Annotated in this window: 43 protein-coding genes (2 of these 43 cut by a window edge); 28 read left to right on the top strand and 15 right to left on the bottom strand. The window is 43.9% G+C overall.

All coding sequences use genetic code 11. The features are described 5' to 3' along the window. Window positions 1-819, top strand: partial view of a beta-galactosidase family protein gene (locus SNE26_RS15375; protein WP_321554821.1) — the final stretch only. 1,020 nt of this gene lie to the left of the window's left edge; the window shows 819 of its 1,839 coding nt (coding positions 1,021-1,839); its start codon lies off the left edge, out of view; its stop codon occupies window positions 817-819. 283 nt (window positions 820-1,102) lie between these two features. On the opposite strand, the gene SNE26_RS15370 is transcribed toward SNE26_RS15375, so the two are convergent. The 3 genes from SNE26_RS15370 to SNE26_RS15360 form a co-directional block, all read right to left on the bottom strand. Next, window positions 1,103-1,282, bottom strand: coding sequence for a histone H1 (locus tag SNE26_RS15370; protein WP_090532015.1), 180 nt, complete (start codon window positions 1,280-1,282; stop codon window positions 1,103-1,105). Between the two features lie 151 nt (window positions 1,283-1,433). Then, a complete protein-coding gene (locus SNE26_RS15365; RefSeq protein WP_321554820.1) occupies window positions 1,434-3,836 on the bottom strand; it encodes a beta-L-arabinofuranosidase domain-containing protein in 2,403 nt (800 codons plus the stop codon). A gap of 27 nt (window positions 3,837-3,863) precedes the next feature. Next, window positions 3,864-6,233, bottom strand: coding sequence for a beta-L-arabinofuranosidase domain-containing protein (locus SNE26_RS15360; RefSeq protein WP_321554819.1), 2,370 nt, complete (start codon window positions 6,231-6,233; stop codon window positions 3,864-3,866). A gap of 346 nt (window positions 6,234-6,579) precedes the next feature. Between SNE26_RS15360 and SNE26_RS15355 the strand changes: the two genes are divergently transcribed. The 18 genes from SNE26_RS15355 (at window position 6,580) to gldM (ending at window position 36,465) form a co-directional block, all read left to right on the top strand. Further along, complete coding sequence (locus SNE26_RS15355) at window positions 6,580-9,606, top strand: SusC/RagA family TonB-linked outer membrane protein (RefSeq protein ID WP_321554818.1); 3,027 nt, start codon at window positions 6,580-6,582, stop codon at window positions 9,604-9,606. Window positions 9,607-9,631: 25 nt separating this feature from the next. Next, on the top strand, window positions 9,632-11,029 hold the full coding sequence (locus SNE26_RS15350) for a SusD/RagB family nutrient-binding outer membrane lipoprotein (RefSeq protein ID WP_321554817.1): 1,398 nt from the start codon (window positions 9,632-9,634) through the stop codon (window positions 11,027-11,029). A gap of 121 nt (window positions 11,030-11,150) precedes the next feature. Continuing rightward, entirely contained in the window at window positions 11,151-12,089 is a 939-nt protein-coding gene (locus tag SNE26_RS15345; protein ID WP_321554816.1) for a dihydrodipicolinate synthase family protein, read from the top strand. Between the two features lie 6 nt (window positions 12,090-12,095). Further along, a complete protein-coding gene (locus SNE26_RS15340) occupies window positions 12,096-13,097 on the top strand; it encodes a 4-hydroxyproline epimerase (RefSeq protein ID WP_321554815.1) in 1,002 nt (333 codons plus the stop codon). A gap of 320 nt (window positions 13,098-13,417) precedes the next feature. After that, a complete protein-coding gene (locus SNE26_RS15335) occupies window positions 13,418-14,662 on the top strand; it encodes an FAD-dependent oxidoreductase (RefSeq protein ID WP_321554814.1) in 1,245 nt (414 codons plus the stop codon). Between the two features lie 426 nt (window positions 14,663-15,088). Then, window positions 15,089-15,991 carry an AraC family transcriptional regulator gene (locus SNE26_RS15330; protein WP_321554813.1) on the top strand — a complete coding sequence of 301 codons (903 nt, stop codon included), beginning with the start codon at window positions 15,089-15,091 and terminating at the stop codon, window positions 15,989-15,991. 42 nt (window positions 15,992-16,033) lie between these two features. Next, complete coding sequence (locus tag SNE26_RS15325; protein ID WP_321554812.1) at window positions 16,034-17,833, top strand: DUF885 family protein; 1,800 nt, start codon at window positions 16,034-16,036, stop codon at window positions 17,831-17,833. Window positions 17,834-17,923: 90 nt separating this feature from the next. Next, window positions 17,924-19,357, top strand: coding sequence for an amino acid permease (locus SNE26_RS15320; protein ID WP_321554811.1), 1,434 nt, complete (start codon window positions 17,924-17,926; stop codon window positions 19,355-19,357). Between the two features lie 14 nt (window positions 19,358-19,371). Further along, window positions 19,372-21,594 (top strand): putative Ig domain-containing protein, encoded by a 2,223-nt coding sequence (locus SNE26_RS15315; RefSeq protein ID WP_321554810.1) that lies wholly within the window; start codon window positions 19,372-19,374, stop codon window positions 21,592-21,594. A gap of 195 nt (window positions 21,595-21,789) precedes the next feature. After that, the gene (locus SNE26_RS15310; RefSeq protein ID WP_321554809.1) at window positions 21,790-23,274 is read left to right on the top strand and encodes an aldehyde dehydrogenase (NADP(+)); all 1,485 of its coding nucleotides are present in this window, start codon (window positions 21,790-21,792) and stop codon (window positions 23,272-23,274) included. Between the two features lie 77 nt (window positions 23,275-23,351). Beyond that, a complete protein-coding gene (locus SNE26_RS15305; protein WP_321554808.1) occupies window positions 23,352-24,752 on the top strand; it encodes a Xaa-Pro aminopeptidase in 1,401 nt (466 codons plus the stop codon). A 408-nt stretch (window positions 24,753-25,160) separates the two neighbouring features. Next, window positions 25,161-27,461, top strand: coding sequence for a prolyl oligopeptidase family serine peptidase (locus SNE26_RS15300; RefSeq protein WP_321554807.1), 2,301 nt, complete (start codon window positions 25,161-25,163; stop codon window positions 27,459-27,461). Window positions 27,462-27,484: 23 nt separating this feature from the next. Continuing rightward, window positions 27,485-31,066: a family 43 glycosylhydrolase gene (locus SNE26_RS15295; RefSeq protein WP_321554806.1), complete on the top strand. Its 3,582-nt coding sequence runs from the start codon at window positions 27,485-27,487 to the stop codon at window positions 31,064-31,066. 161 nt (window positions 31,067-31,227) lie between these two features. Further along, window positions 31,228-32,517 carry an SUMF1/EgtB/PvdO family nonheme iron enzyme gene (locus tag SNE26_RS15290; RefSeq protein WP_321554805.1) on the top strand — a complete coding sequence of 430 codons (1,290 nt, stop codon included), beginning with the start codon at window positions 31,228-31,230 and terminating at the stop codon, window positions 32,515-32,517. Between the two features lie 5 nt (window positions 32,518-32,522). Further along, on the top strand, window positions 32,523-33,431 hold the full coding sequence (locus SNE26_RS15285) for a hypothetical protein (protein ID WP_321554804.1): 909 nt from the start codon (window positions 32,523-32,525) through the stop codon (window positions 33,429-33,431). Continuing rightward, window positions 33,428-34,054, top strand: coding sequence for a hypothetical protein (locus SNE26_RS15280; protein WP_321554803.1), 627 nt, complete (start codon window positions 33,428-33,430; stop codon window positions 34,052-34,054). The genes SNE26_RS15285 and SNE26_RS15280 overlap by 4 nt, the downstream gene beginning before the upstream one ends. A gap of 26 nt (window positions 34,055-34,080) precedes the next feature. Beyond that, complete coding sequence (gene gldL, locus SNE26_RS15275) at window positions 34,081-34,878, top strand: gliding motility protein GldL (RefSeq protein WP_321554802.1); 798 nt, start codon at window positions 34,081-34,083, stop codon at window positions 34,876-34,878. Between the two features lie 51 nt (window positions 34,879-34,929). Continuing rightward, window positions 34,930-36,465 carry a gliding motility protein GldM gene (gene gldM, locus SNE26_RS15270; RefSeq protein WP_321554801.1) on the top strand — a complete coding sequence of 512 codons (1,536 nt, stop codon included), beginning with the start codon at window positions 34,930-34,932 and terminating at the stop codon, window positions 36,463-36,465. A 180-nt stretch (window positions 36,466-36,645) separates the two neighbouring features. Here gldM and SNE26_RS15265 read toward each other — a convergent pair whose 3' ends face one another. The 10 genes from SNE26_RS15265 to SNE26_RS15220 all read right to left on the bottom strand — a co-directional run bounded on the left by SNE26_RS15265 (window position 36,646) and on the right by SNE26_RS15220 (window position 46,854). After that, window positions 36,646-37,542 (bottom strand): PepSY-like domain-containing protein, encoded by an 897-nt coding sequence (locus tag SNE26_RS15265; RefSeq protein ID WP_321554800.1) that lies wholly within the window; start codon window positions 37,540-37,542, stop codon window positions 36,646-36,648. A 269-nt stretch (window positions 37,543-37,811) separates the two neighbouring features. Then, on the bottom strand, window positions 37,812-38,432 hold the full coding sequence (locus SNE26_RS15260) for a tetratricopeptide repeat protein (RefSeq protein ID WP_321554799.1): 621 nt from the start codon (window positions 38,430-38,432) through the stop codon (window positions 37,812-37,814). Further along, window positions 38,420-39,598, bottom strand: a complete 1,179-nt coding sequence (locus SNE26_RS15255; protein WP_321554798.1) for a hypothetical protein — start codon at window positions 39,596-39,598, stop codon at window positions 38,420-38,422. Before SNE26_RS15255 ends, SNE26_RS15260 begins: the two co-directional genes overlap by 13 nt. Then, window positions 39,580-41,736, bottom strand: coding sequence for an urea transporter (locus SNE26_RS15250; RefSeq protein ID WP_321554797.1), 2,157 nt, complete (start codon window positions 41,734-41,736; stop codon window positions 39,580-39,582). Before SNE26_RS15250 ends, SNE26_RS15255 begins: the two co-directional genes overlap by 19 nt. After that, window positions 41,733-43,088 carry a hypothetical protein gene (locus tag SNE26_RS15245; RefSeq protein WP_321554796.1) on the bottom strand — a complete coding sequence of 452 codons (1,356 nt, stop codon included), beginning with the start codon at window positions 43,086-43,088 and terminating at the stop codon, window positions 41,733-41,735. Before SNE26_RS15245 ends, SNE26_RS15250 begins: the two co-directional genes overlap by 4 nt. Window positions 43,089-43,097: 9 nt before the next feature. Continuing rightward, window positions 43,098-44,150, bottom strand: a complete 1,053-nt coding sequence (locus tag SNE26_RS15240) for an ATP-grasp domain-containing protein (protein ID WP_321554795.1) — start codon at window positions 44,148-44,150, stop codon at window positions 43,098-43,100. Between the two features lie 5 nt (window positions 44,151-44,155). Next, complete coding sequence (locus SNE26_RS15235) at window positions 44,156-44,398, bottom strand: PqqD family protein (protein ID WP_321554794.1); 243 nt, start codon at window positions 44,396-44,398, stop codon at window positions 44,156-44,158. A 70-nt stretch (window positions 44,399-44,468) separates the two neighbouring features. Then, the gene (locus SNE26_RS15230; RefSeq protein ID WP_321554793.1) at window positions 44,469-44,846 is read right to left on the bottom strand and encodes a response regulator; all 378 of its coding nucleotides are present in this window, start codon (window positions 44,844-44,846) and stop codon (window positions 44,469-44,471) included. Window positions 44,847-44,952: 106 nt separating this feature from the next. Next, on the bottom strand, window positions 44,953-45,648 hold the full coding sequence (locus tag SNE26_RS15225) for a LytTR family DNA-binding domain-containing protein (RefSeq protein WP_321554792.1): 696 nt from the start codon (window positions 45,646-45,648) through the stop codon (window positions 44,953-44,955). 12 nt (window positions 45,649-45,660) lie between these two features. Continuing rightward, window positions 45,661-46,854: a sensor histidine kinase gene (locus SNE26_RS15220; protein ID WP_321554791.1), complete on the bottom strand. Its 1,194-nt coding sequence runs from the start codon at window positions 46,852-46,854 to the stop codon at window positions 45,661-45,663. A gap of 589 nt (window positions 46,855-47,443) precedes the next feature. Between SNE26_RS15220 and SNE26_RS15215 the strand changes: the two genes are divergently transcribed. After that, a complete protein-coding gene (locus SNE26_RS15215; RefSeq protein WP_321554790.1) occupies window positions 47,444-48,109 on the top strand; it encodes a Type 1 glutamine amidotransferase-like domain-containing protein in 666 nt (221 codons plus the stop codon). A 39-nt stretch (window positions 48,110-48,148) separates the two neighbouring features. Here the strand turns inward: SNE26_RS15215 and SNE26_RS15210 are convergent, their stop codons facing one another. Together SNE26_RS15210 and SNE26_RS15205 are read right to left on the bottom strand one after the other, a co-directional pair. Beyond that, window positions 48,149-48,760, bottom strand: coding sequence for a hypothetical protein (locus SNE26_RS15210; RefSeq protein ID WP_321554789.1), 612 nt, complete (start codon window positions 48,758-48,760; stop codon window positions 48,149-48,151). 47 nt (window positions 48,761-48,807) lie between these two features. Further along, the gene (locus SNE26_RS15205; RefSeq protein WP_321554788.1) at window positions 48,808-49,527 is read right to left on the bottom strand and encodes a 2OG-Fe(II) oxygenase; all 720 of its coding nucleotides are present in this window, start codon (window positions 49,525-49,527) and stop codon (window positions 48,808-48,810) included. Between the two features lie 92 nt (window positions 49,528-49,619). Between SNE26_RS15205 and SNE26_RS15200 the strand changes: the two genes are divergently transcribed. The 8 genes from SNE26_RS15200 to smc form a co-directional block, all read left to right on the top strand. After that, window positions 49,620-49,973: a DUF488 family protein gene (locus tag SNE26_RS15200; protein ID WP_321554787.1), complete on the top strand. Its 354-nt coding sequence runs from the start codon at window positions 49,620-49,622 to the stop codon at window positions 49,971-49,973. Between the two features lie 98 nt (window positions 49,974-50,071). Next, entirely contained in the window at window positions 50,072-50,923 is an 852-nt protein-coding gene (locus SNE26_RS15195) for a methylated-DNA--[protein]-cysteine S-methyltransferase (RefSeq protein WP_321554786.1), read from the top strand. Between the two features lie 294 nt (window positions 50,924-51,217). Next, a complete protein-coding gene (locus tag SNE26_RS15190; RefSeq protein WP_321554785.1) occupies window positions 51,218-51,541 on the top strand; it encodes a hypothetical protein in 324 nt (107 codons plus the stop codon). Next, window positions 51,523-52,188 (top strand): ATP-binding cassette domain-containing protein, encoded by a 666-nt coding sequence (locus SNE26_RS15185; RefSeq protein WP_321554784.1) that lies wholly within the window; start codon window positions 51,523-51,525, stop codon window positions 52,186-52,188. Before SNE26_RS15190 ends, SNE26_RS15185 begins: the two co-directional genes overlap by 19 nt. A gap of 105 nt (window positions 52,189-52,293) precedes the next feature. Continuing rightward, entirely contained in the window at window positions 52,294-53,271 is a 978-nt protein-coding gene (locus tag SNE26_RS15180; protein WP_321554783.1) for a pepsin/retropepsin-like aspartic protease family protein, read from the top strand. A 1-nt stretch (window position 53,272) separates the two neighbouring features. After that, window positions 53,273-54,697: a hypothetical protein gene (locus SNE26_RS15175; protein ID WP_321554782.1), complete on the top strand. Its 1,425-nt coding sequence runs from the start codon at window positions 53,273-53,275 to the stop codon at window positions 54,695-54,697. 144 nt (window positions 54,698-54,841) lie between these two features. Continuing rightward, window positions 54,842-55,627 (top strand): PhzF family phenazine biosynthesis protein, encoded by a 786-nt coding sequence (locus SNE26_RS15170; protein ID WP_321554781.1) that lies wholly within the window; start codon window positions 54,842-54,844, stop codon window positions 55,625-55,627. Between the two features lie 448 nt (window positions 55,628-56,075). Further along, window positions 56,076-57,671, top strand: the 5' end (the start) of a protein-coding gene (gene smc, locus SNE26_RS15165) for a chromosome segregation protein SMC (protein ID WP_321554780.1). It continues 1,947 nt past the right edge of the window; only the first 1,596 of its 3,543 coding nucleotides appear in the window; its start codon is at window positions 56,076-56,078; the stop codon falls past the right edge of the window.

Genomic DNA, 57,671 nt, shown 5'->3' with positions numbered 1-57,671 from the left:
ATGAAGTTTCGCACTGTGATCAGTAAGCACCTTCCTACAGGCGTATCTCTGCCCGAAGTTCCCGCAGCTAAACATGCCATAAGCCTACCTGCAATTAAGTTTACACAATCAAGAAGCCTGTTTAATGTACTGCCGGCGGCAAAGATCAATAGCACTCCCCTTGCTTTTGAAGATCTTAATCAGGCTTATGGTTTTGTACTTTACCGCACAACCATTAACGGAGGCAAATCTGGTTTGCTTAAAATCAAAGACCTGCGCGATTACGGCCTGATCTACATAAACGGCAAACGTGCAGGGATCCTCGACAGGCGTAAATACCAGGACAGCCTCATGATCAATTTGCCCAAAGGAAAGGTAACACTGGATATTTTAGTTGAAAACCTTGGCCGTATCAATTTTGGTCCTTACCTGCTTAAAAACAAAAAGGGTATTACAGAAAAAGTACTTTTTGCCGGTACTGAGTTGAAAAGCTGGAAAATGTATTCACTGCCTTTTGATGATATCAACAAAGTGAAAGCAAATCCGGCAATTAAAAAGATTGTAGCTAACAATACACCGCAATTGAAAAAAGCAGTTTTCAAGGTTGATAAATTGGCCGATACTTATCTCGACATGAGTAAATGGGGTAAAGGCATTGTTTGGATCAACGGGCACAATTTAGGCCGTTATTGGAATTGCGGTCCGCAGCAAACCATTTATGTACCGGTTGAATGGCTGAAAAAAGGCGATAATGAAATTACCGTACTTGAACTGATAAAATCATCAGAAAATATATTGAACGCGATTGATCACCCTATTTTGGATGTTTTAGGGAAATAAGTTCAGGCAGCTCTGTCTGTTTTTAGAAATGACAATGAAAAAGACTGTAATCTCGTGTATATGGGGTTACAGTCTTTTTGTTTGTTATTGCCAGTTTGTAACTGTTGTTTTTTTAGTTAAAGGCTGAAAAACAGAAGCTTAAACTATGATTGGTCAAAGGTTACGCTGTCGCTAAACCTGCGACAGTATTTTGCTCACCTTGTGGCTCGCAGCCTTCAGTTAAGCAATAAAGCGGGTACATGGAAAACCAGCCCGCTTTATCTAAAAACATTTTTGACAGTGATTAAGCTGCTGCGTTTTTCTTTTCAGTAACTTCTTTACGGATATCCGTAGCTAATACTTTTAATTGTTGCATAGCATTGCGCAGTCTTGTACCGGCAGCCTTGTTACCTTTTTCATAAAAGCTTGCCGCGTCAGCTTCTGCTGCTGCGATAACTTCTTTCACTTTTTCGAAATTTATCATTTTTTTATTTTTTAAGGCCGCAAATGTAGGGAATATAAGTTTATAGGTAAAATGGGCTTTTTATACTTAAAGTATTCCGTTTGCGGTGTAATTAAAACAGTAAAGCCTTTCGCATAAACGGAAAGGCTTTACTGTTATTATGGATAACAGGTTATTTAACCGCCCATTCATGGATCCCGGTAGAGTTATCAGCCGGTAACTGAATTTCCATTCGTAGGGCTGTAGTAGCAACCGGATCAAAAGTAACCACATTAAAACTATCCTTGCTTATGGTGTAAGGTGTGGTATTTTTTACCGGAACCCATTGGCCATCTTTTTTATACAGGATCTTGTACGATACCGGGATACGGCAGCCACCCCATGGGCCGTCATCATACCAGTAAACTTTTGATTCGCTAACGGTGTGTTCAGTATCAAAATCATACTGTACAAACTCATTGGTGTTTTTAGCGGGCCACCAGTGCAGGTAAGGGTAGTTGGTATCTTTGGAATCGGCGGGTTCATACTGATCTTTTATGGCAGCAAACATTCGCACGTTTTTTAACGAGGCGCTCACTTTACTGGTACTGGCAATGGTAGGTGCCGGTTTAGGGCGCACAGCCGAAGTTTCATAAGGGATCCAAACCGTCATTTCACTCGGCCCCCGATTTGCCCAGGCATAGTAAGGAATAGCTTTCACCATTTGATCGGTTTGTAAAATGCTGTCGGTTTTTAGCTGGCGTTTGGCGCTTTTTCCTTCAGTACTGATCACATCAACGCCATTAAGTAGATCGGCATGATAGTTGGCATCGGCAATGGCATTTTTATCAATCAATATGTTTTGTACCAGGCTGTCCTTGTTATCCGGGCCTTCAAGGCAATAAACAATAGGGCCGCGCTCAAATGCAAACCTGCCCCTGTCGTCCTTAACCTGTTGATTAGCTAATACTTTTTCGGTTTCCATAGGTAATAAAAGCGAAACTTTATCGCCTTTTTTCCAGGTGCGTTTTAGCACGGCATAGCCCTTTTCGGTTTCAAATGATTTTGCCTGCCCGTTGATCATCAGCGTAAGCGGGAAGGATTTTTTATCCATAAAGGTATACAGGTCGCCCGGTACCGGCTGCTGTTTGGCCCAGCCGGGAATGCGTACCCTTAAAGTAAATTCACCTGCTTTATCGGGGTTAACGGTAATGTCAACCCTGCCTTTCCATGGATAATCTGTTTGCTGTACAATGTTTACGTTACCCGAAGTAAGTTTGATATTACTTGAGTTGCTCATAAACAGGTTAATGTACAGGTCGTTTTTGTTTTTAGCATAAACGTAACCCGGCAGCGAAGGTAAAAAGCGGGTCATGTTGCTGATACAGCAGGCACAACTGATCCATGCGCTGCGCTGATGCTGAAACATGGAAGCCAGCGGGTTTGGGTAAAAGAACCTGTTACCGCTCAATGATACGCCCGATAACAGGCCGTTGTAAAGCGTTCTTTCCAACACGTCAATGTATTTCGAATCGCCGTGCAGGAGGAACATCCTGTTGTTCCAGTAAACGTTGCCAATAGCCGCACAGGTTTCGGCATAGGCCGACATATTCGGCAACTGGTATGCTTCGCCAAAAGCCTCACCTGCCCCGGTTGCGCCAATGCCGCCGGTGATGTACAGTTTCTTGGTTACCACATCACTCCATATATCATCAATGGCTGCCAAATATTTGGTATTACCTGTTAAGGCAGCGATATCGGCCATGCCGGTGTACATGTAGGCAGCCCGTACCGCGTGGCCCTCGGCTTCATGCTGGTCAACCACTTTTTTATCGGCCTGGTTGTAAGCATCGCCTTTTGGTCCGCGCACATCTAAAAAGAATTTGGCCAGGTCGAGGTATTGTTTGTTGCCGGTAACCCGGTACATTTTTGAAAGGCCGATCTCCACGATCTGGTGGCCCGGATATTCCTCAATTTTGCCCGGTCCAAAAGTTTTAACCAACAGGTCGGCATTTTTTATGGCGATGTTGAGCAATGTACGTTTACCGGTTGCCTGGTAATGTGCTACGGCAGCTTCATAAAGGTGGCCTGCATTATATAGCTCATGGCTCAGGTCTTCTTCCTTTTCCCAGCGTTTGGAGCCTATCCACTCATGGGGCTTTTTGGCGTTAACAGTTCTGAAAGTGTATAGATAGCCATCCGGCTCCTGGGCCGCGCCAATAATGGAGATGAGGCTATCAATGGATTTATCAAGCTGCGGGTTCCTTTTATTCTGCATAGAATAGGATGCACCTTCAATTGCCTTATACACATCGGTATCATCAAACGGGAATTCGCTTAGTTTATCGCCGTCAAGCTTTTTTGCGGCGCGTAAAAAGTTATCCATGCGGCCGTTTGCCTTGCATTGCGCCAGCACGTACGGAATGGTAACTGTGGCATTCACTTCCATTTTGGGCTGCCAGAAGTTATCGTTCACGTGTACGCTGGTAAAGGCAACCGGCTGGATAGGGTAATCCTTTTGCTGTGCCAATACCGGGCTTGTAAGTGCAGCCAGTGAAAGGGCAAGCACACCGGCGACTTTTTGTTTATTGATCATGATATTCAAGTTCTTTTGCTTTTAAAATTAGTTTTTAACCATCCGGCTGCCGTAAACCGGGCCTGCACTGTTTTCTTTTTGAGGCAGCAGTTTTACGGTTACTTTTTGCTTGCCTTTAGTTAGCTCAATAGGTAACGTATAGCTGATATCGTAAAAGCGGCTTTCCTTGTACTGGTTCAAATCCTCTGATGCCAGCTTAACGCCATCAATCAAAATATCAAATTTTCTGCCGCGGTTATCCATACCCCAGTAGCTGTTAATGAGCGTGTTTTGCGCATTGGCATCAATCTTCATTTCGTATTGCAGGTAGCCGCCGTTCTCCGTAGACCGCCATTTCTTTTGATGGTCTTCACCTGTAGTGGCGTTTTCACTGATGAAGTTATGATCGCGTTCGGGCTGCATTTCGCCTATACGTAAAATGTCCATAGTGCGGGCTTCCAGTTCCTGTTGTTTTTTCCTTTGCTCGTCATAGGCTTTTTGCTGCACCACCCATGCCTGTGGAGTAAATACGTCCCAATAAACAGAATAGTATTGATTTTGAGTTTGGTTGAATGGGATCAGTGTAACTTCCTCTGGCTTTGAAATATTCACCGTGCGAAAGCTTAATTGTTTTTTATCAACCATTTGCAGCCATTGGTTAGGATCAGTCTCGCTGGTCACAAACACCGGTACACCTTTCAACGGATCAGGCTCAGTATTGCCTAACACACCTGCAAGCAATACCGGGCCGTAAAATACCGCACGCCTGTTGGCATTATCGGGCATGGCTTCGGTATAAAGCTTCTCGGGTGTGGTAAATTCAATTTTATCGTTGTTGCTCCATTTGCGGCTTAAAACAATATATCCCTGGGCATCAATGGCAGCATTTTGAGCTTTTCCGTTAATGCTGATAGTAGCATTGCTGGTCCATTTTGGTTTACGGATGCGGATAGCCATGGTAAGCGGCTTTTTGGTATTCACCATAAATGTGATATGATCATCATTAGGGAAGCTGCTTTCCTGTTTTACTGATAAACCTTTTGATGCCCAGTTAAGTATCGATGGGATAAACAGGTTGACGTATAAACTGCCATCAGCTCCTTTAAAGTAGATACTCTCGTTGTATTTAACATGGTTTTCCATACCCGAGCCAACGCAGCAGGTAAAATCATCAAACGGTGTACTGTAATGCTTGGTTCCACCCATCCGCAGCGGTACAAAGTAGCACATCATACCGTCGGCATGGTTTTGCGAAGCGAGAATGTGGTTATACAGCGCCTTTTCGTAATAATCCATCAGCATGGCCGAAGGCTCAACAGCAAACAAATGCCGGGTTAATTTCAGCATGTTGTAGGTGTTGCAGGTTTCGGTAGTGTTTTCGGTAAGCTTATCATTCAGCTTGTCTGCATCGCTCAGGTATTCATAGTTGCTGTTACCTCCTGTGGCATAGGAGTGATGGTTAACAATGGTTTCCCAAAAGAAATCGGCAATGGCTTTATCCTTTTTATCGCCGGTAAGCTCGTACCTGCGTGCGCTTGCAATTACTTTGGGGATTTGTGTGTTTGAATGCTTGCCCGGCAGTACATCCTGTTTTTGAGATAGGGGATCAAGGATCTTTTTATCATAAAATTTGTACGATAGCTCCAGGTATTTTTTATCGCCGTTAATGGCATACAAGTTGGCTAACGTTTCTGCCATGCCTCCATATTCGCAAAGCAGCATTTTTTGCAGTTTCTCATCATCAAGATTTTTGATGGTTTCACCTGTCCAGTCGGCCATGCCTTTGCATACTTTTAAGGCTTCGGGATTATTACAGTATAAATAGGCATCAAGTAAACCTGCCATAACTTTATGCACCGTATACCAGGGCGACCAGCCGCCATTCAAATCAAATCCACGTGAACGGATCTCGCCTTTGGCAACCTCGGCCCAAATGGTATCTTCTTTCGGGATAGCGCCTACGTAACCGCTTTTGCGGGCCGCCTGGCACTCATCAAGTTCTTTAACTATATAGTTTACACGTTTTAAAAATTCGGGATTCCGGGTTGATGCGTAATGCATAGAAATGGCCGACAGGTAATGCCCCAACGTATGCCCTGCCAAACCTGATGATTCCCAGCCTTCATACATTTTTCCTTTGGGTGTAAGGCCCGAGTGCGAACGGAAGGCCGAAAGCAGTCTGTCGGGCTCTATAGATAATAAATAAGCGGCGTCAACCTCCATCGCTTTCTTAAAAGGGCTCTCCAGTAATTGAACATCCTTTAAATTAAAAGAATAAGCTTTAACGGATACGACCGGTTTTACTTTTATCCGGGTATCGTTTAATTCGGGTACATAGGATTGCGCCTTTAAGGTATGTGCCCCGGCTAAGCAGGCTACAAGGCATAGGTTTAATTTAAACCTCTTTTTTATCAGCATGATATGTTTGTATAATGGTAAGAATAACTGTCAACTAAATTAGTGTGTTTTTCACAATTGTTTTAAATGATATTTTGCAGTTGATAGCAGGATTTTAGCCGTTTTTTTATGCGTTGACTTTTTAAAGTAAGTTTCTTAATAGCGCTGCAGATTAACTGTCAATATATTAACGCTTTAACAGGTTTTTATATAAATATAATATCAATTTAATGCTATTGTAACAGGAATGTTAAGATACGGGTAGTATTGGCAAATTTCATAAAAAAACAAGGGGTGCCTCCCGGATAGTTTTACGTGGCTGGAATACAGCGTGTAATACATAGTCATTAACCCCAAAATTTAATTTATGAAGTTTAAACAATTACTAAAGAGGTTCATTTTGCCTTTACTAAGTGTGTTTGTGTTTTGTTACAGCACCTACGCGCAAACAGTAACATTAAAAGGAAAGGTAACCGACGAGAAGGGCGAGCCTATAGCCGGCGCTTCCGTTAAAATAAAAAATACAAGCGCCGGTTCTGTTACCAATGGCAGTGGTATGTTCAGCCTTGATTATACCGGGCAGGGTACACTAATTGTAACCGCAATAGGTTTTACTGCGCAGGAGCTTAAGCTCACAGGTCAGGCACAGGTTAATATTGCCTTAGCCGAAGATAACAAAGTGCTGAACGAAGTGGTTGTTACCGCATTGGGTATCAAACGCGACAAAAGGATTTTAACTTACAGCTCACAAGAAGTAAAGGCAGAGTCGATCACACAATCAAAAGAGCCCAACCTGGTAAACGCGATAGCCGGTAAGGTTGCCGGTGTTCAGGTTACAAGCTCATCTGGTACGCCGGGTAGTTCGGCAAGGATTGTGATTCGTGGAGGATCTTCAATTTACGGTACTAATGAGCCTTTAATGGTAATTGACGGCGTTCCTGTTGATAATACTGAAACAGGCAACCTAAACTCGGGGCCTGGAACTAACCGTATTGCAGATATAGATCCGTCGATTATTGCCAGTATGAACGTGTTGAAAGGTGCGGCAGCTACAGCTTTATACGGTTCAAAGGGGGCCAACGGTGTTGTCATTATTACCACAAAAAACGGCGCCTTAAATCAAAAACCGCTGATAACTTTTTCTTCTGATTTTTCTTTCGAAAACCCGCTGTTGCCGCAAATTCAAAATAAGTATTCGCAAGGTACAAACGGTATTTATTATGATGGTGTGAATCAAAAAACAAGCACATCATGGGGCGCGCGCATGGATACTCTGAAAATAAACGGGCAGCCTGCAAAAGTTTATAATCAGTCAGATCTGTTCTTTAAAACCGGACATACATATAACAATACCGTTAATATTGGCGGCGGCGGTAACAATTCTACTTACCTGGTTTCATACTCTAATTTTAATCAGCAGGGAACAGTTCCGACAACTAAATTTTTGCGTAATACTTTTTTCGCAAAATATAGTGCGCAGGTGTTAAAAAATCTGAATACCACTTTTCAGTTAAATTATTCAAACTCGCAAAATGATAGGTTACCTGAAGGGTATGCGCTGGAAAGCCCGGTTTGGACAATTTTTACTGCGCCGGTTTCATACAATTTGCAACCTTATTTAAATGCTGATGGCACCCAGCGTTTATATCGTTTCTCGCGCAATAACCCATATTGGGTGTTGGATAACATCAAAAATCATTCGGGTGTTAACAGGTTTTTACCAACTTTTACTGCAGATTATAAACCTTTGTCGTGGTTGACCATTACCGAAAGGTTTGGTGCCGATGTTTATACTGAAATGGACAGGTACCATGAATCAACCCAGTCGGTATCCAATCCCAATGGTCGGCTTGTTGACCAGAATATCAATTACCGCCAATACAATAACGATTTATTGATTAGTGCTAATAAGCAATTTGGTGATTTTAATGTAGATGTTATATTGGGTAATAACCTGATCTCAAACTATACGGAAAATACCTATGCAAATGGTGTAGGTTTAACTGTACCTGGCTTGTACAATATGTCATCTGCTTCAACAGTTACTTATAAAGAGGCTTCATACTTGCAACGTAAGGTTGGTTTTTACCTGCAATCAAACATCGAGTATAAGCGCTTCCTGCTATTATCATTAACCGGCAGGTATGATGGTAACTCGGTATTGTCAAAAGATCATAGCTTTTATCCTTATGGCTCTGCCGCTGGTAGCTTCATCTTCTCAGAATTTTTTAGCCCGGAATTTTCAAAAGTAATGAACCTGGGTAAAGTAAGGGTTTCATATGGTACTGTTGGTAATGACGGCGGCATAGGTCCTTATAGTTTATTAACACCATATAATAGCGCAACTATCCGTAATCTTATATTCCCTTATGCAGGGCAGGCCGGCTTTTTGAAAAGTGATGTACTTGGTAACCCAAATCTGAAAAACGAACGGATTAACGAGTTTGAAGCAGGCTTTGAAGCAGGCTTTTTTAATAATCGTATCAGCCTTGAAGCCTCATTTTACAGCAAAAAAACAATTGACGGCATTATTTCACAAGTGGCCCTTGCGCCATCAACAGGCTATGCCTACACAAGTGTAAATTCGGCTATAATGCGTAATAGGGGTATCGAAGTATTGTTAAATATTACGCCAGTAAAGAGCCGTGATTTTAACTGGGACCTTACCTTGAATTTTACTCGTAACCGGAACAAAGTACTTTATCTTGATAAGGACCTGTCATTGATTAGCAATGGTTTTACTAATGTTATAGTTGGCCAGCCTTACGGTGTGATATACGGTACCCGTTACGCTCGTAATGCGGCAGGTAAGTTATTGATTGATGATACAGGCCTTCCATATGCCGACGATACACAGGGTATAGTAGGTAATATTAATCCAAACTGGCTTGGTGGTATAAACAATAATTTCAGGTACAAACAATTCAATTTCAGTTTCTTTTTTGATATCAAGCGTGGCGGAGATATTCAAAATAACGTTGATGGCTATGGTTATTTTTATGGTACACCAAAGGTTACCGAAAACCGTGGTTTAAGGGTAGTTGATGGCGTAAATGCTACTACCGGGCAACCAAATACTATAGCGGTTAACGGCCAGGCTTATTACCAGCGTGCAAACGGCGTTTTGGAATCGGTTATTCAGGATGGTAGCTATGTAAAACTGCGTAACGTAAGTTTGGGTTATACTTTAAAACCATCATGGTTAAGTAAAAGCCCCTTCAAATCGGCAACATTTAGCGTAACCGGCCGCAACCTTTGGATCCACGCTCCGCACTTTACAGGTGGTGACCCCGAAGTTAGCTCATTTGGTTCTGCAAACGGATCACAAGGTATCTATTCATTCTCAACCCCAACTTCAAGATCAGTTGATTTTAGCTTGAAAGTTACCCTATAATTTAAATCATTAATAAGAAATTGTCATGAAAAATAAATATATCACGTTAATAACATGCGCGTTGGTAAGTTTTACGGGCTGTAAAAAATACATTGATGTAAACCAGGACCCCAACAGGCCTATAGATGTTAAAGAAGCACAGATCCTTGCACCGGTTGAGGCTGCCATATCACAAAATATCACTGCTGCGGGTGGTGCTAACCTTGCCATAGTACTACAGCAATACCTGCAGGTAATAGCTTTGAATCAGGTACCACCTAACTTTGGCACCTACCTCATGTATCACCAGGATATGGATAGTGATTGGTATAATTTTTACACGCAGGTAATGAATAACCTTGTACTGTTAAACAAAAAAGCGGAAGCCGATGGCAATGCCAATTACGCCGCTATATCAAAGATCTTGCTGGCTTACACGCTTGGCTCAGCTACTGATGTTTGGGGCGATGTGCCGTTTTCAAAAGGCTTTCAGGGGATTGCTAACGTTGCCCCAACTTATGACAGCCAGCAATCAGTTTATACGCAGATCCAAACCCTGCTTGATAATTCCATTGCCGATATTGCCAAAAACAGCACCACCGTGCCGACTGGCGATGATTTTTACTACACCGGTGATATGAGCAAATGGAAAAAGGCCGCTTATACATTAAAGGCGCGTTATTATATGCACCTCACTAAAGCACCGGGGCATACAGCTGCCGCCCAGGCACAACTGGCCCTAACCGCTCTTGAAAACGGCATGACAAGTAATGATGATGATATGAAAATGCCTTTCGCCGGTAGTGCCGGTGCCGAAAATCCATGGCAGCAAAACTTTTTGCCGGGTTCAACGCTGGTATTAGCTTCAACGTTTGTTGATGGTTTTGCGGCCAGGAAAGATCCGCGCCTATCAAAAATGGTAGCACCGGCTATTGAAACCGGTTTATATACCGGAAGGGTGATTGGCTCGGACGATATTGGTAGTTTGGAATCGTATTCATTAGGTGGTTCTTTTTATGCAAGTACAAGCTCAAATAACTACATTGTTACTTATTCGGAGGCGTTATTTTTAAAAGCCGAAGCTACATTTGTAATATCAGGAGCAACTGCGGCTCAACCGGTTTATTCGCTGGCGGTTAAATCGCATATGTCAAAACTGGGTATTACTGATGCCGTTGCGGATAGCTATCTAACTTCAAGGGGAGCGCTTACAAGTACTAACGCTATAAAACTTATTATTGAAGAAAAGGTTGTGGCTAATTTCCTGTCGATGGAAAACTATACGGATTGGAGGCGTACAGGCTACCCGGCGTTAAGCAAGGTTAAAAATGCCTTGTCGGATATCCCACGCAGGGTGTTGTATCCTCAAACAGAAATGACCGCAAACCCCCAGCCGCAGCAAAATGCTAAGCTCACCGACAGGGTTTGGTGGGATGCGCAATAAGCATTATTTAGCAGGCAATAAGCATGTGTTTGACATTATTGGTTAAAATACGGTTAGTGTCTGCTAAATTGTTAAATAAACTTATTTAATACTATTTTAGTTTTGTGAAAAATATTATACAATGATAACTTTTGATTGGAAAGGTGTACTCCCTGCAGTAACTACAAAATTTACAGATAATGACGAACTTGATTTTGATGCTTTTGATATAAACCTGAACGCCCAGCTTGAGGCCGGTGTTGACGGATTTATATTAGGCGGCTCATTAGGCGAAGCAAGCGTTTTAAGCGATGATGAAAAATTTGCGCTGCTTGCCCATACCGTTGAGTTTGTTAAAGGAAAAGTTCCCGTTATATTGAACATTGCCGAGCAAACTACCAAGGCAGCTGTTGCTTATGCTCAAAAAGCTTTTGATAAAGGCGCCGATGGCTTGATGCTGTTACCGCCTATGCGTTACAATAGCGAAGCCCGCGAAACAGTTGCTTACCTTACAACTATTGCAAAAAGCACCGAACTGCCAATCATGATCTACAATAACCCTGTTGATTATAAGATTGAGGTTACTTTAGATATGTTTGAACAGCTTGCCGCTTATGACAATATCCAGGCGGTAAAAGAATCAACCCGCGATGTATCAAACGTTACCCGTATGATCAACCGTTTTGATGACAGGTTTAAGATCTTTACCGGTGTTGATCCGCTGGCTATGGAAAGCCTTGTTATGGGTGCTGACGGCTGGGTTGCCGGTTTGGTTGATGCTTTCCCTAAAGAAACTGTTGCTATTTACCGTTTGGTTAAAGCAAAAAGGTATGACGAAGCTTTGGCTATCTATCGTTGGTTTTTACCTGTGCTTGAGCTTGATATCCACCCTAAGCTGGTACAGTACATTAAACTGGCCGAGGTTGCAACGGGTATAGGTACCGAAAATGTACGTGCGCCTCGTTTGCCATTAATTGGTGCGGAGCGCGAAAAAGTTCAAAAAATCATTAATGATGCACTTGCCGCAAGGCCTGAGCTACCTGTAGGCAGCTGGGGTAAATTAACCGAAGTAGCGTTATAATAACATATGGCAAGTAAAACTTTCTTTTGTGTTGATGCCCATACCTGCGGCAATCCCGTAAGACTGGTGGCCGGTGGCGGTCCCACGCTTAAAGGCGACAACATGAGCCAGAAACGTCAGCACTTTTTAAAAGAGTATGACTGGATCAGGACGGGCCTGATGTTTGAACCAAGGGGGCATGATATGATGTCGGGCAGTATCCTGTACCCGCCTCATGATCCGGAAAACGACGTTGCCGTTTTGTTTATAGAAACCAGTGGTTGTTTACCCATGTGCGGTCACGGAACTATCGGCACCATTACCATAGCCATTGAAGAAGGGTTGATCCAACCCAAAACTCCGGGTATAGTACGTATGGAAGCGCCTGCCGGTCTTGTATTGATTGAGTACAAGCAGGAGGGCAAAAAAGTAACCTCGGTAAAACTCAGGAATGTGGCAGCTTACCTTGCCGCGACTGATTTACAGGTAGAATGTCCTGACCTTGGTACGCTTACCATAGATGTATCATATGGCGGTAATTACTATGCCATTGTTGATCCTCAGCCTAATTTCAAGGGCATCGAAGATTATACCGCAGGGCAACTGATAGCCTGGAGCCAGGTGCTGCGCAAGCGTATCAACGAAAAATATCAGTTTGTACACCCGCAGGATCCTACTATAAACACCTGTACCCATATCCTTTGGGCCGGTGCTACGCTATCGGCAGATGCTACGGCGCGTAACGCTGTGTTTTATGGCGATAAAGCTATCGACAGGTCGCCTTGCGGAACAGGTACATCCGCCCGTATGGCGCAATGGTTTGCCAAAGGTAAACTGAAATTAGGTGAGCCTTTTATTCATGAAAGCATCATCGGCAGCAAATTTACCGGCCGGGTTGAGGAAGTGGTTAAGATCAATGACTTTGATGCCATTATACCAAGCGTAGAAGGCTGGGCCAAAGTTTACGGCTACAACACCATCAAAATAGATGATGACGATCCGTATGCGCATGGTTTCCAGGTGATATAACAATATCTCAAAGCGTCATTGCGAGGAACGAAGCAATCCCAAACTATACAGGGCGAACTTGCTAATGGGGGATTGCTTCGTTCCTCGCAATGACGTTAGCGTTTAACTGTCATGTTCCCTCAGGGTCTCTCGCAGAGGACCCTGAGGTTCACCGCTTTCTAAACATCTAACAAGTATCCAGAACAGCGAATCTGCATAGCGTATACATCAGGGTCCTCTTCGAGAGACCCTGATGGGACGTTTGAACTGTTTTTAATTAATAATTTTCTAAATAAAAAGCTTTCGGCTTTCCGCCTTAAGCTTTCAGCTTAAAATAAAAAATGGCAAAGGTGCTGATAATAGGAGGTGGGATAGTAGGGCTTAGTTCGGCTTATTATTTACAAAAGGCCGGGCATGAGGTTACTGTGCTTGATAAAGGCGATATGACCGATAGCTGTTCATACGGAAACGCCGGTATGATAGTGCCAAGCCATTTTATCCCGCTGGCAACGCCGGGTATGGTTTCGCAAGGTATCAAATGGATGTTTAACAGCAAAAGTCCGTTCTATGTAAAACCATCCTTAAACCCCGAACTGATTTCATGGGGATTAAAATTTTTAAAGAAAGCGAATGCCGCGCACGTTGAAAGGTCTGCTGTTCCTTTAACGGAACTTTCCCTGCTTAGCAAAAACCTTTATGAAGATCTGAGCAAAGAGCCCGGTTTTGATTTCGACCTGGTTGAAAAAGGCATCCTGATGTTTTATAAAACCGAAAAGGCTGGTGAGGAAGAAGCCCACATGGCAGAAAAAGGCAGGGAATTAGGCCTGGATATGGCCGTACTTAGTGTTGATGACTGTAAAAAACTACAGCCAAAACTTGAGCTTGATGTATTAGGCGCGGTTCATTACCGCTGCGATGCACACCTGTCGCCCAACAAATTGATGGCTGCTTTAATCAAACATCTGAAAGCTGCCGGTGTAAACCTGGTTACTAATAAAGAGGTTACCAAAATTGAAACCAAAGGCGGCAAAGTGAGCAGGGTATTGGCAGGTAACGAGGAGTTTAGTGCCGATGAATACGTTATTGCAGGCGGCTCCTGGTCGCCGGCCATAGGCAGGCTGTTGGGTGTAAAGATCCTGCTGATGCCGGGCAAAGGTTATTCTTTTAATGTGAAAGATAATAGCGAAACCATGCATATCCCTGCACTGCTGGCCGAAGCAAGGGTAGCTATTACACCGATGAACGGTGGTTTACGCTATGGGGGTACTATGGAACTTGATAAGATCAACGACCGGATCAACATGAACCGCGTAAAAGGTATTGTTGAATCGGTGCCGAAGTATTTCCCCGGTTTAAAGCCTGCTGTTCCGGAGCAAAAGGATATCTGGTTTGGCTTCCGGCCTTCATCTGCCGATGGATTGCCTTATATCGGCAGGAGCAAACAATATAACAACCTGACTGTAGCTACCGGGCATGGAATGATGGGGCTTAGCCTCGGGGCGGCAACCGGTTTGCTGGCAAGCGAAATTATATCGGGCAAACCAACTACTATCGATATTAAAGAATTTGCACCTGAAAGGGTTTAATTTAAATTATCGATCCTCTTTCCGGCATGCCGGAAAAAACAGAACCGTTCATCAACCCTGATGAGCGGTTTTTGCTTTAAGGGGCGTGGGTTTTATTACCTGGATCATAAAAAACGCTTCAAAAATCGGTTTTCTGCGTAAATCAGGTGGATTGAGTTGGTTATATAATAGTTGTTTATTTGACAATTAAAGATATTTTATTCGGTCAAATTGTACATGGATTAACTATAGTTTTGTTTTTAAGTGTTTGTGTAACATTTAATCGATGTTTTATTTGCTGGATAAAAATAGGTTTTTCGATCAATTTCAGGCGCTGTATCAACCATAAATTACCAAATATTAACCGTATTTTATCCTTTTATTGAGATTTGTTGGCAAATTAAGTTAAGTAATTGTAAATTCAACAAGTATTAATCAATGTAGCAGATGAAAGTTTTACAATTTACCATCCCGGTTCCGCACGATAAAAGTGTGATTGCAGAAAAGGTTTGTTTGCCTTATCATTATCCATACCTGCACCGCCACAAGGAAATTCAGCTTACCTGGATCCAGCAGGGGGAGGGTACTTTGATTGCAGGAAATAACATGCATGATTACTCTGCCGGCGATCTGTTTTTAATAGGCGCCAACCTGCCGCATGTGTTTAAAAGCAACCCCGAATACTTTGCGCCCAACGCTAATAAACAAATAGAAGCACTTACTATATTCTTTAATCCGGAAGGAGCGCTGGCGCCGCTGTTTAATCTGCCCGAGCTTAAACCAAGCCTCATATTTATGCAGCAGCACCAACAGGGTTTTAAATTGCCGCACCATGTGGTTGATAAAGTGTCGCAGATCATGATCGCCCTGCAAAAGGCATCAGGGCCGGATCAGTTGATCCAGTTTTTTCACCTGCTTAAAGGGCTTACCAATATTAAAAGTAAATTGGACCCTTTATCAACATACGGTAACCTGCCGGGTATCACCGAAAACGAGGGGATCAGGATAGGTAATATTTACAACTATATTATGCAGCACTACAGCGAACCCATCACGCTGGAGGATGTAGCTAAGGTAGCTTACATGACGCCTGAATCGTTTTGCAGGTATTTTAAAAAGCATACCGGTCATACCTTTATTTCGTTCCTCAATGAAATCAGGATCAACGAAGCCTGCAAAAAGCTTATCGCTCATAAGTTTGAAAGCATTAATACGGTAGCTTATAAATGCGGCTTTAAAAGCATCACCAACTTTAACAGGGTGTTTAAATGCGTAATCGGCAATTCGCCCCGCGGTTATCTCGACTCTTATAACAATAATCTCATCAGCCTTAACAGGGCTGCAAGCTAAATACAGCGCGCTTTATTATTTAATCAAACATACCACCATATCGTGTTTATACATCCCTCTAAAACTGTAAAAGGGCTAATCCTTTGCGCCCTTACTATTGGTACCCTGAGTTTAAATGCGCAAACTGCCGCACCCGGCAATTTGTATGAGCAAACCAGCGAAATAGCCGGTACCATTATCCGGTACGGGCAGGATATGAATGCCATACATGAATTTTATTCGCCCTATAATGTTAATGACCGTGCTGAAGAACAGTATAAGCAGGATGTCATTAACTCGCCCGAGCAGCGCAAAAGGCTCATTGAAGTAGATAACGATTACCTGAAGCAACTGGATCAAACCGATTTTAATGCTCTGAGCATTTATGGCAAGGTTGATTATATCCTGCTAAAGAAACGCATCAACTTTGATCTGAAGGATTTGAAAAAAGAAGAAGACCTGTACAGCCAGGCCGCCAAATATATTTCATTTGCCGATGAGATCTATGCGCTTGAACAAAAGCGCCGCCGCGGAACATTTGTAGATGGAGAAAAGATTGCAGGCGATCTGAATAAGATCTTGAAAGAACTTAAAGCAGATACAACAGCGTATCATAAACTTCCATCGGTGGATATGCCGGTGGCTAAAGTAACCAAAGCTGCTTTATTGGGTTTGAAAGGCCGTTTAAAGGACTTTTTTGGTTTCTATAATAAATACGATCCTTCGTTTACCTGGTGGGTACCTGAACCTTATAAAGCCGTTGACAATGCGTTGGAAAGGTACAGCGAGCTGGCCATAAGCAAAGGAAAGCTGAACACCAGTCAAAAAAGCGATAGCAGCGGTATAAAAGGCGTGCCAATTGGCAGGCAGGAGCTTATTAATCAGCTACAGGCCGAAATGATCCCTTACACGCCTGAAGAACTTATTAAACTGGCCAATAAAGAGTTTGCCTGGTGCGATAAGGAAATGCTAAAGGCATCGCAGGAAATGGGGTTTGGCAGCGATTGGAAAAAAGCCCTCGAAAAAGTGAAGAACAGCTATGTGCCGGTAGGTCATCAGCCTGAACTGATCGTTAAACTATATAACGATGCCCTTAGTTTTATCAAAGAACGCGACCTGATCACTATACCGCCTTTGGCCGAAGAAACCTGGGGCATGGTGATGATGTCGCCGCAGAGGCAGTTAGTTAATCCTTTTTTTACCGGTGGTAAGGAGATCAGTATCTCATACCCAACCAATACCATGCAGTATGACGACAGGCTGATGAGCATGCGCGGCAACAACCCTTACTTTTCAAGGGGCACTGTGCAGCATGAGCTGATCCCTGGTCATAACCTGCAATATTTTATGAACAGCCGTTACAAAGCTTATCGCCAGGATTTTGGGACGCCATTCGCCATTGAAGGTTGGGCTTTATACTGGGAACTGTTGTTGTACGATAAAGGCTTTGCCAAAACCCCCGAAGAACGTGTAGGGATGCTGTTTTGGCGCATGCACCGCTGTGCAAGGATCATCTTTTCGCTCAACTACCATTTAGGCAACTGGACACCACAACAGTGTATCGACTTTTTGGTTGATCGTGTAGGCCATGAACGCGCCAATGCCGAGGGCGAAGTAAGGCGCTCATTTGAAGGCGGCTATAGCCCGCTTTACCAGGTGGCCTACCTGCTGGGTGGTTTGCAGTTGATGGAATTGAAAAAAGAACTGGTTGATAGCGGCAAGATGACCTACAAGCAGTTTCATGATGCCGCCATTAAAGAAAACCTCATCCCGGTTGAAATGCTCCGTGCAACATTAACCAACCAGGCTTTAACCAAAGATTTTACAACCAGCTGGAAGTTTTACGATTTCGGCGGCAAGTAACGCTAATAATTAAAAATAGTATTGATGGCAAGGCCAATAGCTTTCAGCTTTGTGCATTCCGCTTTCAGCTAAAAAAAGATCACTCATTTTATGGACAACAGCACTTCTTTTAAGCCCTCATTACGGTTAATGGATGCCACCATGCTGGTGGCAGGCAGTATGATAGGCTCCGGTATTTTTATTGTGAGCGCCGATATTACCCGCAACGTGGGCAGTGCAGGCTGGCTGCTATTTGTTTGGCTCATCACCGGTTTTATGACCCTTACCGCCGCCCTGAGTTACGGCGAACTGAGCGCTATGTTTCCAAGAGCAGGGGGACAGTACGTTTACCTTAAAGAAGCCTATCGCCCACTAATTGGTTTTTTATACGGGTGGAGTTTTTTTACGGTGATCCAAACAGCTACTATAGCGGCGGTGGGCGTGGCCTTTGCCAAGTTTACTGCATACCTTATCCCGCAATTGAGTGAAAGCATTGTCGCTGTCGATCTGGGTTTCGTGACCATATCACCGGCGCAACTGCTTTCCATATTGGTGATCGTGTTTTTAACCTATATTAACACCCGCGGGGTAAACAGCGGCAAAATTGTACAAACTATTTTCACCATGGCCAAGCTGCTGAGCTTGCTGGGGTTAATCGTATTTGGCCTGTTTTCTTTAAAGGCTTCGGTTTGGAATGAGAACTGGAAGAATGCCTGGAGCATGCATAGCCTCAGCGCCAACGGTTCTATCGCGTCATACACTACTATTGCCGCTTTAGGCGCCATAGCATCCGCCATGGTTGGTTCCATATTCAGCAGCGATTCATGGAACAACGTAACTTTTATCGCCGGCGAGATCAAAAATCCGAAAAGGAATATCGGTTTAAGTTTGGCCTTGGGTACGCTGATCGTGACGGTGATCTACATTTTAACCAATATCATGTATACAGGTGTACTTTCATTGCATGATATAGCCACCGCAGATAAGGATAGGGTGGGTGTTGTGGCTTCGCAGCACATCTTTGGCAGTTCGGGTACAGTGATCATTGCTTTGCTCATCATGGTATCCACCTTTGGTTGTAACAACGGGCTCATCATGTCGGGGGCAAGGGTTTACTACTCTATGGCAAAGGATGGGCTTTTCTTTAAGAAAGTAGGTACGCTGAATAAAAACTCGGTGCCGGGCTTTGGCTTATGGTTACAGTGTGTTTTTGCCTGTCTGTGGAGCCTGAGTGGTAAATACGGCGATCTGCTGGATATGATCTCGTTTGTGGTCGTAGTTTTTTATGTGCTTACGATTATCGGGATCTTTATCCTCCGCAAAAAAATGCCCGATGCTGAACGGCCATATAAAGCATTCGGTTACCCGGTGCTGCCTGTTATTTATATCATTATGGGCATAGCTTTTTGCCTGCTGCTCATCAAATATAAACCGGCTTATACTTACCCGGGCCTGATCATCACCTTAACCGGCATCCCGGTTTATTACCTGATAGGCGGCAGCAAAAAAAGCAAAAACGCCGAGCTCCCGGTTGAAAGTTTATAGACTATCATTTATTCATGAAAAAGATCTTATTGCTGCTTGGGTTTATTTCCATTATTACTGCAGCGTACGCTCAGAATGGAAATTTTATCAAGCTAAGCACTGCTAAGTTTTCTACCGGAAATAACGCAGTCTGGAAAAATGCTGATTTTAACGATACCAATTGGAAAAACATTAAAGTAGGCGATGTATGGCAGGAACAGGGCTACCCGGATTATCATGGCTTTGCCTGGTACCGGATCCATGTGGTTATTCCATCGTCGTTAAAAAAGCAAGCGGTTTGGGGCGATAGTTTGCGTGTATTTCTTGCGCATGTTAATGATGCCGATGAAACTTATTTTAATGGCAAGCTGATTGGTAAAACAGGCGCTTTCCCTGAAGATAAGGGTGGTTATGTGAGCAAATGGCCTGCGGTGCGTAATTATTGCATAGCAGCAAATGATCCGGCTATTAAATGGGACCAGGAAAATATCATCGCTATTAAAGTTTATGATGGGGGCGGCTCAGGTGGTATTTTTATGGGTGCACCCTATATTGATATGCTCGAAAAATTTGACGGGATTGTCTTGACCCAAACAGATATCAGTTTTTTACCAAATGCCCAATCTGTTCGGAAACTAACTATAGGCAATAGCTTTAAAACCAATATTACCGGCAAATTTCGTTATAAGATCATTGATGACGTTACCCAAAAAACAATTGCAGAAAAAACTGTAAACTCAAACCTGGCACCACTGGGCAGGGAAACTTACACATTGACTTTCCCGCATCGTGAGGGGATCAAGCTGTTTTATGAATTTACTGAAAGTGCATCGGGCAAGACTAAGACCTTTGCCGAGATAGCACCTTACTTGCTTACTCCTAAGGCATCGTTAAAACCAATGATCAACGGAGCCGCAGTTTTAGGTGTGCATCCCGGCTCACCGGTACTCTACAAAATCGCGGCAAGCGGGCAGAAACCGTTAAACTATGCAGTCAGAAGTTTGCCACAAGGTTTAGTGTTTGATCATAAAACAGGTATTATAACAGGGGTAGCACCTAAAGCAGGAGATTACAAAGTTTCTGTTTCTGTAAGCAACAATTTAGGAAGAAGCGAACGAATACTTACCGTTAGATCCGGCAAATTGTTAGCGCTTACACCGCCAATGGGCTGGAACAGCTGGAATTGCTGGGGGCTAAATGTAAGCGACGAAAAGGTAAGGCTTTCGGCCAAAGCGATGGTTGATAGAGGGCTCACCGATTACGGTTGGAACTCTATTAATGTAGATGATGGCTGGCAGGCGCCTGCAAGGCAACAAAACGGAGAAATAGTTGCTAATGAGAAATTTCCGGACATGAAAGCGCTTGGGGAGCACCTGCATCAACAGGGATTAAAGTTTGGTATTTATTCGTCGCCGGGCGCTAAAACCTGTGGCGGATACCTGGGTTCGTTAGGACACGAAGGGCAGGATGCCGGTACTTATTTTAACTGGGGTGTTGATTATTTAAAGTACGACCTGTGCAGTTATTCGGATCAAACGGCCGGCGATACTACACTGCCCGCCCAGCAAAAGCCATATATGGTAATGCGTGATGAACTGGCAAAACAGCCCCGTGATATTGTTTACAGTATTTGCCAGTACGGTATAAAAGATGTTTGGAAATGGGGCGCCAAAATGAATGGCAACCTGTGGCGAACCACCGAGGATATTACCGATACCTGGGAAAGCCTTTACGGCATCGGCTTTAGCCAAACCAATAATGATGCCTATGCGGGGCCGGGTGGATGGAACGACCCTGATATGCTCATTTTAGGCAGGGTAGGCTGGGGCGAAAACCTGCACCAAACCAACCTTACACCCTATGAACAATATACGCATATGAGCTTATGGAGCCTTTTATCGGCCCCATTATTAATCGGTTGCGATATGGATAAGCTTGATGATTTTACCCTTAACCTGTTAAAAAACCGTGAGGTAATTGCCATTGATCAGGATGTAGCAGGCAAACAGGCCTTGCGGGTGATCAACGATAAACAGATCCAGGTTTGGGTTAAACAACTGGCAGATGGCAGCAAGGCTATAGGTATTTTCAATCTTGATGAAAAATACGCGAAGTATACGCTTGATTTTAAGAATATCCATATAGGTAAGGTTAAAATAGTGCGGGATCTCTGGCAGCAAAAAGATATCGCCAAAAATGTTGCTGCTGTTTCTTGTAACATCCCCCCACATGGGGTAAGGTTTTATAAATTGATGTAAACAAGACGTCTGCCTATGTGTTGAGTATTTAACTGCTTGACCGTTTTTTAATCTGTTTTGAAGTTGCGCTGTAGAAATAAGATAAAATTCTGCTATAACTGGTTAGGAATCTTCAGCACACCTCATAAAAGGTTAGATATATTTGCTTGCGCAAAATAATGGCGTAAGCCCTCGTTTTTTACTAAAATATCTGCCATGGCCAACAACTTTAAAGAAGAAAGCACCGAAGAAATAAATATCATCATGCAACAATCGCAAAGCGCGTTTGAGGCTTACCAAAAAACAAGTGCCGAACAAAAGGCCTTTTTTTTGGAGGCTATTGCCGATGAAATAGAAGCAATAGGCGATGCCCTGCTGCAAAAAGCATCCGAAGAAACTAACCTTCCTTTACCCCGCCTAACCGGCGAACGCGCCCGTACCACTGGTCAGCTGCGCATGTTCGCAGGGATGCTGCGTGAAGGCAGCTGGGTTGAAGCGAGTATTGATACCGCACTGCCAAACAGAACACCTTTACCCCGTCCGGATCTCCGCAAAATGCTTGTTCCCCTGGGGCCGGTAGTTGTTTTTGGTGCAAGTAATTTCCCGTTCGCGTATTCAACCGCAGGCGGTGATACGGCCAGCGCGTTGGGCGCAGGCTGCTCGGTAGTGGTAAAAGCTCACCCCGCTCATGCCGAAACTTCCGAAATGGTTTACCAGGCTATTAAAAAAGCGATAGCAAGCAGCAATATGCCCGAGCATATTTTTCAGCATGTACATGGTACATCGTTTGAAAGCGGCAAGGCACTGGTACAGGCCGATGATACGGCCGCTGTTGGCTTTACTGGCTCAACCGTTGGTGGTTTGGCTTTGTTAGATTATTCATGGAAACGCAAAAAGCCTATTCCTGTATTTTCAGAAATGGGCAGCATAAACCCGGTGATATTTTTGCCGGATACATTGAACAAAAACGCCGCCGATCTTGCTGCACAATACACAGGTTCTATTACTTTAGGGGTTGGTCAGTTTTGCACCAACCCCGGCTTAATGCTGGCTATTGAAGGTAAAGGCCTGGATAGCTTCTACAAGTTGCTGGGTAAAGGTATCGAAGATATTAAACCTGCAAAAATGCTGCACGCCGGTATCCATTCGGCTTATGAAAAAAAGAGTGCGGCCGCGTTAGGGCAGAATGGCGTAACCGAAGTGGTAAAATCAGCCACCGAAGCTGTTGACATCGAAGCTCAGCCAACCATAGCGCTGGTAAGCGCCGAAATCTTCCTTGAAAACCACTTGTTACATGAAGAGGTATTCGGGCCGTATTCATTAATGGTGAGTTGTAATGATGAGCAGGAGCTGATCAAAGTATTAAAATCAGTATCAGGCCAGCTGACTGCTACAGTTATGGGTACCGATGATGATTTTGCAGGCCATTCAAGCCTGCTGCAATTATTGCCATCAATAGCAGGCAGGGTATTGTTTAATGGCGTGCCAACGGGTGTTGAGGTTTGCGCCAGTATGGTGCATGGCGGTCCGTTCCCGGCCACTACCGATAGTCGTTTTACAGCGGTAGGCATTAACGCTGCTAAAAGATGGGTACGCCCGGTTTGTTACCAAAACTGCCCGGATGCGCTATTGCCTTTAGCTTTACAACAGGCTAACCCTATCAATATCTGGCGTTTGTTTGATGGCGAATGGAAGAAATAGAACAGCGTTAAGTCAAATTTCAATTATACTTGCACATGCCGGCAGCCTTAAGGTGCCGGCATGTTTAATTTTACATTATGAAACTTCAACTTTTTGATAAGCAGGTTTATGAGCAGCGCCGCAATGTTTTAAAGCAAAACATGGGTGCCAACGGTATCATCGTTTTGTTAGGGAATGAAGATAGCAGCATGAACTATAAAGACAATACCTACCTGTTCAGGCAGGATAGCAGCTTTTTATATTACTTTGGCCTTGATGTAGCCGGTCTGGCTGCTATCATTGATACAGATACTGGAGAAGAAGTGATCTTTGGTAATGATCTAACCATCGACGATATTATCTGGACAGGTACCCTGCCGTCGGTAGGTGAAATGGCCGCTTTGGTGGGCGTTTCACAAACCAGGCCTTATACCGAAGTAAAACATTATATCCATAAAGCGGTTACGGGCGGTCGTCCGGTTCATATTCTTCCGCCTTATCGCCCCGAAAATAAGATCAAATTGGCTGATTGGCTAAACACCAGTCTGGAAAACGTGGCCGGTCGTGTATCGTTACAATTGGTAAAAGCGGTTATAGCCCAAAGGGTGATCAAAACCCCACTGGAAGTTGCCGAAATAGAAAAGGCTGTATCTATCAGCGTTGATATGGAATTGGCCGTAATGAAATATGCCCGTCCCGGTATTAGGGAGTATGAACTGGTTGGCAAAGCGCATGAAGTGGCCATAGCCAATGACTCACGTTTGGGCTATCCGGCCATCATTACCAAACACGGTCAAACCCTGCATACCCATTATTACGGTAATATTTTGGAGGATGGGGATATGGTACTAAGCGATATCGGTGCCGAAAATGCAATGCACTATGGTGGCGACCTTACGCGTACTTTCCCTGTAGGGAAACAGTTCAGCACCCGCCAAAGAGAACTTTATGACGTGGTGCTTAACTCTATGGATCATGCCATCAGTATGCTTAAACCGGGTGTACGCTATAAAGATGTTCATATCCAGGCCTGTCAGAAACTGGCCGAAGGCCTAAAACAGGTAAACCTGATGAAAGGTGACCCTGCCGAGGCCGTTGCCGCTGGTGCCCACGCCATGTTTTTTCAATGCGGCTTAGGCCACATGCTGGGCATGGATACCCATGATATGGAAGACCTGGGCGAACAATACGTCGGTTATACCGATACATTGAAAAAGGAAACCGTTTTCGGCTTAAAATCATTAAGGTTAGGCCGCGAATTGGAAGCCGGTTATGTGCTTACGGTAGAGCCGGGTATCTACATTATCCCCGAATTGATTGACCGCTGGTGGGCTAAAAAGAAATTCACTGAGTTTATTAATTATGATGTGCTGAACACCTATCGTGATTTCGGTGGTATCCGTATTGAAGATAATTTTTTGATAACCGATACCGGTAGCCAGTTATTGGGCAAATATTTGCCTAAAACCCGCCAGGAAATTGAGGCTTTAAGAGGATAGATCAAATAAAACGTGCGGGATTGTGCGATTCCCCTCTTGAGAGGGCCGGAGGGGTGTGTTTCTGCTCTGATAAGCTAATCGCCTAACACAGCCCTGCTCACGCTCTTTCCACTAATAAACCATGAAAAAGCATAAGTAAAGAAATAACTGCCGTATCGACTCACCCCGACTTCGCTGCGCTTGTCACCCCTCTCTACGCAAGCGTAAAGAGGGGATTTTATCCTTATTTTTCTTTACCCTCTTTCCGCCAAAGGCGAAGAGAGGATGGGTCCAGCGTGGCGCAGACCGGGTGAGTCAACTGTGCGCCATACCAATTTGCTTTGTTTTGCTAAATGCCTGCTATGATGTGTTAATTTATGGAAACATCATTTGACCTATGTTGGGTACTTTTACGCAACACTATAACTTATGGCAAGGTACCACCAATATTTACTGTTAACTGGTTTTTTAGCAGCCGCGGGCAAATCAGCCGATGCACAACAAACAAAAGCTACTCCTTATTATCCCACGCATACGGAAGTGCTGCAAAACTATAAAGCAGCCGATGCACTCGATTCTGCATTAAAAAAGGTCCCCTACGTTACCAACGTGCGACCTAACTGGCAGGCGGGTAGCAATCAATTCTGGTACAGTAAAAGAATAGCCAATAATCAAACAGCTTACATTACAGTCGACCCTGAAAAAGGGGCTAAGAAAACGATTTTTGAAAGTAGCCAACTGGCTGCTGAGGTAAGCAAAGCAACAGGCAAACCCGTAAAAGACGGAGGCTTCCGGATTGACGACATGTTTTTTAGTGCCGATAAAAAACAGGCTACTTTTAAAACAAGCAACACCTGGCTTAAGTGCGATCTGGGCACACTGCAATGCAGCAAAACTACCGATACCGTACATCAAAGCTATGATAACGATAAGCCGCTGCAGGTACGCCATTACCGTTGGGAAAATAATACCACCGACTCTGTATCTCCCGATAAACAATGGGCTACCTTTGTAAAAGGTGGTAACATCATTGTAAAATCACTTAAAGGTTCAACCGAAATAAAATTAACTACGGATGGAAATTTGGACAAGCCCTACGGTGAGCTTAGCTGGTCGCCGGATAGCAAGCATTTAGTTGGTTACCGTATCGATCCAAAGAAAACTAAAGAGGTTTATTACCTGCTAAGTTCGGTACCGGGAACCACACGTGCGGTGTTAAAATCACATGAATATGATCAGCCGGGCGATGAATTTACATCCTATCAACAGTATATTTTTAACATAGCTGATAAAAGCGCTATAAAAACCGATGCCGAAAAGATAGATTTTTTTGGTGCTCCGCAACTGCACTGGCGCGATGGCAACAGCCGTTATTTTACCTATGAAAAGGCAGATCGCGGGCATCAGCGTTTCAGGGTTATTGAGGTAGATATTACCAACGGTAAAACCCGCAACATCGTCGATGAAAAAACAAATACTTTCATTTACGAACAGCGGATATTCACTTATTACTGTGTTAAAACACACGAGATAGTTTGGATTACCGAAAAAGACGGCTGGCGTCATATTTACCTGGTTGATGAGCTTAGCGGAAAGGAAAAACTGGTAACCAAAGGTAATTGGGTAGTACGCGATATCGATAGCGTTGACGTAAAGAAAAGGCAGATCTGGTTTAAAGGAAGTGGTAAAAATACAGGTGAAGACCCTTACTTTATGCACTACTACCGGATCGGTTTTGATGGTAAAAATCTTACCGACCTTACCCCTGAGAAAGGGAACCACAGCGTAACTTTCTCGCCCGATAGGAAATATTATATCGATACTTATTCGGAGGTAAACGTAGCTCCCAAAGTATTGCTTAAGAACACTGCCGACCTGAAAACGGTAATGGAACTGGAACATACCGATTTGGCCAGCCTTTTAGCCACCGGCGTCAAATTGCCCGAAGTGTTTGTTGCCAAAGCAAGGGACGGCAAAACCGATATCTGGGGCGTGGTTTATCGCCCGGCAAATATGGATCCTAACAAAAGCTATCCGGTAATTGAAAATATTTATGCCGGTCCGCAGGATTCATTTGTGCCCAAAAGCTTTTCGGTTGTTAACGAGATGCAAAGTATAGCCCAACTGGGTTTTATTGTGGTACAGATGGATGGCATGGGTACGACCAACCGTTCAAAAGTATTTCATGATGTATGCTGGCATAATTTGGCCGATGCCGGTTTTGCAGACCGGATCTTATGGATGCAGGCGCTTGCTGCCAAATACCCGCAGGTTGATATCAGCAGGATAGGCGTTTATGGTACATCGGCAGGTGGGCAAAATTCGGCAGGTGCATTATTGTTTCATCCCGAGTTTTATAAAGCTGCGGTATCTGCCTGCGGCTGCCATGATAACCGCATTGATAAACAATGGTGGAACGAGCAATGGATGGGCTATCCGGTTGGACCGCATTATGAGCAGCAATCAAACATTACCAATGCCGGCAAATTGCAGGGCGACTTGATGTTGATTGTAGGCGAGGCCGATAACAATGTTCCGCCAGAATCAACTTTCCGTTTTGCAGACGCGCTGATCAAAAACAATAAAATGTTTGATCTGCTGGTGGTACCGGGCATGGGACACAGTGATGGCGGCCCTTACGGTCGTAAAAAGAAGCGTGACTTTTTTGTAAAGCACCTGCTCAACGCCGAGCCGCCTGCAAGAAATACAGATGAACTGGCGCATAATTAAATCATATTAGGCAGAGTAGTAAAATGCGTAAATTTCAGTTAACGGTATTTCTTTCATGGTGTTTATGTGTGGCAGCACTAACCGGCTATTCGCAGCAGTCGGCCATAGCTCCGGGTAATGGCAATCCCATTATTCCCGGTTACTTTGCCGACCCTACCGTGAGGAAATTTGGTGATACCTATTACATTTACGCAACTACTGATGGTAACGGCGGCGGGCATGGCCCTTCGCAGGTGTGGACATCCAAAGATTTTGTGAACTGGAGCATGCACGATATGAACTGGCCAACCTCCAATTACTATTGGGCCCCCGATGTTATCAACGGAAATGATGGAAAGTATTACATGTATTACTGCCAGCCGGTTGATATCTATGGCGCGTCATCCACAAGCCCAACAGGGCCCTGGACGCCGCTGCTGCCCGATGGCAAATCAATGATACCCAATTATTTTATTCCCAGGGTGATTACGCTGGATGGGCAAACTTTTAAAGATGACGACGGCAAAATTTATATGTTTTGGGGGGCCTGGGGTATCTACCCCGATCATGGTTGCGGCGTAGGTTTGCTAAACGCAGATATGCACACCTTCGCTAAAACGGCAAAGATCCCCAATACCATTGCCAAAGATTTTTTTGAAGCGCCTTTCATGTTTAAACGAAAGGGGATTTATTATTTCACCTATTCATCGGGGCTTTGCGAAGACTCCACCTACCGGGTGCAATACGCCATCAGCAAAACAGGGCCTATGGGGCCATTTGAGTTTGGCAAAAACAATCCCGTGTTGAGCACTAATAGTGACGGAACTATCCACGGGCCGGGGCATGAGTCGGTGGTGCAGGTTGGGGATGATTTTTATATGGTATATCACCGGCACAATAACCCGCACTCCAACGGGGGCTATCACCGGCAGGTTTGCGCGGATAAGATCGTTTTTGATGTTGATGGTAATATAGAAAAGATCATTCCCACGCATCTTGGCGTAGGCTTGTTAGGCGAGAGTACCATAAAATCCCCCGATGAAGCTTATCAGAAAAAAGTTACCGCTTCTTCTTTTTATAATGAAAATTATAAACCCTCATTTGCGGTTGATAACAACAATGGTACCTTATGGAAACCGGCCGATAACGGTCGTGCCCCGGCGTGGCTTACTATTGACCTTGGCGTGGTAAAAACGGTACAACAGGTTTTAACACAGTTTGAATACGCAACCTGGTATTATCAATACCTGATCGAATCATCAGTAGATGGAAAAAGTTGGACAGCATTTTCAGATCGCCGAAGCAACAAGCAACATGGCTCGCCGATGGTGGATTCCGGGAATACCAAAGCCCGGTATATCCGCCTCACCATAACCGGGACCGAGTATCCCGGTTTGTATAAGGCTGTGTGGAATGTAAAAGTATACAGCGAACGGGTAGCAACCGAGGATGTGATTTTGGCCAGTAAAAAGGAAATATCAAAAAGTGTAACTCCAAAAGAAAAAAGTGGTTTATTAGTGAACCTGGATGCCGATAAGTTCCAGGCGGGGGAAGCTGTAGCTAATTGGACCAACAATGGAACATTAGGAGGGGATTTTGAAGCAAGCGGCAAACTTCCGGTTGTTGATATCATAGCAGGTAAAAAAGCATTGGTATTTAATGGCACCCAAGTGCTTGAATCGTCTGCCGGTGTACCACGTTCACTTACAGGTAATAACAGTTACACGGTATCATACCTGGTTTACGCCGATAAGATTAAAGACGAAGACCCGGTATTAAGCTGGACAAACGGCGAATCTGATCATCGCAGTGCTACTTTTGGTTTCGGCAGTAACCGCACGGCAGGTGCGGTACAGCATTTCGGTGTTTCCGACTTCCAATACAAAACTATGCCCAATGCCGGGAAATGGCACCAGGTGGTAGTTACGTTTGATGGCTCGTTTGAAAAACTGTTTGTTGATGGCGAGCTAAACAATAAAGAAAACAAGATGCTGTTTTTACAGCGTGCAGATAAGTTTATCATCGGCGCTAAAACAAACCGCTCGGCATATTTTTCGGGTGCTATCTCATCAATCAAAATTTATGACAGTGCATTGCCCGATAGCGTGATTAAGCAATCGGCCCTGCATCTTGCAAAGTCAGACGTTGTTGTTTACCTCGATGCCTCAAAACTTAATTACGGCCAGGTTCAAAAATGGGCAAACAACGGCGATGCGGGTGGCGCGTTCCAGCCTGCCGATGAAAAAGCACCCGAGGTGAACGATGTAGCCGGTAAAATAGCCGTTAATTTTAACGGGAAGCAATCTCTTGTATTTAATAATGACCTTACTGCGGCAATGAATAACAGGGGGGATTACAGTCTTGCCTTAAGTGTTTATCAAAGTACATCAACGCAAAATGGGGCGATCCTGAAATCGCAATCAATTGCCAGGTCTTTTATAACCGCCGGCAAATATTTAGGTGCCGGGCAATGGCACTATATCATTAAAACAGTAAGCGGGAGTATAACTAAACAATATGTGGATGGTGTGCTGGTGCCGACAGATGGAAAGGCCGTTAACCTTACCGGTAGTTTATTGCTGGGCGATGGTTTCAGGGGAGCAATAGGTAGTCTTGTGGTCTATAAACATAGTTTGTCACCGACTGAAGTTAAATTGTTGAGTCAGGGATGGAAACAGAATTATCACTCACCGGTTAACGGAGCCCTGACATTCAAATCCGCTCCGAAAGCCATAACGCCCACTATGGTGGATATGCAGGCACCGGAATATACTTCGGTAAAGTCAAATCTTCAGTATGATTTTATCAATGAGGTTGATTGCAATAAATCAAGCGGCTGGCAGGCAGATCCGCATTATATCAGTTATGGGCTTACAGCCGATAAAAATTATAGCTACTCCTTTAAAGTGAAAGATAATCATGGCAATGTAAGTTCAAAAACAGCGGCGTTGCCGGTAAGTACATCATCGTCATCGTTCAATGTTATTACAGATGGGTTTACTGTAAATAAAGATTTCGTTGCTGATGGTACAGTCGGCACCATATGGAGCGGCTTGATTGGCGGGGGAGATAAACAGGAGGGTAAGGTCTTCGGCAGTGATAATGCGCTTACACTGGAATCAAAAGGCTCAAACTGGGATGGGAACTTGCCTTACGGCCCGTTTTTGTACAGTAACGTTTCGGGCGATTTTGTAGCCGAGGTAGAGGTAAGTGATGTAAGCGGCCTTAAAGAAAAAAAGGTTGCCGGAAACAGCGATATGGGCTTGATGGTACGGAAAGCCGGACAACCCGGTACTGAAGGCAGCGAAAACCTGATCCAGAACAGCATTTTCCCGGCCTGGAATTGCGGCAACATGCTCACCAATTTTAAAACCGGCGACCGGATGCAAACCAACACCCAAGCTGGCTGGAATTATAATCGCCACCTCCAGATCCAAAAATCGGGCGATCTGTTTTACATCAGGAGCAGCAGCGATGGCATTCATTGGGCTGACCTGCCCGGAAGCCCGGTGGTACGCCCTGATTTAAATGGCAGTGAATTGCAAATAGGGCTTTACCACAGCACTTATGGTCCGCACCGTTCATATGTTAAATTCTCCAATTTTAAACTCATCACCAGGAAATAAACCGCTTAAAATAACGGTTCATCGATAATATGGAATGCTTTATCGACACATAGCACTTCTTAACAGCGCCTTCATTCATATTTGATCATTGTTTAACCAACTCAATCAATAATCATTATATGAAATCATTCTGACTTAACTAATTCTTAATTAATTGTCGAATGAGATCGTCTGTTCCAATAACAGGATTGCTGCTGCTGATGCTCAGCGCCTGCCAGCCAAGTATTTATAATACACCCAGAACACGCGCTGTTTCTGTAAAACGGCTTATCCCACCGCAAGGGATGGTTTACATTCCGTCGGGAACGTTCATGTATAAAATGCTGAACGATGACAAGGCCGAACAACGCAAGGTAAGCGTTAGCGCCTTTTTTATTGATAAAACCGAGGTAACCAACAAGCAGTACCAGGCTTTTGTAAACTGGGTTGCCGATTCGGTAGCCATTACCGACTATCTCCATGACGATTCCTTTTTTATGCCCGCAACAGGCGCAACCGTAGGAAGTACAGGTAAAGAACAAAGGCTGATAGATTGGAGCAAGGTTAACAAGATTTCCCCCCTCTGGAAAAAGGCCCCGCCCGAAGTTAAAGAGAAGCTGGCTCCGATGATGACGATGATTAACGGCGTGCGGGTGCCTAATCCGGAGCTTGTTGTTTACCGGTTTTACTACATCAGGATGGATGGGGTTAAAAACAATGAGTACATGATGGATACTGTAAGTGTTTATCCTCATGAGGCGGTATGGTCGGCAGATTTTCCTAATGCCCAAATGACGGTTATGGATGCCAATTACTTCACCAACAAGATCTACGAGTACAATCCGGTAGTTGGCGTAACCTGGAAACAGGCCAGGGCTTATGCCGACTGGCGTGGTACCCAGCTCAGGCTCATGATCAAGAACAATCCCAACCTGCGCAATTTCAAACTTAGCTTTAGTTTGCCTACCGAAGCGCAATGGCAATTTGCTGCTGAAGCAAAGCCGAACCCTAATGATACTACCGATCATACGGTGAAAACTACCATTGATAGGGCAACAGGCAAGGAGCAGCTTTCGCTCAATTTTAAACAGGGCGAGGGCAGTTACGCCAGCGATGGATCGACATTTACACTTCCCGTTACTTCGTATACGCCCAACGCTTTCGGTATTTATAACATGGCGGGCAATGTATCTGAGTGGACACTTGATGCCTACAGTCCTTCTTCATCACAACTGGTGAACGACCTTAACCCGGCTTTGCTGTACGATGCAACCAGTAAGGATGCCATGCTGATGCGCCGAAAGGTAGTGCGCGGGGGATCATGGAAAGACAATGGCGAAATGCTGAATACAGACACCCGTAGTTTTGAAGACCAGGAGGCCGCTCATTCCTACATAGGCTTCCGCTGCGTAATGTCTGCCTTTGAACTCACCGGCGAGCAGGTTAAAACCAGGAAATACACTAAAAAGTAACAATCATGAACATGTTAAAAAAAGTAACTGCAGTAGTCCTACTGCTTATGGGGACCTGCATTCATAAAAATTTTGCCCAGGCACTGCCGGATAGCTCGGTAACTGATACGCTGCCCTCGTTTGACAGCTATCTGCAAAAGGCCGATCTGAGTAAGGCAAGGCCGTTTCCATATCCTAAAACCAATCCGGCAAATATCAGGATGTATGCCAGGATCTGGCGGGTTATTGATCTGGCCGACAGCTCGAACGCTATATTGTCCATCCCCGGTCATTCATTGATGGAAGCCATCATGAAAGGACTAATGAAAGGTAAGCTTACACCTTATGAAAAGGACGATTTTAAAAAGAAGCTGACCGCCAAACAGGGATCGATGCGCTTTACCGATTCGGTACTGGTACCCAAGTTTGATAAGGACGGCAACCAGATCTCGTCGAAAATGGTGCTTAACGATTTCAATCCAGATAGGATAACCCGCTTCAGGATTGAAGAGGATGTTTATTTCGACAGGCAGCGGGGCAAGGTAGATACGCGCATTGTAGGCCTCGCGCCCATGATGAATATCACCGGCTCTGCCGATCTGCCTGCAAACATGTCGTCGGCACCGGCATTCTGGCTCTACTTTCCACAGTTACGCTTTGCATTGGTGCAGGAGGATGTGAGCGAGCCGGATAAAGGAATTTTTGATGTTACGCTCGATGACGTTTTTATGCAGCAAAAATTCTCAGCCTACCTCATCAGGCAATTCTCGCCGGGCAATGCAGAAAGCGGGCAGCTTGATCCCGGTAGCCCCGAAGCTATTAAGCTGCAACAAAAAATTGCCGACCTGAAAAAGAACATCTGGAAAAATCCATGGGGAATTAATGATAAGAACCTGGTTAATCAAACTCAAACTAATAAGGAGGAAAAGCCATGACAACGCAAATCAGATTATTGAAAGATTTTATGTGGTGGATGCTGTTTGTAGGTTTTTTGGGCTACTGCGGCAGGGCAAGCGCACAGGTATTACCCGAATACAGCGCTTTTCCCAAAAATTCAATAGGCCTGCAATTGGGCACACAGGGAATAGGCATCCAGGGAACATCAGCTTTTGGCAGAATGTTTAATGCCAGCGTAGGATTTAACACCGTACCCGATATCACTGTGCAGTATAACGGCCGCGATCTTAACCTTAACCGCACATCAGTTTATGGCATTGTCGACTGGCAGCCGATGTATGGCAATACCGACTGGCTCTCGCGCAAATGGTATGTTTCGGCCGGGATCAGCTACTATTTTAACAATACACTGTACCGTGAGGGAGCGGGCACAACCCCCAATTATTATATCTACATGTCAAAACTGCGGCCCTATATAGGTACAGGTTTGGGCAACATGCGCTTGGGCCACAATATAGGCCTCCGTACTGATTTTGGGTTTTTTATTCCCACAAGTTCGGCCACATCAACCTATGACGATAAAGCTCAAAAAGTGAGCAGCGGCCTGCGCGGATTATTGCCGGGGATGAACGCCGCGGTTACGCTTTACTACCGATTTTAATTGATTAACCTTTAAATATTAAGAAAATGAAAAAGATCAAAATTAACTGGCTGCACGTAGCCATATCATGGGGCGCCAGTATCGTAATCCTTGGTGCTATGTTTAAAATTAACCACTGGGGAGGCCAGGCCGGTACTTATATGATAGGCTTAGGACTTACAGTTGAGGCCATGCTGTTTTTTACTCTCGGTTTTTTCCCGCCGGCACAGGAGCCCGAATGGGAAAGGGTATACCCCGAACTGGCTGTTGATTATGAGGGAGGGCCGGTAAATAAGTCGCGGATGATGCCTGTAGCAGGGGGCCAAACCGCTGCGCTTGATAAGCTTTTAACTGATGCTGACCTGAACGAGCTAAGCATCAGCAGGCTTGGTGAAGGCTTGAAAGTGTTTGCCGAAAAGGTTGACCGTATCAATACCATTGCCGATGTTTCATTAGGTACCGATGAGTTTTCGGTAAAGCTAAAGCAGGCGGCTTCTAAATTCGATTTGTTTGGGATAGCTTTTGAGCGGGCTACATCGGGCCTGTCGGCTATGGCTGATAGCCGGGCCGATACCAACGCCTACCAGTTACAGGTGGCAAAGCTTACCGGTAACCTGGTACAGCTCAATGCCCTTTACGAGTCGGAACTGAAGGGGGCCGATGAAAACCTGAAACAGGTAAATAATTTTTACCACGGGCTAAGCAAAACGCTGCAAAACCTCAATGAATCGGCCGATGACAGCAGGCAGTTTAAGGACGAGGTTAACAAACTGGCCAAAAATATATCGGCACTGAACGTTTTTTATGCCAATATGCTTTCGGCGATGAACCAGCCGCGTGTGTAATTGCAGGGCCAGGTATTAATGGTTTAGTATAAATTTTAATCAGATAAAGAAATGGCTATTGCAGGAAAGGAAACTACCAGGCAAAAAATGATCAATATCATGTACCTGGTACTGTTGGCAATGCTGGCGTTAAATGTATCTTCATCTATTTTAGATGCCTTTAAAACCATCAACGATAGCTTAACTGCTTCGGCGGCTAACGTTGGTAATTCGGTGCAGCAATTGTTTACAGCATTTGAACAAACCCGGCTTAAGGAATCGCCCGAAAGGGCGGCCCCGATCTATCAAAAGGCAAAAGCGGCCCAACGGGTAAGTGCGGAGTTAAACGACCTCATTACGAAGATCAAAAATGAGCTGATCACTCAAAGCTCGGGCTATGATGAGCTTACCGGCGATTTAAAGGAGCGGGACAACCTCGATATTGGTTACAATGTGATGATCAACAAAAAACGGGCTAAGGCGCTCAAAGAAAAGATCAATGATATCCGCGAAAAGCTGAAACTGTTGCTTGGTAAAGAGGATAGCAGTTCCGTGTCATTTACATTGAATGCTAATGATCCTGTTAAACACAACGGAAGCGCTAAAACCTGGGAGGAATTGAATTTTGGTGAAGGTGTGCCGGTGACGGCCGATTTTACCATACTTTCAAAAATACAGGCTGATAACAAAAATGCCGAATCGGAGGTAGTGAAAAAGATCCTGGGTAAAATGGACAGGGCTATCGTGAACCTGGATAAGTTTGAAGCAGTAGCCGTAGCGCCAACTTCATATCTCATCCAGGGGCAGCCTTACAAGGCACAGGTTTTTTTAACCGCCTATGATTCCCGCTCAACTCCGCAAATGGAAGTTGGAGGCAGCCCGATCAGTGTTACCGATGGCAGGGGCGTATATAATGCTTCAACCGACAGGGAAGGTGTTTTTAGCTGGAAGGGTACCATCAAAGTAAAACAAACAGACGGGAGCATAAAAACCTACACCACGCCCGAGCAGCAATATATGGTTGCCCGGCCATCGGCAGTGGTGTCGCCCGATAAAATGAATGTTTTTTATATCGGCGTAGATAATCCGGTATCCGTTTCGGTGCCCGGAATCCCGTCAAAAAATATCAGGATAGGTATTTCTGCGGGTTCGTTAAACGGAACTTCCGGTAAGTATGTGGCGAGGGTAACCAGTCCGGGTATGGTAACTGTAACGGTATCGGCCGAGATCTTTCCCGGTAAAACAGAGGTGCTGAGCCGTACGCAGTTCAGGGCTAAACGGATCCCTGACCCCATCGCCAAATTTTCGGGCAGATCAGGCGGGGGAGTACCAACCGTAGCTCTAAAAGCTCAGGACGCCATTTACGCCACACTGGACAATTTTGACTTTGATGCACGTTTTAAAATAACCCGCTTCAGTTTGATCATTGCCAACCCGCGCGAAAGCGCATCGGTTCAGGTTACTTCGGGGAATGCTTTAAGCAACGAAATGCAGGCTTCGCTCAGCAGTATCAAACCGGGCTCGCATGTGATTTTTGATAACATTATTGCGGTTGGCCCGGATGGTGCCCCACGGCAGTTGGCGCCGGTGGCTTTAACCGCTAATTAGCAGAAAGCGAAAAGCCGAAGGCTTAAAGCCTGATTACGTTGTGCGGAATTGATTTGAAGAAATATATAATAGACCGGCTTTTAGCTTTAATCCTTCCGCTTTTGGCGCTAATAAAAAAGCAAGTAAGCCATGTTTAGTTAAAAACATGGCTTACCATAACAGCGCTATATCGATTAATGTTTAGTGGATAGGCAGGGCTTTAACAAATGTACCTGATGCGTTAAAAAGTATAGCGTATTTGGTACTGTTGGATGTAATGAACACAACGTAACCTTGTAAGGTGCCGCCAGAGCTTTCTGAAAATGCTTTATCAAATACATAACCAGGGTAGGTAGTGGTTAGGTAAGTGGTAATAGCGGCCGGCAGATTGGCTTCGGTTACAGCAGCGTGTTTCAAATAGTGTTTCTCTATCTGAACACGTTTAACCAGTTTGCCAGCGGCAGTTACGGCAGTTGAGTACAGTACACCATTTTTGCTGATCAATATGTACACATTATCAGGTGTAACAGATGCATGCAGTAAGGTATCGGTTGGATAAGTGGTTGAAAAATAACTGCTAACGGCAGTAGGAAGGGCCGAAATAGCAACAGTGTCGCGGTGTTTACCGTCACGGTTGTCAAATGGGCCGCCCAGGTGCCATCCCGGTCCTTTAAGGTCCCGGCCTTCGCGTTGCTCAAGGGTGCTTACAAACGTACCGGCGGCAGTAAACTTAAGGCCAACCAGGGCACTGTTGTACTTGATCACCACAATGTAGTTAACAACTATGCTGGCGCTGTCAATAGTGTAAGCTTTTTTGAATGTATAGCCACTGTAATTGGTTGTTAAATAGGTGCCAATGGCGGTAGGCAATGCGCTAAAAGCAACGGTGTCTATTTTGTCATGTTTGCCGTAGCAGCCAACCATGTAAACACTGTCTGTTGTGGTTCCGGATGCAAGGCTGATAGCTATGGCACCCGTTGAGCTAATGGTTGATGAAGAAACGCTGGCCGAAGCTGATTTTGAAGCGTTCTCCTTTTTGCATGATGCCAGGCCAATTATTGTGCCCAGCATCAATAGTGAAGCGTAAAAGGATTTCATTTTTTTGGTTTAATTTAAATTGATAATTAGCGCTGTCTTTTGCGGACAGGTTTAATTAAAATTAAACCGGAAAGCGAGTTCATCGGATGATTGTGTCGATAAACGCAGGATTTAAATCGACGTATGAAGATAGTTGTTTTAAAAAGTAGAGACGCATAATTGCGTCTACCGTAGGACAAGCCGCTTTAAATTGACGGTCAGTAAACCGTAATTTGAATGCGGGAGACGCAATTATGCGTCTCTACGTAATTAAAATGTTTTATTATTTCTCAATTACACCGGGCCAGTCCATCAGTACTTGAAGCATCGGCAGGTTTAATGATGAGTGCTTTTTCAAAAAAAGGTTTTGCTTCTGCTTTTTTTCCGGCCATGAGCATTGACCAGGCCAGCATGTGGTTGCCATCGTAATCAAATGGGTAAAGGGTTACTACCGCTCTGAAAAGCTTGATGGCTGGCTCATATTGTTTGCGGTTATAATAAATTACGCCGCCCCAATAATTTGCCTGGGTGTTTTGAGGGTCGATTTTAAGGATAGCGAGATATTGCTCCAGTACCTTATCCCAGCTTTGCAAAAAGGAGAGGGGCTTTACATAACCAAATTTGGCCTCGATAGCGCCGGGTTTGAGGTTAACCGCTTTTTGATAATAAGTTTGCGAGGCCGTGTAGTTTTTATTGAGGTAATGGAGCCAGCCCAGCCTGATGGTTATCTCATAGTTATTTTCCGAATAGTAGGGATAAATATCGGCAATGGCTGCAACGTAGTTTTTATTTAATTCATTGGTATAACTGTTGTGAAAAGCTTTTTGAAGCACCGCATTTGTTTGTGCCTGCAATTGTGCTGCAAATACAAATAAAAAAATGGCAATAAATGTCTTCTTTAAAATTTCCATGTTATACCTAACGTAACAGAGTTTTGGTTGTAGTTAACAGTGCGGTAAACGTCTGTTTTCTTTTCATAAAAGTAATTTAAATTCAGTAAGGCATGGTTACCTAACTGGTAAAAAACGCTTTCACCGCATTTAAATTTTGTAGGGTCGATGGCATTATACACATAAAGTCCGTCGGCATCCAGGTAATCATCCTGGTTGCCAAAAGTGGCAGCTGTTTCCAGCCAGGTTTTGTTTAATACTTTAAACCCAACCGACTGGCCGTAAATGAAATGAGTTACTCCGCTTAAATTCGATATTGATGCCCTGCTTATGGTGTATAAATTCAGGTTTCCCAGCGGATAAAAATCTACTTTGGCATCATATTGTTTTAAAGTTTTCTCAATCAACCTTCCAAAGTTAATATCACCCTGCAAATCAACATAACGGGTATCATATTTTATTCCTAACAAGCCAAGGTTACTTTGGTAAATATTGCTCCGGTAACTGGTATGCAGATAATGGTAAGATCCCAGTAAACTTATGTTTTTACTCAAAGAGTATTTGGCTTTAGCATAATATTCAACCTGCCTGTCGGTTTTACCTGTTTGGTTAAAGTAATCAATATAGCCCGATCTGAATATATTCTGCTTGAAAAACATAAACGACTGATCAAGTTGTAATCGCCACGATAACCGGATACCGAAACCCGCGCGCTCAAAAAAGCCGTTATCACGCTCATCATTATTGGGGAGTTTTATACCGCTTTCCAAAGCTGCATCCGTTACACCAAAGGGTGATAGTTTGATGGCACGCAGGGTTTCCTTATCTAAATGTGACGCATTATAAAACGCAGCGTTATTATTGTTGATATAGGTGTTGCAGTAGTAAGCATACAAACGTGCCGTGGTATTGTGCGGATCTTTATGCAACACCCGATCAAACTGGCTGATAGCCGCTTTGTAGTTGCCGGTAAGCATGTAAGCATATCCGCATTTAAAACGCAAAGGGGGAGAGTCAAGACTATCGGCAACTGTATTGTTAACAAAGCTGATGAGTTGTTTCCAGTCGCCGGCATTGTATAGCTGTTCAGCGGTACTATCGGCCACGGCAGCTTTATTATCCTGTGCGCGGGCCACAAGGGTAGCAAATATCAGGACGAAAAGAAGGGTTAATTTTCTGTACTCCATTGTGCTTCAATATGCTTACCGTTTATATTTATGATGAAGGCTTGCAGGCTGCCATGATCTACAAAAACTGTTGATTCGGCAAGTGGTATTGTTTTACCTGCAATTTCCTGGTATTGTTTGGATACAATGTTTAATCCTGCTTTTTTTACCTGGATGCCGCTTTTGTATTTTACCCCGATGAACCGGTAAAACGGTGCGGTAAAATCCTGCAGCCAAAGCAATAGTTTATTGCTGGTGAGCGATACAGGAAACTCATCGCTTGCCTGGATGTACCCTGCATCGTTAAAAATAACTTTATAGGCAGCAATATAAAAATAGTGGAGCAATGATGTTTTATCGCCATAAAAACTGGTGAAGTAAAACATAGTACCGTTATTGATAAAATAAGCAACGGCGCCGGTTGTTTTGCTGTAAATGTAAGACTGGTTCAAAGCATCTTTGAAAATTTCCCACTCTTCGGTTGCACCATTTTCGGCTATTAGTTTAGCTACAAAACCGGGTTGAAGGTCAAATGCTTTTTTGAGCGATACATTTATCTCCGGATTACTTATCAGCTCATTTTCATTAGGAACAGTGTAGCTTTCGAGGCTGTTTTGATTGTCCTTTTTGTTAAAATAATAAGCAAATGGATAGGACAATGTTTTGGAGCCGATATAAGGCGTTGCCTGCAACTGAAAATGCAAATGCGGCTCGGGTGACCGGCCCGAATTACCGCAGAACCCCAGCAGGTCACCTTGCTTAACAGTATCGCCTGGTTTAACCTTTATGGAGTTTTTTTTGAGGTGCGAAAGTTTGGAATAAAGCCCCTCAGCATGGCGGATCACTACCGTATTGCCCCAATTTTCCTTCAGGTTTTCTTCGCTTATGTCGTTATCTTCTACGTGGTTTACTACCAGTTCAACAACGCCATCGCCGCAGGCCAGTACCGGTTTGTTAAAACAATAGAAATGCTCGGGAAGGGTGCCGGGATATTGAAACGTTTTTTGTTCATCGTCGGTGATCACAAAATCAAGCGCCTGGCCCCATTCGCCTTTGTGGGTAATAGCCCCATTATAACCCTGCGATACTGTCCAGTACCCCATAAATGGCAAACTGAGCCTGATGTATTTCAGATCGTTGAGCCTGTTTTGCAGGTTCAAAACATGATAAAGGTTTTTTTCGGGTGAGTAATGTTGTGCTGTGGTGAGCTGCAATTTGGGGTGATGGCCAATCAGTATTAAAAAATAAAGAAGGCTGATATTAAGCACACAAAACGGTAACGAAAAAATAGGCAGTGCATGCAGGGCCATGAGCGTTGTAAGCGCATTAATGAGCACAAAGCCTAATGGAATACAAAGAATTGCCAGCAGGTAAGAGCGTAACGAAGGGATGGTAAAAAAGCTCCCGATTGCCATGGACGCCATCATTAAATTGGCGCCCAAATGGTAATAGCTGATACCTTCGGGATAAGTGTGTGTGATACCGTTTAAGCCACAGGCAGTTAAAAAGCTAATAATAAGCAGGCTGAATGCTATGCGCGAATGTACAAGGATCCCCAAGGCAATAAGTATTCCCGCTATAATATTATGCTGAAACAGAACCGCACTTAATGAGCGAAAAAATAAGCTTAACAGTTTCGGTAACGCAGTAGCAAGATAACCTTCGGCCCCGGCAAGGTTACCCGGACCGGTGTAAATTTCCTCGAGCAGGGAACTGCTTTTTTGCAAAATACCTGTGTTGAAAATGCTGTTAGATGCAAGCGATACAAGCCAAAATATAAGTATAAACGGCAGTGAGAGTATTGGCAGGCCGGCTTTCTCCATACGCCTTGATATAATGATAGTGGCGAGGACTACCATGAAGCAGGCAACCGGGAGCCAGCTTATAAAAATAAGGTTAACCTGAAAAAAAGCACCAAATGCTATCCCCAGTAATAAACTATTGAAACTGTAGATTCCGGCACGGTAATGCTCGCCATCCTGTTTTAGTAGTTTTGTTATCAGTAAAGAAAAAACGACACAGCCCAGGCCGGCAAAGCCTGATACCGGGTTGAAGAATGATACCAGCAGCAAAATAATCCCCAATACCCGGTTTTGCGAAAAAAACAGCACCGAATAGGAATTGATGACGGTTTTTATGAATGCTGGAATTTGCTTCACTTGTTGTTATTTAAATGAGCGGGTACTAACTCAGGTTTGGCAGTATATTCCAATGTTTCGTTTTTGCGGATGAGGTGCGTGCGCAATTTCTCGTCTATCAATACAACAGCAGGCCTTAATGTAATAAATTGCATCCATTGTGTCATGTTGTAAGCACCAACCTTGTGCACTACTACCTGGTCACCGGCGTTTAGGAGGGGCAGGTTAATGCTTTCCCTGATCACATCAATGTTCATGCAAAGCGGCCCATATATTACCATGTTTTCGGTATGTGCCGTAAAATCCTGTGCAGGGCTTACCTGATGTTCATACCAAAAAGATGTAAACAGGATATTGACCCCAAAATCAACAATGGCGGCGCCTTTGCCATTGGCTAAACGTTTGTTGGCAATAACAGTGCCCAGCAGGTACCCGGCATCATCTATCAAAACGCGTCCGCTTTCCAATATCAGCAGCGGTAGGTCATCATTGGCAAAGCCAAAATTGAGCAAAGCCGAGGTTATTGCTTCAGCAAAATCATCAATCGTCGGCACGGTATCGTTCCCCGGCAGGTAAGCACCTTTTAGTGTATTGGTTGAGGGGAAACCGCCTCCCAGATCAAGATATTCTATTTTATGATTAAGCTCGGCCTGGCAGCGCACAGCCAGTTCGGCCAGTTTATTAGCTGCTATGCCATAAGCATCGGCAGAAAGCATAAAGGTACCGATATGGCAATGCAGGCCCACTAATTGCAGGCTTCCCGAGCTTATGATTTTTGAAACCGCCGACCAGGATTCCCCATTTTCATAGTTAAAACCAAAGCGGTCCCAAAGGGGGTAAACGCCGGTATCCATATTTACACGGATGGCTACGCGCGGCTTATTGGCCAGGTTTTTACTTAAAGTAAGCAACAAATTAAGCTCATCGAAATGATCAATGTGGATTAATGAATCATGCTCGATGGCCAGCTGCAGATCGTTGATGGATTTCCCCGGTCCGTTAAAAATGATCTTGTTGCCAGGTACGCCATTGCCCAGCGCTTTACGGTATTCAAAGCCCGAAACAACCTCGGCCCAGCTACCCTCCTGGTGAAAGATCTGGCAAACGGCGTTGAGGTAATTGGTTTTATAGCTCCATGCAAATTGTACTTTTGGGTAACGGGTACTAAAAGCGCGGTATGCCGCCCGGTAGTTTTTACGGATTTGTTTTTCGGACAATACAAACACCGGCGAACCGTAGTTTTCGATCAAGCTTTTAACCGAAACGCCATCAATGCTTTTAACAGGCTGCACACCGGTGCGGGAGCCAAATTTATTCAGCGCACCGGCATGTAGTTTTTTTATATATGGTTTTTCGTATGGCAGCTTTTCCATTATTATAAATTATAATTCGCCAAACGCCGAGATCTGCTGAAAATCGGCAATGTCGGCAATATGGTCCCACGAATACCTGACAAATAATTTGCCGGCCTGGTAATGAGTATAGGGTTCAACATCTTGCCCCATGGCCATTTTGGCCAATGCGGCTGGCTGGTTTTGGCCTGCAGCAGCGGTTAAATAAACCCATGCCGGAAACCGGGGGTTAATTTCCAATATATATAAATGCCCTTCGGCGTTGCTCATGATCTCCATTTCGTAACCGCCTTTCCAGTTGGTTGCAAGGGCAAAGTTGCCGGCCAGTTGGGTAAGCTTATCTTCTTTAATGGTAACGCCCGCCCAGGCCTTGCCTTTATCGGTAATATAAAGCTTGCGCATGGCCACCAAACTGATGTTGCCGCCTTTGCCATTACCCAGGGCTGCGATATTGATTTCGTTGCCTTTGATATATTGCTGGGCTATTACCGGTACGCCCCAGGCTGCATTCAATTGATGAAAGGCTTTCAGCGCCTGATCCATCGTGTAAACCACGTAAGCCTCATAGAATTTCCCTTTTATTACCATGGGGAAATTGAACTCATCGGCCGCCTTTTTAATGTCGTCGGCAGTGTAAAGCTTATGATCTGCAGGTACATAAAAGCCATTTTTTGTACCGAAATTTTTTAGGTTCACCTTATCCCTCAAAGCCAGTTGCTGGTGTGTTGGGAGATAGGTTGCTATGCCCATTTGCTGCAATTGCGGCGCTATCTTTATAAAATTGAACAACTCCGAGTCAAAGTTGGGGATAATGAGATCAAGTTTCTCCTGCCGGTTGATATATGCCAAACGTTCAATAAGGGCTGCCGTACCTTCAGTTGGATAGGGGATCTGGTAAGTTTTATTTACCTGCTCCCGCAGATAGATCCCCGGCTCCAGCGACTCGTACGACAGGCCAATTATGCGCAAACTATCTCCAAAATACTCTTTTAAAGAACGGATGACCGCCATCCCCGGGCCTGGATTGTCATTGGCATTAAGCCCGGTAACGGCAATACATAAATTAGCGTACTTGTTTTGCATCGTCCTTAAATTTCGAGCAGGTTTGCTTCTTTTAGCTGCATCATCCAATTATCCCAATCCCTGTTAAGCTGGCTTTCGCTCACTTCATACCTGTTCAGAATGTCCTGCTTGATCTCATCTTCCGTTTTACCGCTTTTCATGGCCCCAAGCAGTTGTGCCGCCATACCATTACCAGAAAACGAATCGCCGGTGGCAGGGTTAAAAATAAACCCGTTTTCGCTGGTGGCTATATTGCTCTTGAGTTTCATTTATAATTGCAGGTTTGTTAATTAATAAAAGCTAAACTTAGCAGGTTTATATCAGTTTACAAAACCGGCTTCAGGATGCCATTAAGTATTCAATCCTTGATGCAAGTACTTCCATATCCAGCGGTTTTACAAATAGGGCATCGCATTTGTAGGAGTCGGCTTTTGATTTTTTTGTTTTAAAAGCAGTTACAATGATGATAGGTACATTGCATAATTGTTTATCATCCTTAAAGTCCCGGCAAACCAGTTCGCAATCATTATCCACTAACAAATAGTCCAAAATGATCAGGTCCGGATTAATCACCTTGGCCTTGTCATATATCGCGTTGGGGTCATAAGTTAAATGCACATTAAAATCGCCGTAGTACCTAATGTCATCAATTACCGATAGCATCCTGCTGTTTTTATCAAGTACTAAGATGGTTTTTTTGTCGCCTGCTGTTTTCATGACTGTAAGGATTGGTGTCGATTAATGATATAATATAAAGTTGAGGCTATTTACGGGGCTATAAAATAATGTGTCGTTCAACGCCTTTAATGTGCCGATGAATTGATTATTTGTGCCAGTCTTTAATAAAATCGGTATAGTTTGTGCCTACAGGAAGCTCTATATCGGTTAGTTTTACCTTGCGGTTATGGATAGACCTGATCTGATCACGCGCTACCACGAAGCTGCGGTGAATGCGGATAAACTTTGATGCAGGCAGCTTTTCAATGGCGCTTTTCAAAGGCATAAGGGTAAGTACGGGTTTAGCCACGCCCAGCATATGGATCTTGATGTAATCCTGCATGCTTTCAATATATTCAATGTCTTTAATGTTGATCTTGATCAGCCTGTATTCTGAATGCACATACAGGAAATCGCCTTCACTTGTGGTATCGGTATGTTTGTATTGGTAATAACCAATGGCTTTTTGAATTGCCGCACCAAAGCGCAGGTTATTGATGGGTTTCAACAAGTAATCCACCGCCTCCAATTCATATCCTTCGTAGGCATAGTTTTTATAGGCAGTGGTAAAAATGATCATCGGTTTATCAGTCAGTGATTTTACCAGGTCGATACCGGTAATGTCGGGCATATTAATATCTATGAACAGCACATCTACCTTGTTCTGTTTCAGGTATTCCCCGCCCGATATGGCATCTTCAAAAGTATTAACCAATGTTAACGCGGGATATTCGGCTACATATTTTTCAATTATCTGAAGGGCCAGCGGCTCATCGTCAATAGCTACACATTTTAATTGCATAATAAATAGTTTTTAAGCATTAATCTCCAGTTCAACAATAAAATTGCCATCGGCCGCGCTAATGTCAAGCCGGTGTTTGTTAGGGTAAATATGTTGCAGGCGCTGGCGGTTATTGGCAATGCCAATACCTTTGCGTTCGGTAGCAGGTCGTTTTTCGAAAATGGTATTTTTGCAAATGAACAGCATCTGATTGCCGTTTACCCTTAAGCATATATTGATAACGGATGGCTGATGTTTACTTACGCCGTATTTAAAAACGTTTTCAATAAAGGTCATCAGTATCAGGGGCGGAATTTTTTGGTTGTCAATCTCGCCCGAAACTTCAAAATCAAGCTTTGTTTTTTTGCCGAGGCGCAGGCGTTGCAGGTCGATATAGTCATTGATACAATCAATCTCATTTTGCAGCAATACAAAATCCTCAGTTACCTCGTCAGTTACGTAACGCATTATATTGGACAGCTTCATGATACTTTCGGAAGTATGCTCACTGTTAGTAACCGATAAGGCATAAATATTATTCAGCGTATTGAACAGGAAATGAGGGTTGATCTGTGCTTTAAGAAAAGAGAGCTCGGCATGGGCTTTTTCAGCTTCGGCACGGGTAACCATCTGCTCGGTAAGCTGCCACTTTTGAACGGTGGCAATGGCAACGCTCAGTCCCATTACAATAATGAAAATAAACAACGCCACCATATCAATATTGCCCGATTGATGAATGAAAATGATGCGGTTGGCGGGTTTGAGGCTGGGGTCCTGCATCCGCAGGTCCTCATGCGGCAACGGGCCAAAAGGCATATTTTGCTGATTGGGTGCTGAACTGTCGATACCTGTAGGCGTAATTTGCGGGCCTATAGGCTGCGGATTGGGCGCGGCTGTTGCTATAGGCTTGTTTCCTTTAATGAGATTGTGAAGAAGCAGGTTATCAAAAGGCTGCAAAAAGTAAACACAGCCTGAAAGTAATAGCACAATAAGCCCATACCAGATATATCTTTTACGGAACACGAACTTTGGCACCAGGTACCAGGCGTTCAGGTAAAACATAAATATATAGGTGAGACAAAACAGCCAATAGTAAGGAGAAAATAATACCGTATAGGTACCGGCGCTGCTTTGCTGCGTACGGTTCATGAACAATAGCGGGAACCCTAAAAACACAAGCCAGCCTGCAGCATGAATAAAAAAAGTGGTTGCTTTTGAGCGGATCATTTTATTTTAAGATTCTTTTATTCATTAATGCCGTAGCTAATGGCTGGCACATATTTTAGCATCTAATTTAAAAAAAGCACCTGTACATTGCACAGGTGCTTCATCTTATACGAAAAAAACTATAATTCAGTGTCCCTGCTTCTGAATTATAAATCAAAGGTGAAGATGAACGGAAGTTTTAACAATCATGTGTCGGTAAACCGGGATATTGTATAGATGAACGGGGAGTTGTCGTATCATTTATAGATCAACAAATAGTCTTTAGTCTAAAGTCATAAGTTTTAAGTAGCGGAAAGAGAAAGAACGACTTTGACTTAGGAGTTAGTACTGTTGGCTTAACAGTTGTGGATTTGGAAGAGCAGGCGAGGGTGAAATAAAAAAGCTTCCTTGCACTCGCTGCTTGGAAGCTTTAACCTAAACCTTATCACTGATCAAATTATTATTTGATGTTGTAAAAATAGCTTCCGGATAGCAATATGAAATTTTGTACCGACGAACGGGGTGATTGAATGGATGGAGCCGAAGTTTTGGATATTTTATGAATTTAATTACGGCGTTTTGATTAATATTGATGATAATCCAACAAATTATGAAGCTACTTCTTACATCTGCCGGAATCAGCAACCTGAGTATTCAAAATGCTTTAGTAGAGCTGTTGGGCAAACCGGTTGCCGAAGCGAGCGCCCTTTTTATCCCCACCGCGATATATGCCATACCCAATGGTAGTGACATAGTACGAAGGGTTATCTGCGGGTCCTTAGGTGACCCTTTTTGCGAATTAGGTTGGAAATCGCTGGGCCTGCTGGAACTTACCGCCTTACCCAGTATCAAAAAAGCGTTATGGGTTGATATACTCCGGGAAACTGATGCTTTACTGGTAGGTGGCGGCGACTGCCAATACCTATGTTACTGGATGCAGCAATCCGGATTGACAGATCTGCTGCCGTCGCTTTTACAAAAGATGGTATATGTTGGCTTGAGCGCCGGTAGTATGATCATGACCCGCTACGGAACTACCTACGGCAACCATACACTACCGGCTGACACCGATAAATCGCTGAGTTTTGTTGATTTTGCATTGCATCCGCATTTGGATCATGAATGGTTTCCGGATAATTCTCTGGCCAGCATTGAAAAACTGGCGGCCACAATACCAGTGCCGTCATATGCAATTGACGATCAAACCGCTATTAAAGTGATTGATGGCATCGTCGAGGTTATTTCAGAAGGACATTGGAAGCTGTTTACTCCATAATATTGCGGTAGGTTGTTAAAAAAAGTTTGATAAGATAAATTAGACACCCATCTGCGGAATATATCCCGCACTGAACATATTTACAAACGACCGGGGAGTTAATATTGGAAGTATATCCACGTCAGGCAGCGCTATTCCTTTTTCATATCCGGCAGGGCTCCATCGATATAACCGATCATCTTTTAACAAATACGGCTGATCGTCATAAACTACAAATGTGCCGTTGGGTAGCGAATTTAGTCTTTCTTCATAGGTGACTTTTGACTTATCAGCTGCAATGCGTTCGGTTTGTAAGATCTCATCTATTTTAGATACCGGTGTTTTCATGTCAAAACCGTATTGAGGGTTGCCTTTTAGCCAAAACTCTTTAAATTTTTGATGGTCTTTATACCGGCATTGAAAGCAGGGCCGGTGTCCTGCCGAAAAAGCTGTGGCCTCATCAAGAAAGAAAAGCTCAGTCCAGCGGTTGGGTTGCATGATTTCCCGGTGTCGGCCCCTGAACTCCAAAACGCAGGTTATCCAGGCTTTAATTTTAAAGGCACGTACAATTTCTTTGTCTTCATTATGGATTATGCCGCGGTTACCGAGCCAGGCACCCCGCGCTGGTGTTTTGATAAGTTGCCCGGATGGATTTACACGGTTTTGCAGCATGTTTTACGTTATTTTCAATGATCAGAATCAAAGTCACATCAATCTGTTTAAGACAGCGCGTCATGAAATATAATGCCCAGGCTATGGCGCTTACCGCTATGAACGGGACTTATGCCGTGCTTCATATTCACCCTGTAATAACCTTTACTTCCCTTTACCGGCCTAAAGTTAGTGGTAAATAAAACCATATCGCCCATGTTGGGAGTAAGTACATTAACTTTTGACTGTGCGCGCGGAATTTGCTCGGTAATCACAAATTCGCCGCCGGTATAGTCCCTGTTATGCTGATCGAGCATGAAAACCATTTGGATAGGGAAATATACTTCGCCGTAAAGGTCCTGGTGCAGGGTGTTAAATCCGCCTTTTGTATATTGTAATATCAGGGCTGTAGGTTTGGTTTGCCCGGCCTCATGGCTTAACTGCTTCATTTCTTCATGGGTACCGGGGAATTGTTTATCAATCCCAAGCTCGTTCATCCATTTATTGGCGACAGGGACGATGTACGGATAAACGCTCTCCCTTAAATCGGTTATAATTGCAGGCAGCGGGTATTTATAATATTTGTATTCGCCGTAACCAAACCTGTAGCGTTCCATGTTAACGGTTTTGCGGTATTCGTCTGCATCATAATTACTGATCAATGTATCGCATTCACGTTCGCCCAAAACCTGTTTAACAATTACAAAACCGTCGTTATGTAATGTTTTATTAATTTGATCCCAATCAAGAGTTTTGATGTGAGCTTTAAGTGTTTGTTCCGAAGTCATTTTGCTATTTTTAAGAGTGTCAAAACTACTTTTGGCGCGATCGGCATGCAATCCGATTCTTGCGGAGTTTTAAACCTTAATAAATAGATACCATGGATATTAAAGTAAAACGGGTTTATGAGCCACATGCTGAAGATGACGGCATTCGGATTTTGGTGGACCGCCTCTGGCCTCGCGGAATAAAAAAGGAGGATGCCCATATCGATAAATGGTTTAAGGAAATAGCACCATCTAACGAGCTAAGGAAATGGTATAATCACGACCCTGAAAAATTTGAAGCCTTTAACCAAAAGTACCGCGCTGAAATTGAGGGCACAAAGGCTTTGGATGAACTGGTTGATTATATCAGGCAGCATAAAACGGTAACACTGGTGTTTTCTTCAAAGGAGCCGAAATTAAATAATGCAATTGTGTTAAGAACGATAATTGATGAGCGTACCGCCTGAAAACTCCGCAAGAATCGGATTGTTGAGCGCAGGCAGGGCCGGTACCTTTGTGTTATGAATACTAAAAAACACAATTGATTATTTAATTATAAGGCTTTATGAAAACTCAACAGGAGATAGATTACACCAGGATAGCCGACGCGATAGGCTTTTTCAAAGAAAATTTTAAGGCGCAACCTAAACTGGATGAAGTTGCGGAACATGTTAATTTAAGTCCCTTCCATTTTCAGCGGATGTTTAAGGATTGGGCAGGGGTGACCCCAAAACAATTCCTGCAATATTTAAGTGTGGAGCATGCCAAGGAGATCTTGAAACATGAAGACGCGAATGTTTTTAATACCGCGCTGGAGACAGGTCTTTCGGGAGGTGGCCGACTACATGATCTTTTTATTAAAGTAGAAGGTATGACCCCTGGCGAATATCGCAACGGCGGTGCCATGCTGCACATCAACTATTCGTTTGCCGATACACCTTTTGGTAAGGTGATCGTTGCTTCAACCTCTAAAGGCATTTGCCATATGGCTTTTGTTGACGAAGGCGAAGAGAAAGCATTGGAGCAACTGAAGATAAGTTTCCCAAATGCGGTATACAACCAATTGGTCGATAGGATCCAGCAGAACGCCTTGTTTATTTTTACGCAGGATTGGAGCCGTCTGGACGAGATCAAGTTGCATTTAAAAGGTACCGATTTCCAGATCAAGGTGTGGGAAACGTTATTGAAAGTGCCTGCCGGAGGATTGACCACTTATGCCTCGCTTGCCAAAAAGGCAGGCAGCGAAAATGCTTACCGCGCAGTTGGCACAGCGGTGGGTAGTAACCCCGTTGCGTTTCTGATCCCTTGCCACCGGGTAATTAAATCAACCGGCGAAATCGGCCAGTATCATTGGGGCAGTACCCGTAAAAACGCAATAATAGGCTGGGAAGCAGCGATAAAGGAGCGGGTTGAATAAGGTTTGTGAATAAGGGAATGTGCGGGTCCCGTTAAGCGCCCACGCCCACATAGCAACGCTAAAGCAAGCGTGGGCGTTAAACATGCAAATGAATAATTTCCGTTTTACGCGCCGGTGGAACACCACATCAGTATAAAGCAAAGTCTTGCGCTGATCAAAAATTGTATCTGTGGCTACTGTATCTCCGAACCACCCGCCACCCGCATCTGCCGGTAAACAAAATTAGAATTGCCTGCGGAGAAAATTTTAATCCACAACCTGCGTTATCTTAGCTCACCTGTCATGATTAGCTGAATGCGTAACACCATAAAAATCACCTGGTATTTTTATAAGCCGATATTGTTATGGTGCCTGATTACCAGCGCGGCCTGCGCTTACTACGTGCTTCCGGGCAAGATTAACCTCGTAGAGTCGTACATTTTTAAGCTGATAGGTTACGGCCTCGCCGCTGGTTTCCAATATATTTATCAAAACGCCAACAGAACATTTTTCTACTTCCGAAACGCGGGCTATAATATCAACAGTTTGTACATCTATAGTTTTACTGGAGATGCTGTTGCTTATGGCATATTCATTTACCTTTCAAAACTCATACTGTATTGGGCCCATATATTTTAAAAACGGATAGCGTTCATCTTGAGTTTGGCGGGCGTAAGATATTGCAGGATATTTTTATCGATTGCAGGCAGGGCGAAGTGGTTGGTTTGCTTGGACGCAATGGCTGCGGTAAATCATCACTGCTGCGCATTATGTTTGGTTCTTTAAAGCCGTCTTACCAACACATCAGCATAAATGATATTCCAATATTAAAAGGTTATCACAACGGGCGTATCGCTTACCTGCCGCAGCACAGTTACCTGCCGCAAAACATAAAGCTTAAAAAACTTGCCGAACCTGTTGTTGATCCGCAATTCCGGGATGACTTTAACAACCATCCTATTTATCAAAAGTATCATAATCAAAACGCTGGTCAGCTATCCGGGGGAGAACTCAGGCAACTGGAAACCCTGATGTGTATTTACAGCCGGGCCGATTTCATTTTGCTCGATGAGCCATTTACCCATGTTTCTCCGGTACAAACGGAGATGTTTAAAGATATCATCCGTAAGTGTGCAAAAGTAAAAGGTATTATTGTTACCGATCATCAGTATTACAATATCCTGGACGTAGCCGATAGGATTATCCTGATTACCAACGGGGCTACCAGGCCTATTAAAAACCCTGACGATTTGATAGCTCACGGTTATTTAAGCCATATAAGATAAAGAGGCATAGTGTCGAAGAAAGTAGCGTGTTGTGAAACTAAATAATGCTTCTACTGTAACTACATCAATCCAAACACTGTCTATTAGGTATAAGTATTTAACGAGATGCCTAAGGTTTATTTTCTGTTGATCATGTTGCTTTTTACCTGTAGTTTCAGCGCGGCAGGTAGCGAACATGTGACTATCAATGGCATCACCTTTAAAAATGCAAAACCTGATCCTGATCCATCGCCCACCGGTGATTTTAAAACTTTGGTCATTCCGATAAAAAGGGCGGGGAACCTGATTGTTATTGAAGCTCAGATCGATACGCTCGAGGGTAATTTTGTGCTGGATACCGGTGCACCCTACCTGGTTTTAAATGAAACCTATTTTAGGTATTTGCCACATATAGCCGAACAGGAATCGGCAGGCATTAACGGATATGCCAACAGCTCATTTACAACTTATATCCGCAATTTTAACATCCTTGAATTGCATTACCCAAAGCTCCGGGCCGATGTTACTGATCTGTCATCTATCGAAAACGGTAAGGGGATCAAAATATTGGGATTGCTGGGTACTAAACTATTTGCCGATTTTGCGATCACCGTTGATCTTTTCAGGAACACGCTATATATCCAAAAGCTTGATGAGAATGGCAACATCCCCGAAGCCGAAAAGGTATTTCACGATCGCTTTATGGTAAGCCCTTTCCGTATGCTCAATGATGTTATTTTAATGAAGGGTACTGTTAACGACAATGTGCTTTGGTTTGCTTTTGATAGCGCCGCCGAAACCAGTTTGCTCGACTACCGGCGTTCAAAAAAACTGATCCCTGATATGGAGGTTATCAGCCGCTCAAAAATTATGGGTATCGGCGGTACTTCCATCGAGGTGATCTATACCCGTTTTGATAATTTGGTCGTTGGCGACCGAAAGTACATGAAAAACCGTATTTTAATAACCAATCTCGAAAAAATGGGGAATGCTTACGGCTACAAAATTGATGGTGTTTTAGGATATGACTTTTTTGTGCGCGGCATATTCACCATCAACTTTGTTAAAAAAGAATTTGAAATGTACATTTACAGTAACCAGTAATATGAAAAGGCGCGGGCGTATAGTTATTGTTTTTTTTGCGATGGTTTGCATGGCCATACATGCAAGAGCGCAAAAGCGCAATAATCTGATCATGGGCAAGGATAATCTCGTCCTGCTTATTGATATGCGCTCATCCAAAACAGAAGTGGACAGTTTGCTCAAAAAAGCCGGTTTAAAAGGTGCAAATGCCGCTGCTGTTTTAAAGGGCGATTTTACCGCCCTGAAAAAAGACGGCTGGACAATGGCCGAAAAGCGGGGAAATGTAGTAGAGTTCGACAGGCCGCTTGAGGACCTTAACCTGAACCCGCAAGCCACACCATACCTGATAACTACTAAAATAGATAATGATGACGAGTCGCCGGGTTATCCGGCTGATGTTAACTTCGGTATCAATAACTTTGCTAAAGTTACCGTTCATGAACTGCCATCTGGTTTAACCCGTTTCTTTTTGCCCGGGTATGCCCAAAGTAAAAGGGTATTGTTATCAGGCAACTTCAATAACTGGAGCACCCTTAAAGGTATCATGGCCAAAACCGACAGCGGCTGGATTGCCGACATAAAGCTGAAACCCGGCAAGTATGAATATAAATTTATTGTGGATGGCCATTGGATTAGCGACCGTTATAACAACCTGGTGAGCGTTCATGATGATAATTCGATATACTTTCGTTATAACTACACTTTTAAGCTGAGCGGATATGCCAATGCCCGTAAAATAACACTGGCGGCGAGTTTTAATGATTGGGACGCTAATAATATCGTGCTCGAAAAAAGTGCCAAAGGCTGGCAAAAACAGCTTTACCTGCACGAAGGTACACAGGCGTATCGTTTCCTGGTTGATGGCAAGTGGATCACCGACCCGGCTAATCCCAATAAAATCCAGGGCGCTGACGGATATACCAACTCCGTGCTGAACCTTGGCGAAACGGTTGTATTTAAGCTTGATGGTTATACCAACGCAAAGAAAGTATACGTAGGCGGAAGCTTCAATAATTGGGAGCATGGCTTGATCCCGCTTACCAAAACCAAAACTGGTTGGGCGTCGTCCTTAATTATTCCGCCGGGCAATTATGGCTATAAGTTTGTTGTGGATGATAACTGGATCACCGATCCCAAAAACCCGCGTAATATGATGGAGGGGGGCGTTGTTAATTCATATATTTCGGTGAAGCCCAATTATACGTTTAAACTAAGCGGTTTCAATAATGCTAAAAAGGTTCATTTAGCAGGCAGCTTCAACAACTTTGATGATTTTGGTTACACACTTGCTTTTAACGGTAAAGAGTGGACGGTAAGTGTTTACCTGAAACCCGGCAAGCAGCTGTACAAGTTTATTGTGGATGATAAATGGATGATAGACCCTGGCAATAAACTTTACGAACCTAACCAATATAATTCGGGTAATTCCGTTTTATGGATCGAATAGAGAAATAGAAGCAGGATTGTAAGAATCAAGATTAAAGAAGTGGAAAAAAAATAATTGAAAAAGCTGAATAAGAAAAATCTTGATTCTTATAGCCTTGCATCTTGGCTCTCTCCTCGCTATATTAGCTAAAATACTATTTTTATTATGACCATCCCCATATACCAGGCCGACGCATTTACTGATAAGCTTTTTGGAGGTAACCCGGCTGCTATTTGCCCGCTTAATGAATGGCTGCCTGATGTTACCATGCAAATGATAGCCATCGAAAATAATCTTGCAGAAACCGCTTTTTTTGTAAAAAACGGGGAGGGTTATATGCTTCGCTGGTTTACGCCCGAGTATGAGATTGATCTTTGCGGGCATGCCACCCTTGCTTCGGCACATATCCTGTTTTCGGAAATGGGTTATGAAGGGGATATCATTCACTTTGAAACAGTAAAAGCCGGAACGCTGACTGTAAAGCGCGATGGCGATAAATATACGATGGATTTTCCGTCGCGCCCGCCAATCCCCATTGAGGCGCCGAACGGACTGGCCGAAGCGCTTGGCGAAAAGCAACCTGTAGCCTTTTTGCGCTCAAGGGATTATTTTATTGTTTATGAAACCGAGCAGGATATCAAAGAGCTTACCCCCGATTTCTTCGCCATGTCAAAAATGGATACGGTAGGGATCATAGCCACCGCTCCCGGCGATAACTCTGATTTTGTTTCCCGCTTTTTTGCGCCAGGGGCGGGTATTCCCGAAGATCCGGTTACCGGATCGGCACATTGTAACCTGATCCCGTATTGGGCAAAACGATTAGGTAAAGATAGCCTCCATGCCTACCAGCTTTCAGCCCGGCGCGGCGAACTTTGGTGTGAGCTTAAAGGCGACCGTGTGCTAATGAGCGGAAAAGCGGTTACTTATTTAAAAGGGGAGATAAGGGTTTAACACGTTCTTTATGTCATTGCGAGTAACCATCAGGGCAACCCTGAAAAAAACCGTGATGACGTGTAGAATATATTTCAGGGATGGTGTGTGGGCCGCGTTAGGGATGGGAGCGGATACCGTCCGTTAGCCAACGGATAATGCCTGTGCAGTATGAGCGTACAGCCCGGCCGCAGGCAACGCCCATATTATAAAAATCCTCTCCTAAAACACACTTAATAATCAATAACTTACAATCACGTCATTATAAGGAGGGACAACGAAGCAACCGTATGCTATACAGGGCGGTTATGCTTCTGTGCGGTTGTCACGCTGTGCTCAATGACATGGTGCTAGTAACCTTTCGCCTTTAACCTTTTCCCTTTCTCCTCAAATCAAAATATACTTTCAAAACTCAATTATTTATAATTACTTTGGAGGTTTGGACTTTGCAAGGTACTTAATAAATTAAATGCAGCTTACCCGTTTAGAAATCAAGGGCTTCAAGAGTTTTGGCGATAAAATAACCATCAATTTTAATGAGGGTGTTACCGCTATTGTGGGGCCCAACGGTTGCGGTAAGTCGAACGTTGTTGATAGTATCCGTTGGGTTTTGGGTGAGCAAAGCACCCGGATGCTTCGTTCGGAGAAAATGGATAACGTTATTTTTAACGGTACCAAGAGCCGTAAATCGGCTAACCTTGCCGAAGTTTCCTTAACTTTTGATAATACCAAAAACGTACTGCCAACCGATTATTCGCAGGTAACGCTAACCCGTAAGCTTTATCGTACCGGTGAAAGTGAATACCGGCTTAACGATGTACAGTGCCGTTTAAAGGATATTACCGATCTTTTTTTGGATACGGGTATCGGCTCCGATTCCTATTCTATCATCGAGCTCCGGATGATCGACGAGATCATTACTAATAAGGAGGGCTCGCGCCGTAACCTGTTTGAGGAAGCATCGGGGATCTCCAAATACAAGCTTCGTAAAAAGCAAACTTTCAGCAAACTGAAGGAGACAGAGGCCGATTTGGCCCGAGTTGATGACCTGCTGTTTGAGATTGAGAAGAACCTCAAATCACTGGAGAACCAGGCGAAGAAAACTGAACGGTACTATCGCCTTAAAGAGCAGTATAAAATGCTGAGCATTATGCTGGCTTCGTTCAGGATCGTAGCTTTCAGCGAATCATTGAAAAAGATAGAGGAACAGGAGTTAAAGCATAAAGCCGAAAAAGGCGATATCATTGCCCAGATAGATGCTTTGGAAGCTACGCTGCAGCAGCAGAAGCTGGATAGCATCACTAAAGAAAAGAACCTGTCTGTTCAGCAGAAGACAACTAACGAATTTGTTTCAAAAATCCGCGCTTACGAAAGCGAAAAGAAGATCAAAAATGAGCAGCTTAAGTTTCAGCAGGATAAAGAGTCGCGCTTAGCAGATGAGCTGGAGCGGGACAAAAACCAGCTCAACCACGTATTATACAACATCAAGCGTTTAAGTGAGGAAAAGGCTACAGAGGACGAAACCCTGCAAACTATTCAAAGCAGGGTAACTGATTTAAAAGAAGCCGTTGACGAATTGCGTGCGCAGCAAACTGAAGCACGTGACGAGCTTAATGAGCTTAATAATATCAATACCCGCCTGCAAAACCAGGCTTATAAGGCAGAAAAAGACCTGGATATATTACAAATCCAGCAACAGGCCCTGGAGCAGGAAAGCCAGCGCAATATGGAGGATACCACCAATAAAGAGGTGGAACTTTCGCACTTTAACCAGGTGGTTGCCGAGTTGCAATACCGCAAGGAAACACTTGATGATGAATTTCAACAAGCTGTTGAGTTTGAAAATAAGCTAAAAGAGCAGATTGCCGAAACCGATGTTGAACTGAACTCGGTTAAGGATACCATTATTAAAGAAAGCCGCCGCCTTGATGCCAGGCAAAACGAGTACAACCTTACCAAAAGTATGGTTGATAGCTTGGAAGGCTTCCCTGAGTCTATCAGGTTCCTGAAAAAAAACACTGATTGGGCCAAAAATGCTCCATTATTTAGTGATGTACTTTTTTGT

Origin of the sequence: Mucilaginibacter sp. cycad4, assembly GCF_034263275.1 — a bacterium.
In the GTDB taxonomy this organism is placed as follows: Bacteria; Bacteroidota; Bacteroidia; order Sphingobacteriales; family Sphingobacteriaceae; genus Mucilaginibacter.
Note: the sequence above shows the minus strand (reverse complement) of the source record. Positions and strands in the feature narration are given on the sequence as shown.

Bases quoted from the DNA above. Each gene is read 5' to 3' on its own strand.
- SNE26_RS15370 (WP_090532015.1), bottom strand. From the start codon at position 1,282: ATGATAAATTTCGAAAAAGTGAAAGAAGTTATCGCAGCAGCAGAAGCT.
- SNE26_RS15365 (WP_321554820.1), bottom strand. From the start codon at position 3,836: ATGATCAATAAACAAAAAGTCGCCGGTGTGCTTGCCCTTTCACTGGCT.
- SNE26_RS15360 (WP_321554819.1), bottom strand. From the start codon at position 6,233: ATGCTGATAAAAAAGAGGTTTAAATTAAACCTATGCCTTGTAGCCTGC.
- SNE26_RS15355 (WP_321554818.1), top strand. From the start codon at position 6,580: ATGAAGTTTAAACAATTACTAAAGAGGTTCATTTTGCCTTTACTAAGT.
- SNE26_RS15350 (WP_321554817.1), top strand. From the start codon at position 9,632: ATGAAAAATAAATATATCACGTTAATAACATGCGCGTTGGTAAGTTTT.
- SNE26_RS15345 (WP_321554816.1), top strand. From the start codon at position 11,151: ATGATAACTTTTGATTGGAAAGGTGTACTCCCTGCAGTAACTACAAAA.
- SNE26_RS15340 (WP_321554815.1), top strand. From the start codon at position 12,096: ATGGCAAGTAAAACTTTCTTTTGTGTTGATGCCCATACCTGCGGCAAT.
- SNE26_RS15335 (WP_321554814.1), top strand. From the start codon at position 13,418: ATGGCAAAGGTGCTGATAATAGGAGGTGGGATAGTAGGGCTTAGTTCG.
- SNE26_RS15330 (WP_321554813.1), top strand. From the start codon at position 15,089: ATGAAAGTTTTACAATTTACCATCCCGGTTCCGCACGATAAAAGTGTG.
- SNE26_RS15320 (WP_321554811.1), top strand. From the start codon at position 17,924: ATGGACAACAGCACTTCTTTTAAGCCCTCATTACGGTTAATGGATGCC.
- SNE26_RS15315 (WP_321554810.1), top strand. From the start codon at position 19,372: ATGAAAAAGATCTTATTGCTGCTTGGGTTTATTTCCATTATTACTGCA.
- SNE26_RS15310 (WP_321554809.1), top strand. From the start codon at position 21,790: ATGGCCAACAACTTTAAAGAAGAAAGCACCGAAGAAATAAATATCATC.
- SNE26_RS15305 (WP_321554808.1), top strand. From the start codon at position 23,352: ATGAAACTTCAACTTTTTGATAAGCAGGTTTATGAGCAGCGCCGCAAT.
- SNE26_RS15300 (WP_321554807.1), top strand. From the start codon at position 25,161: ATGGCAAGGTACCACCAATATTTACTGTTAACTGGTTTTTTAGCAGCC.
- SNE26_RS15295 (WP_321554806.1), top strand. From the start codon at position 27,485: ATGCGTAAATTTCAGTTAACGGTATTTCTTTCATGGTGTTTATGTGTG.
- SNE26_RS15290 (WP_321554805.1), top strand. From the start codon at position 31,228: ATGAGATCGTCTGTTCCAATAACAGGATTGCTGCTGCTGATGCTCAGC.
- SNE26_RS15285 (WP_321554804.1), top strand. From the start codon at position 32,523: ATGAACATGTTAAAAAAAGTAACTGCAGTAGTCCTACTGCTTATGGGG.
- SNE26_RS15280 (WP_321554803.1), top strand. From the start codon at position 33,428: ATGACAACGCAAATCAGATTATTGAAAGATTTTATGTGGTGGATGCTG.
- gldL (WP_321554802.1), top strand. From the start codon at position 34,081: ATGAAAAAGATCAAAATTAACTGGCTGCACGTAGCCATATCATGGGGC.
- gldM (WP_321554801.1), top strand. From the start codon at position 34,930: ATGGCTATTGCAGGAAAGGAAACTACCAGGCAAAAAATGATCAATATC.
- SNE26_RS15265 (WP_321554800.1), bottom strand. From the start codon at position 37,542: ATGAAATCCTTTTACGCTTCACTATTGATGCTGGGCACAATAATTGGC.
- SNE26_RS15260 (WP_321554799.1), bottom strand. From the start codon at position 38,432: ATGGAAATTTTAAAGAAGACATTTATTGCCATTTTTTTATTTGTATTT.
- SNE26_RS15255 (WP_321554798.1), bottom strand. From the start codon at position 39,598: ATGGAGTACAGAAAATTAACCCTTCTTTTCGTCCTGATATTTGCTACC.
- SNE26_RS15245 (WP_321554796.1), bottom strand. From the start codon at position 43,088: ATGGAAAAGCTGCCATACGAAAAACCATATATAAAAAAACTACATGCC.
- SNE26_RS15240 (WP_321554795.1), bottom strand. From the start codon at position 44,150: ATGCAAAACAAGTACGCTAATTTATGTATTGCCGTTACCGGGCTTAAT.
- SNE26_RS15235 (WP_321554794.1), bottom strand. From the start codon at position 44,398: ATGAAACTCAAGAGCAATATAGCCACCAGCGAAAACGGGTTTATTTTT.
- SNE26_RS15230 (WP_321554793.1), bottom strand. From the start codon at position 44,846: ATGAAAACAGCAGGCGACAAAAAAACCATCTTAGTACTTGATAAAAAC.
- SNE26_RS15225 (WP_321554792.1), bottom strand. From the start codon at position 45,648: ATGCAATTAAAATGTGTAGCTATTGACGATGAGCCGCTGGCCCTTCAG.
- SNE26_RS15220 (WP_321554791.1), bottom strand. From the start codon at position 46,854: ATGATCCGCTCAAAAGCAACCACTTTTTTTATTCATGCTGCAGGCTGG.
- SNE26_RS15215 (WP_321554790.1), top strand. From the start codon at position 47,444: ATGAAGCTACTTCTTACATCTGCCGGAATCAGCAACCTGAGTATTCAA.
- SNE26_RS15210 (WP_321554789.1), bottom strand. From the start codon at position 48,760: ATGCTGCAAAACCGTGTAAATCCATCCGGGCAACTTATCAAAACACCA.
- SNE26_RS15205 (WP_321554788.1), bottom strand. From the start codon at position 49,527: ATGACTTCGGAACAAACACTTAAAGCTCACATCAAAACTCTTGATTGG.
- SNE26_RS15200 (WP_321554787.1), top strand. From the start codon at position 49,620: ATGGATATTAAAGTAAAACGGGTTTATGAGCCACATGCTGAAGATGAC.
- SNE26_RS15195 (WP_321554786.1), top strand. From the start codon at position 50,072: ATGAAAACTCAACAGGAGATAGATTACACCAGGATAGCCGACGCGATA.
- SNE26_RS15190 (WP_321554785.1), top strand. From the start codon at position 51,218: ATGCGTAACACCATAAAAATCACCTGGTATTTTTATAAGCCGATATTG.
- SNE26_RS15180 (WP_321554783.1), top strand. From the start codon at position 52,294: ATGCCTAAGGTTTATTTTCTGTTGATCATGTTGCTTTTTACCTGTAGT.
- SNE26_RS15175 (WP_321554782.1), top strand. From the start codon at position 53,273: ATGAAAAGGCGCGGGCGTATAGTTATTGTTTTTTTTGCGATGGTTTGC.
- SNE26_RS15170 (WP_321554781.1), top strand. From the start codon at position 54,842: ATGACCATCCCCATATACCAGGCCGACGCATTTACTGATAAGCTTTTT.